At 68.0% G+C, this 55,707-nt stretch carries 55 protein-coding genes, 2 pseudogenes and 1 riboswitch (2 of these 58 running past the window's edge); of the genes and pseudogenes, 24 read left to right on the top strand and 33 right to left on the bottom strand.

Annotated elements, in window-relative coordinates:
* Window positions 1-643, top strand: partial view of a zinc-binding alcohol dehydrogenase family protein gene (locus tag ABD210_RS00865; RefSeq protein WP_344107475.1) — the 3' portion only. The gene continues 338 nt to the left of window position 1, outside the view; only the last 643 of its 981 coding nucleotides appear in the window; its start codon lies off the left edge, out of view; the stop codon is at window positions 641-643.
* Window positions 644-796: 153 nt separating this feature from the next.
* On the opposite strand, the gene ABD210_RS00870 is transcribed toward ABD210_RS00865, so the two are convergent.
* The 7 genes from ABD210_RS00870 to ABD210_RS00900 form a co-directional block, all read right to left on the bottom strand.
* Window positions 797-2,137, bottom strand: a complete 1,341-nt coding sequence (locus tag ABD210_RS00870; RefSeq protein ID WP_344107477.1) for an LLM class flavin-dependent oxidoreductase — start codon at window positions 2,135-2,137, stop codon at window positions 797-799.
* Window positions 2,134-3,489 carry an LLM class flavin-dependent oxidoreductase gene (locus ABD210_RS00875; protein ID WP_344107479.1) on the bottom strand — a complete coding sequence of 452 codons (1,356 nt, stop codon included), beginning with the start codon at window positions 3,487-3,489 and terminating at the stop codon, window positions 2,134-2,136. The genes ABD210_RS00870 and ABD210_RS00875 overlap by 4 nt, the downstream gene beginning before the upstream one ends.
* Entirely contained in the window at window positions 3,486-4,211 is a 726-nt protein-coding gene (locus ABD210_RS00880; RefSeq protein WP_344107481.1) for an ABC transporter ATP-binding protein, read from the bottom strand. The genes ABD210_RS00875 and ABD210_RS00880 overlap by 4 nt, the downstream gene beginning before the upstream one ends.
* Window positions 4,187-5,041 carry an ABC transporter permease gene (locus tag ABD210_RS00885; RefSeq protein ID WP_344107484.1) on the bottom strand — a complete coding sequence of 285 codons (855 nt, stop codon included), beginning with the start codon at window positions 5,039-5,041 and terminating at the stop codon, window positions 4,187-4,189. Before ABD210_RS00885 ends, ABD210_RS00880 begins: the two co-directional genes overlap by 25 nt.
* Window positions 5,038-6,126 (bottom strand): ABC transporter substrate-binding protein, encoded by a 1,089-nt coding sequence (locus tag ABD210_RS00890; RefSeq protein WP_344107487.1) that lies wholly within the window; start codon window positions 6,124-6,126, stop codon window positions 5,038-5,040. The genes ABD210_RS00885 and ABD210_RS00890 overlap by 4 nt, the downstream gene beginning before the upstream one ends.
* A 91-nt stretch (window positions 6,127-6,217) precedes the next feature.
* A complete protein-coding gene (locus ABD210_RS00895) occupies window positions 6,218-6,778 on the bottom strand; it encodes a flavin reductase family protein (protein WP_344107490.1) in 561 nt (186 codons plus the stop codon).
* Between the two features lie 153 nt (window positions 6,779-6,931).
* Complete coding sequence (locus ABD210_RS00900) at window positions 6,932-7,102, bottom strand: hypothetical protein (protein WP_344107493.1); 171 nt, start codon at window positions 7,100-7,102, stop codon at window positions 6,932-6,934.
* Between the two features lie 144 nt (window positions 7,103-7,246).
* Here ABD210_RS00900 and ABD210_RS00905 point away from each other — a divergent pair, with 144 nt between their 5' ends.
* Both ABD210_RS00905 and ABD210_RS00910 read left to right on the top strand, forming a co-directional pair.
* The gene (locus ABD210_RS00905) at window positions 7,247-7,741 is read left to right on the top strand and encodes an RNA polymerase sigma factor (RefSeq protein ID WP_344107496.1); all 495 of its coding nucleotides are present in this window, start codon (window positions 7,247-7,249) and stop codon (window positions 7,739-7,741) included.
* Window positions 7,734-8,303: a methylated-DNA--[protein]-cysteine S-methyltransferase gene (locus tag ABD210_RS00910; protein WP_344107498.1), complete on the top strand. Its 570-nt coding sequence runs from the start codon at window positions 7,734-7,736 to the stop codon at window positions 8,301-8,303. Before ABD210_RS00905 ends, ABD210_RS00910 begins: the two co-directional genes overlap by 8 nt.
* Window positions 8,304-8,483: 180 nt before the next feature.
* On the opposite strand, the gene ABD210_RS00915 is transcribed toward ABD210_RS00910, so the two are convergent.
* The 5 genes from ABD210_RS00915 to ABD210_RS00935 form a co-directional block, all read right to left on the bottom strand.
* Window positions 8,484-9,164, bottom strand: coding sequence for a class I SAM-dependent methyltransferase (locus ABD210_RS00915; protein ID WP_344107500.1), 681 nt, complete (start codon window positions 9,162-9,164; stop codon window positions 8,484-8,486).
* 65 nt (window positions 9,165-9,229) lie between these two features.
* Window positions 9,230-10,561 carry a purine-cytosine permease family protein gene (locus ABD210_RS00920; protein ID WP_344107503.1) on the bottom strand — a complete coding sequence of 444 codons (1,332 nt, stop codon included), beginning with the start codon at window positions 10,559-10,561 and terminating at the stop codon, window positions 9,230-9,232.
* A riboswitch (TPP riboswitch) is annotated at window positions 10,555-10,682 on the bottom strand. It overlaps the preceding gene by 7 nt.
* Before the next feature lie 22 nt (window positions 10,683-10,704).
* Complete coding sequence (locus tag ABD210_RS00925) at window positions 10,705-11,358, bottom strand: alpha/beta fold hydrolase (RefSeq protein WP_344107504.1); 654 nt, start codon at window positions 11,356-11,358, stop codon at window positions 10,705-10,707.
* On the bottom strand, window positions 11,355-12,254 hold the full coding sequence (locus ABD210_RS00930; protein ID WP_344107506.1) for a hypothetical protein: 900 nt from the start codon (window positions 12,252-12,254) through the stop codon (window positions 11,355-11,357). Before ABD210_RS00930 ends, ABD210_RS00925 begins: the two co-directional genes overlap by 4 nt.
* 63 nt (window positions 12,255-12,317) lie before the next feature.
* Window positions 12,318-13,040, bottom strand: a complete 723-nt coding sequence (locus tag ABD210_RS00935; protein ID WP_344107508.1) for a DUF3152 domain-containing protein — start codon at window positions 13,038-13,040, stop codon at window positions 12,318-12,320.
* A 215-nt stretch (window positions 13,041-13,255) separates the two neighbouring features.
* Between ABD210_RS00935 and ABD210_RS00940 the strand changes: the two genes are divergently transcribed.
* The gene (locus ABD210_RS00940) at window positions 13,256-13,882 is read left to right on the top strand and encodes a hypothetical protein (RefSeq protein ID WP_344107510.1); all 627 of its coding nucleotides are present in this window, start codon (window positions 13,256-13,258) and stop codon (window positions 13,880-13,882) included.
* Here ABD210_RS00940 and ABD210_RS00945 read toward each other — a convergent pair whose 3' ends face one another.
* Entirely contained in the window at window positions 13,883-15,076 is a 1,194-nt protein-coding gene (locus tag ABD210_RS00945) for an ATP-binding protein (RefSeq protein WP_344107512.1), read from the bottom strand.
* 356 nt (window positions 15,077-15,432) lie between these two features.
* Between ABD210_RS00945 and ABD210_RS00950 the strand changes: the two genes are divergently transcribed.
* Complete coding sequence (locus tag ABD210_RS00950; protein ID WP_344107515.1) at window positions 15,433-16,461, top strand: GTP pyrophosphokinase; 1,029 nt, start codon at window positions 15,433-15,435, stop codon at window positions 16,459-16,461.
* Here the strand turns inward: ABD210_RS00950 and ABD210_RS00955 are convergent.
* On the bottom strand, window positions 16,448-17,869 hold the full coding sequence (locus ABD210_RS00955) for an MFS transporter (protein WP_344107517.1): 1,422 nt from the start codon (window positions 17,867-17,869) through the stop codon (window positions 16,448-16,450). The genes ABD210_RS00950 and ABD210_RS00955 overlap by 14 nt on opposite strands.
* Window positions 17,870-18,194: 325 nt before the next feature.
* Between ABD210_RS00955 and ABD210_RS00960 the strand changes: the two genes are divergently transcribed.
* Both ABD210_RS00960 and ABD210_RS00965 read left to right on the top strand, forming a co-directional pair.
* The gene (locus ABD210_RS00960; RefSeq protein WP_344107519.1) at window positions 18,195-19,958 is read left to right on the top strand and encodes an ABC transporter ATP-binding protein; all 1,764 of its coding nucleotides are present in this window, start codon (window positions 18,195-18,197) and stop codon (window positions 19,956-19,958) included.
* A complete protein-coding gene (locus ABD210_RS00965; protein WP_344107521.1) occupies window positions 19,955-21,733 on the top strand; it encodes an ABC transporter ATP-binding protein in 1,779 nt (592 codons plus the stop codon). Before ABD210_RS00960 ends, ABD210_RS00965 begins: the two co-directional genes overlap by 4 nt.
* A 65-nt stretch (window positions 21,734-21,798) precedes the next feature.
* On the opposite strand, the gene ABD210_RS00970 is transcribed toward ABD210_RS00965, so the two are convergent.
* Complete coding sequence (locus ABD210_RS00970; RefSeq protein WP_344107523.1) at window positions 21,799-22,716, bottom strand: S66 peptidase family protein; 918 nt, start codon at window positions 22,714-22,716, stop codon at window positions 21,799-21,801.
* 293 nt (window positions 22,717-23,009) lie between these two features.
* On the opposite strand from ABD210_RS00970, the gene ABD210_RS00975 reads away from it, so the two are divergent.
* Window positions 23,010-23,297: an antibiotic biosynthesis monooxygenase family protein gene (locus tag ABD210_RS00975; RefSeq protein ID WP_344107525.1), complete on the top strand. Its 288-nt coding sequence runs from the start codon at window positions 23,010-23,012 to the stop codon at window positions 23,295-23,297.
* A gap of 70 nt (window positions 23,298-23,367) precedes the next feature.
* Here the strand turns inward: ABD210_RS00975 and ABD210_RS00980 are convergent, their stop codons facing one another.
* The 4 genes from ABD210_RS00980 to ABD210_RS00995 form a co-directional block, all read right to left on the bottom strand.
* A complete protein-coding gene (locus ABD210_RS00980; protein WP_344107527.1) occupies window positions 23,368-23,652 on the bottom strand; it encodes a GrpB family protein in 285 nt (94 codons plus the stop codon).
* Window positions 23,653-24,011: 359 nt separating this feature from the next.
* Window positions 24,012-27,473, bottom strand: coding sequence for a phosphodiester glycosidase family protein (locus tag ABD210_RS00985; RefSeq protein ID WP_344107530.1), 3,462 nt, complete (start codon window positions 27,471-27,473; stop codon window positions 24,012-24,014).
* 181 nt (window positions 27,474-27,654) lie between these two features.
* Window positions 27,655-27,978, bottom strand: a complete 324-nt coding sequence (locus tag ABD210_RS00990; RefSeq protein ID WP_344107532.1) for a rhodanese-like domain-containing protein — start codon at window positions 27,976-27,978, stop codon at window positions 27,655-27,657.
* Window positions 27,979-28,097: 119 nt separating this feature from the next.
* A complete protein-coding gene (locus ABD210_RS00995; protein WP_344107534.1) occupies window positions 28,098-28,955 on the bottom strand; it encodes a DNA-formamidopyrimidine glycosylase family protein in 858 nt (285 codons plus the stop codon).
* Between the two features lie 197 nt (window positions 28,956-29,152).
* On the opposite strand from ABD210_RS00995, the gene ABD210_RS01000 reads away from it, so the two are divergent.
* Window positions 29,153-29,296, top strand: coding sequence for a hypothetical protein (locus tag ABD210_RS01000; protein WP_344107536.1), 144 nt, complete (start codon window positions 29,153-29,155; stop codon window positions 29,294-29,296).
* 147 nt (window positions 29,297-29,443) lie between these two features.
* Here ABD210_RS01000 and ABD210_RS01005 read toward each other — a convergent pair whose 3' ends face one another.
* Both ABD210_RS01005 and ABD210_RS01010 read right to left on the bottom strand, forming a co-directional pair.
* Window positions 29,444-30,274: a class I SAM-dependent methyltransferase gene (locus ABD210_RS01005; protein ID WP_344107538.1), complete on the bottom strand. Its 831-nt coding sequence runs from the start codon at window positions 30,272-30,274 to the stop codon at window positions 29,444-29,446.
* A 134-nt stretch (window positions 30,275-30,408) separates the two neighbouring features.
* The gene (locus tag ABD210_RS01010; protein WP_344107540.1) at window positions 30,409-30,681 is read right to left on the bottom strand and encodes a hypothetical protein; all 273 of its coding nucleotides are present in this window, start codon (window positions 30,679-30,681) and stop codon (window positions 30,409-30,411) included.
* A gap of 83 nt (window positions 30,682-30,764) precedes the next feature.
* Here ABD210_RS01010 and ABD210_RS01015 point away from each other — a divergent pair, with 83 nt between their 5' ends.
* On the top strand, window positions 30,765-31,718 hold the full coding sequence (locus ABD210_RS01015) for a GlxA family transcriptional regulator (protein ID WP_344107543.1): 954 nt from the start codon (window positions 30,765-30,767) through the stop codon (window positions 31,716-31,718).
* A gap of 245 nt (window positions 31,719-31,963) precedes the next feature.
* Here the strand turns inward: ABD210_RS01015 and ABD210_RS01020 are convergent, their stop codons facing one another.
* From ABD210_RS01020 to ABD210_RS01040, 5 genes are all read right to left on the bottom strand, one after another.
* Window positions 31,964-32,788, bottom strand: a complete 825-nt coding sequence (locus tag ABD210_RS01020; RefSeq protein WP_344107545.1) for an ABC transporter permease — start codon at window positions 32,786-32,788, stop codon at window positions 31,964-31,966.
* Window positions 32,788-33,807 (bottom strand): ATP-binding cassette domain-containing protein, encoded by a 1,020-nt coding sequence (locus ABD210_RS01025; RefSeq protein ID WP_344107547.1) that lies wholly within the window; start codon window positions 33,805-33,807, stop codon window positions 32,788-32,790. Before ABD210_RS01025 ends, ABD210_RS01020 begins: the two co-directional genes overlap by 1 nt.
* Window positions 33,808-33,968: 161 nt before the next feature.
* Complete coding sequence (locus ABD210_RS01030) at window positions 33,969-34,664, bottom strand: PadR family transcriptional regulator (RefSeq protein WP_344107550.1); 696 nt, start codon at window positions 34,662-34,664, stop codon at window positions 33,969-33,971.
* 67 nt (window positions 34,665-34,731) lie between these two features.
* Complete coding sequence (locus ABD210_RS01035; RefSeq protein WP_344107552.1) at window positions 34,732-35,244, bottom strand: GNAT family N-acetyltransferase; 513 nt, start codon at window positions 35,242-35,244, stop codon at window positions 34,732-34,734.
* 41 nt (window positions 35,245-35,285) lie between these two features.
* On the bottom strand, window positions 35,286-36,374 hold the full coding sequence (locus tag ABD210_RS01040; RefSeq protein WP_344107554.1) for an adenosine deaminase: 1,089 nt from the start codon (window positions 36,372-36,374) through the stop codon (window positions 35,286-35,288).
* Window positions 36,375-36,466: 92 nt separating this feature from the next.
* Between ABD210_RS01040 and ABD210_RS01045 the strand changes: the two genes are divergently transcribed.
* From ABD210_RS01045 to ABD210_RS01065, 6 genes and pseudogenes are all read left to right on the top strand, one after another.
* A complete protein-coding gene (locus tag ABD210_RS01045; RefSeq protein WP_344107556.1) occupies window positions 36,467-36,973 on the top strand; it encodes a hypothetical protein in 507 nt (168 codons plus the stop codon).
* Window positions 36,904-38,319, top strand: a complete 1,416-nt coding sequence (locus ABD210_RS01050) for an ABC transporter ATP-binding protein (RefSeq protein WP_344107558.1) — start codon at window positions 36,904-36,906, stop codon at window positions 38,317-38,319. Before ABD210_RS01045 ends, ABD210_RS01050 begins: the two co-directional genes overlap by 70 nt.
* Window positions 38,306-40,093 carry an ABC transporter ATP-binding protein gene (locus ABD210_RS01055; protein ID WP_344107560.1) on the top strand — a complete coding sequence of 596 codons (1,788 nt, stop codon included), beginning with the start codon at window positions 38,306-38,308 and terminating at the stop codon, window positions 40,091-40,093. Before ABD210_RS01050 ends, ABD210_RS01055 begins: the two co-directional genes overlap by 14 nt.
* A gap of 140 nt (window positions 40,094-40,233) precedes the next feature.
* Window positions 40,234-40,797, top strand: a pseudogene (locus ABD210_RS32370) (DUF1016 N-terminal domain-containing protein); the annotation flags it as partial.
* A 28-nt stretch (window positions 40,798-40,825) separates the two neighbouring features.
* The gene (locus ABD210_RS32375) at window positions 40,826-40,960 is read left to right on the top strand and encodes a PDDEXK nuclease domain-containing protein (RefSeq protein WP_425552599.1); all 135 of its coding nucleotides are present in this window, start codon (window positions 40,826-40,828) and stop codon (window positions 40,958-40,960) included.
* Window positions 40,961-40,967: 7 nt separating this feature from the next.
* A pseudogene (locus ABD210_RS01065) lies at window positions 40,968-41,225 on the top strand (PDDEXK nuclease domain-containing protein); the annotation flags it as partial.
* Between the two features lie 27 nt (window positions 41,226-41,252).
* On the opposite strand, the gene ABD210_RS01070 reads toward ABD210_RS01065, so the two are convergent.
* On the bottom strand, window positions 41,253-41,714 hold the full coding sequence (locus ABD210_RS01070; protein ID WP_344107564.1) for a nitroreductase/quinone reductase family protein: 462 nt from the start codon (window positions 41,712-41,714) through the stop codon (window positions 41,253-41,255).
* A 123-nt stretch (window positions 41,715-41,837) separates the two neighbouring features.
* On the opposite strand from ABD210_RS01070, the gene ABD210_RS01075 reads away from it, so the two are divergent.
* Complete coding sequence (locus tag ABD210_RS01075) at window positions 41,838-42,578, top strand: TetR/AcrR family transcriptional regulator (protein ID WP_344107566.1); 741 nt, start codon at window positions 41,838-41,840, stop codon at window positions 42,576-42,578.
* A gap of 51 nt (window positions 42,579-42,629) precedes the next feature.
* Here ABD210_RS01075 and aat read toward each other — a convergent pair whose 3' ends face one another.
* The gene (aat, locus tag ABD210_RS01080) at window positions 42,630-43,295 is read right to left on the bottom strand and encodes a leucyl/phenylalanyl-tRNA--protein transferase (protein WP_344107568.1); all 666 of its coding nucleotides are present in this window, start codon (window positions 43,293-43,295) and stop codon (window positions 42,630-42,632) included.
* A gap of 353 nt (window positions 43,296-43,648) precedes the next feature.
* Here aat and ABD210_RS01085 point away from each other — a divergent pair, with 353 nt between their 5' ends.
* A complete protein-coding gene (locus ABD210_RS01085) occupies window positions 43,649-44,344 on the top strand; it encodes an EcsC family protein (RefSeq protein WP_344107570.1) in 696 nt (231 codons plus the stop codon).
* 88 nt (window positions 44,345-44,432) lie between these two features.
* Window positions 44,433-45,263: a helix-turn-helix transcriptional regulator gene (locus ABD210_RS01090; protein WP_344107572.1), complete on the top strand. Its 831-nt coding sequence runs from the start codon at window positions 44,433-44,435 to the stop codon at window positions 45,261-45,263.
* A gap of 100 nt (window positions 45,264-45,363) precedes the next feature.
* Here the strand turns inward: ABD210_RS01090 and ABD210_RS01095 are convergent, their stop codons facing one another.
* Window positions 45,364-46,290, bottom strand: a complete 927-nt coding sequence (locus tag ABD210_RS01095) for a hydroxymethylglutaryl-CoA lyase (protein WP_344107574.1) — start codon at window positions 46,288-46,290, stop codon at window positions 45,364-45,366.
* A gap of 107 nt (window positions 46,291-46,397) precedes the next feature.
* Between ABD210_RS01095 and ABD210_RS01100 the strand changes: the two genes are divergently transcribed.
* Complete coding sequence (locus ABD210_RS01100; protein WP_344107576.1) at window positions 46,398-47,042, top strand: GNAT family N-acetyltransferase; 645 nt, start codon at window positions 46,398-46,400, stop codon at window positions 47,040-47,042.
* Between the two features lie 81 nt (window positions 47,043-47,123).
* On the opposite strand, the gene ABD210_RS01105 is transcribed toward ABD210_RS01100, so the two are convergent.
* The 3 genes from ABD210_RS01105 to ABD210_RS01115 all read right to left on the bottom strand — a co-directional run bounded on the left by ABD210_RS01105 (window position 47,124) and on the right by ABD210_RS01115 (window position 50,231).
* Window positions 47,124-47,921 carry a metallophosphoesterase family protein gene (locus ABD210_RS01105; protein ID WP_344107578.1) on the bottom strand — a complete coding sequence of 266 codons (798 nt, stop codon included), beginning with the start codon at window positions 47,919-47,921 and terminating at the stop codon, window positions 47,124-47,126.
* A gap of 160 nt (window positions 47,922-48,081) precedes the next feature.
* Entirely contained in the window at window positions 48,082-49,401 is a 1,320-nt protein-coding gene (locus ABD210_RS01110) for a TrbL/VirB6 family protein (RefSeq protein WP_344107579.1), read from the bottom strand.
* Window positions 49,401-50,231: a DUF8175 domain-containg protein gene (locus ABD210_RS01115; RefSeq protein WP_344107581.1), complete on the bottom strand. Its 831-nt coding sequence runs from the start codon at window positions 50,229-50,231 to the stop codon at window positions 49,401-49,403. Before ABD210_RS01115 ends, ABD210_RS01110 begins: the two co-directional genes overlap by 1 nt.
* Window positions 50,232-50,416: 185 nt before the next feature.
* On the opposite strand from ABD210_RS01115, the gene ABD210_RS01120 reads away from it, so the two are divergent.
* A complete protein-coding gene (locus tag ABD210_RS01120; protein WP_344107583.1) occupies window positions 50,417-50,971 on the top strand; it encodes a MarR family winged helix-turn-helix transcriptional regulator in 555 nt (184 codons plus the stop codon).
* A 90-nt stretch (window positions 50,972-51,061) separates the two neighbouring features.
* Window positions 51,062-52,588 (top strand): molybdopterin-dependent oxidoreductase, encoded by a 1,527-nt coding sequence (locus tag ABD210_RS01125; protein ID WP_344107585.1) that lies wholly within the window; start codon window positions 51,062-51,064, stop codon window positions 52,586-52,588.
* Here the strand turns inward: ABD210_RS01125 and ABD210_RS01130 are convergent.
* Complete coding sequence (locus ABD210_RS01130) at window positions 52,575-53,180, bottom strand: TetR/AcrR family transcriptional regulator (protein ID WP_344107587.1); 606 nt, start codon at window positions 53,178-53,180, stop codon at window positions 52,575-52,577. The two genes, ABD210_RS01125 and ABD210_RS01130, sit on opposite strands and share 14 nt — an antisense overlap.
* Before the next feature lie 63 nt (window positions 53,181-53,243).
* Here ABD210_RS01130 and ABD210_RS01135 point away from each other — a divergent pair, with 63 nt between their 5' ends.
* A complete protein-coding gene (locus tag ABD210_RS01135) occupies window positions 53,244-54,005 on the top strand; it encodes a hypothetical protein (RefSeq protein WP_344107589.1) in 762 nt (253 codons plus the stop codon).
* Window positions 54,002-55,707, top strand: partial view of a YhgE/Pip domain-containing protein gene (locus ABD210_RS01140; RefSeq protein ID WP_344107591.1) — the 5' portion only. Its footprint extends 358 nt past the window's final position; 1,706 of the gene's 2,064 nt are visible here — the first part of the coding sequence; its start codon is at window positions 54,002-54,004; its stop codon lies off the right edge, out of view. The genes ABD210_RS01135 and ABD210_RS01140 overlap by 4 nt, the downstream gene beginning before the upstream one ends.

Here is a 55,707-nt window from a genome sequence, read left to right on the forward strand (position 1 = left end):
GGAGACGACGCTCGACTGGGCGACGCTCGGGGCATTGCCGGAGATGCTGCAGACCGCGCACGGGTCGCTGCACACCGGCTTGGGGATCCAACCTGGGCAGACGATTCTGGTGAGAGGCGGTACGTCGTCGGTCGGTGTTGCGGCGGCTGTGCTTGCGAAGGATTTCGGACTGACGGTGTTGTCGACTACTCGGAGCCCCGCTCGGGTGCAGCTGTTGCGGAAGCTCGGTGTCGATCACCCATTGGTTGATGACGGCAACGTTGCGGCCAAGGTGCGGGAGATCTACCCCGATGGCGTGAACGCAGCACTCGAGTTGGTCGGCACGAATGTGTTGCCGGACACACTGAAGGCGACGGCGGTGCACGGGACGGTCTGTTTCACCGGAATGCTGAGCGACTCTTGGACGATCCCAAACTTCTATCCGATCGGGTATCTGCCGAACGGCGTGCGACTGACGGCGTACGGCGGTGAGAGCAGCGATCTACCGGCGGAGGCGTTCCAGCGGTACGTCGAACTGGTGGAGCGCGGGCGGTTGCCGTTGCGGATCGATCGGGTGTTCGCGCTCGACGAGATCGCCGAGGCGCATCGGGTGATGGAGGACGGCCGAGCCGTCGGCAAACTCGTCGTTCGCATCGACCGCTGAACCGCCAGCACTCACACAGGTGATCCCCGACGCGTGGGCGGGCCGGCCGGGGAGGGTTTGAGCGGCCCCGCAGCGGAGGCGTGCCAGGCGCGGAGGGCTCGAGCGGCCCGCAGCGGAGGCGTGCGGGCGAGGAGCTGAGCGGTAGGGCTGGGGTCACGCGGTGGCGTAGGTGGTTTTGGGGAGCTGGTCGTATTGGGAGTCGGGGCGGGGCAGGCCGTAGTGCTCGCGCAAGGTGGTGCCGGTGTATTCGGAGCGGAAGATGCCTCGGGCGCGGAGGAGGGGGACTACGTGGTCGGCGAAGAGGTCGAATCCCCCGGTCAGCCAAGGGGGCATCACGTTGAAGCCGTCGGCGGCTCCGTTGCGGAACCAGTATTCGATGTGGTCGGCAACTTGTTCGGGGGTTCCCGCGACCACCCAGTGACCGCGTGCTCCGGCCAGGCGGTGCAGGAGTTGGCGGATCGTCGGCTGCTCGCGATCCACGATGTCGAGCACGACCTGGAAGCGGCTGCCGAGGCCGCGTTCGCCTTCGGTGCTGACGACCTCGCGCGGGAACGGACCGTCGAGATCGTACGACAAGAGGTCGACCCCGATCATCCGGTGCAGTTGGTGCAGCGAGTGCTCCGGTTGTGTCAGCTCGTCGAATTCCGCCTTCAGGGCAAGGGCTTCTGCCTCGGTCGAACCGATGAAGGGGCTGATCCCGGGCAGGATCAAAGGTTGCGCGTGACCGAGACCCAAGGCCCGCGCGGTCACGTCGGAGTAGAAGGCCTGCGCATTCTCGAAGGTCTGGTGCGCGGTGAAGATCGCCTCCGCCCAGCGGGCCGCGAACGAGCGCCCGGCCTCCGACGAACCCGCCTGGACGTAGACGGGTCGGCCCTGCGGCGTGCGCGGGGTGTTGAGCGGACCCCGCACCCGCAGACGTTGACCGATGTGGTCGATCGTGTGGATCCGTCCATCGTCGGCATACAGCCCCGACTCCTGATCCGCGACGAGCGCGCCGTCCTCCCACGAGTCCCAGAGCTTGGTGACGACCTCGACGAACTCACCGGCGCGCTCATAGCGTTCGGCGTGCACCGGGTGCTCGGCGAGGCCGAAGTTCTGGGCGGCATTGGCGGCGCCGGTGGTGACGATGTTCCAGCCGGCCCGGCCCTTGCTCAGGTGGTCCAGGCCGGCGAAGAGCCGAGCCAGGTTGTAAGGCTCACTGTACGTCGTGGAGGCGGTCGCGATCAGGCCGATCCGCGAGGTGACAGCGGCCAAGCCGGCCAGCCAGGTGAACGGTTCGATCCGGAACCGGCTGGCGTAGCGGATGTTCTCCGCGAGCGCCGGACCATCGGCGAGGAAGATCGCGTCGAAGGTCGCCGCCTCGGCCTTGTGGGCCAGCTCGGCGTAGTAGGACAGGTCGAGCACCCGATCTGGGTCGGAGTCCTTATAACGCCAGGCCGCTTCGTGATGTCCGCCTGGGTAGATGAAGAGGTTGAGCTTCAGCTGTCTGCTCATGCAGTTGCCGCCTGCAACGATTCCGGAGCTTCAAGTGAACCACCCGACCTCACCGGCCGAGCCAGCCCGTAGTGGTCGCGCAACGTCGAGCCGGTGTACTCCGTGCGGAACAGCCCGCGGCGCTGCAGGATCGGGACCACCTGGTCCGTGAACACCTCCAGCCCGGACGGCAGGACCGCCGGCATGATGTTGAACCCGTCGGCCGCGTCCGCGTCGAACCACTCCTGGATCGCGTCGGCCACCTGCTCCGGCGTACCGCTGAAGGTTCTGTGGCCGCGGCCGCCGCCGAGCCTGCCTATCAGCTCGCGGACGGTCAGCTTCTCCCGGCGGGCCAGCGTGACGATCAAGGTATAGCGGCTCTTGGCCCCCTCGATCTCGTCCTCGTCCGGCAGGTCCGCAGGCAACTGCTGGTCGAGCGGCAGGTCCTCGGGCTTCAACCGCAGGGTGCGCGCCAGTTGATCCCGTGCGTACTCCGGCTTGATCAGCTCGTCCAGTTCACGTTCGAGCCGCAAGGCCTCCTCCACCGTCCCGCCGATCACCGGCACGATTCCGGGCAGGATCTTGACGCCGTTCGGGTCCCGGCCAAGGGCTGCGGTCCTGGCCTTCAGGTCCTTGTAGAACGCCTGCGCGTCTTCGAGCGTCTGCTGCGCCGTGAACACCGCTTCGCTATAGCGAGCCGCCAGTCCCTTGCCGTCCTCGGAAGAGCCCGCCTGCACGATCAACGGGTATCCCTGCGGAGACCGCGGCAGGTTCAACGGCCCGCGCACCTGGAAGTGCCGGCCGACGTGGTCGATCGGATGGACCTTGGCGTTGTCTCCCCAGACCCCCGCCTCCTTGTCGGCGAGTGTCGCGTCGTCCTCCCACGAGTCCCAGAGCTTGAACGCGACCTCGAGGAACTCCGCCGCCCGGTCGTACCGCTCGGCGTGCGCGGGCTGATCGGCCAGGTTGAAGTTCAGCGCCGCGTCCGGACCGGCGGTCGTCACCACGTTCCAGCCGGCCCGACCGCCACTGACGTGGTCCACGCTGGCGAACCGCCGGGCCAGGTTGAAGGGATCGTTGTACGTCGTGGAGGCGGTCGCGATCAGCCCGATCTTCGACGTCGCCGCGGCGATCGCCGTCAACAGCACGGTGGGCTCGAGCGACCCCGCCGGACGACGGCCCACGTCACCGAACAGCACGGGCGAGTCGGCGAAGAAGATCGAGTCGAACTTGCCACGCTCGGCGATCCGGGCCAGGTTCTGATAGTGCGCGACATCGGTGTTCGCGACCGGGTTGCTCTCCGGCAGCCGCCACGAAGCCTCGTGATGCCCGGTGCTCATCAGGAACGCGTTCAGGTGCAGGTGTCTGGTCACAGCGAAACTCCCAGGGCATCGAGTAGACGGGACCGGACCGCGGCGAAGCCCGGGTCGGTGGGATTGCGCGGGGCGGACAGCTCGATCGACTCCTCGGCGACGATGCGCCCTTCGTCGAGCACGATCACCCGGTCGGCGAGCACGATCGACTCGTCCACGTCGTGGGTGACCAGCAGCACGGACGGCTGGTGTGCCGCGCAGAGTTTGCGCAGCAGGACGTGCATCTTCAACCGGGTCAGGGCATCCAGGGCCCCGAACGGCTCGTCGGCCAGCAGCAGCTCGGGCTCACGCACCAGCGAGCGCGCCAACGCCACCCGCTGCTGCTCACCACCGGACAACTCGTTCGGCCACGCCTTCTCCCGTCCGGCCAGACCCACTTCGGCCAGACTCTGCCGCCCGCGCTCGTCGGCTCCCCGCAATCCCAGTACTACGTTGTCGAGGACCCGGGCCCACGGCAACAACCGCGAGTCCTGGAAGACCACGGACACGTTCGCCGGTACGACGAACTCGCCGGTGCCCTGCACGTCGTAGTCCAGCCCGGCCAACGCCCGCAGCAGGGTGGACTTGCCGGATCCGCTCTTCCCCAGCAGTGCGACGAACTCGCCGGGCTTGATGCTCAGGTCCAAGCCGTCCAGCACCACGCGATCGCCGTACTGCCGGACCAGCCCGCGGACTTCCACGGTCGCCCGGTCAACTGCTAGTCCGCCAGTGTGCGTCGCCATGACAGCGTCCTCCTCTGGATCAGCCGGACGGCTCCGTCGGAGAGCAGGCCGAGCACGCCGTACAGAACCAGGCCGACGATGATGATGTCGGTCTGGCCGTAGGTGCGGGCCAGCTCCATCATGTAGCCGATACCGCTGGTCGAGTTGATCTGCTCGACCACCACCAACGACAGCCATGCACCGGTCACCGCGAACCGCATTCCGAGCAGGAACCCGGGCAGCGCGCCGGGCAGAACCACCCGGCGGATGAACTGCCAGCGGGACAACCCGACGGTCTCGGCGAGCTCGACGTACCGGCTGTCGATCGTCCGGAGACCGTTGTGGGTGTGCAGGTAGATCGGCACGAAGACGCCCAGCGTGATGGTGATGACCTTCATCGATTCGCCGATACCGAGCCACAGGATCAGCAACGGCAGCAGCGCGAGCGACGGGATCGCCCGCTTGATCTGGATCGGTCCGTCCAGGATCGCCTCGCCCAGCCGGCTGAGCCCGGACAGCAGAGCGAGGACCGTGCCGAGCACGATGCCGATGCCGAGGCCCAGCGCGGCCCGCTGGGTCGATGTCCAGAGGTTCGACTGGAGCCGACCGTCCGAGATCAGTTCGCCGGTGGTGGTGACCACGGTCCACGGTGCCGACAGGATGCGCGGGTCGAGCCAGCCGACGGCCGAGCCGATGCTCCAGACGGCGAGCAGCAGCACCGGTCCGATGGCGGCGCCGAACCTGATCTGCTTGCCCGGGCCCAGCCGGCGCCGACGGCGTAGCGGATGGGCCTGGGTGACCTGTTCCCGCCCAGCCCCGACCCGGGCCAGGGTTGCGAGCTCGCCGCTCATTTGGACGTTCCTGATGCGGCCGCCTTGATCGCATCGACGGCGACACTCTGGAAACGCAGGTCGTACAGATCGGCGGCCTGGATCACCGGGTTCTTCGTCTCCTTGGCCAGGATCTCGATCGTCTGCTGCTGGCGCTTGATGGCGTCGCTCCAATCGGCGGTGATGTCGGGGTGACCGGCGTTGTCGACGAGCCACTGGCCGTCCGCGGCGGTCAGGCCCTGGTCCTTCACGTAGTAGCCCTCGATCCACTCCTTCGGGTGCTTGTCGATCCAGTCCTGAGCGACTCCCCAGGCGGCGACGTACGCGCGGATCGCGGCGGCCTTGCCCGGGTCCTGCAGGGACTCGGTCGGCACGTAGAGGTGGCCGGCGTCGTCGCGCAGACCGTGGTCGATCGTGGTTGCGCCGTCCTTGCCGTACTTGGTCAGGTAGCGCTTGATCGAGACACCGCCGATCGGCGCGACCTCGACCTGCTTGGCGGCCAGCGCGTTCGGGTATACGTCGCCCGTGCTGGGCAGCTCGATCAGTTTCACGTCGTCCTTGGTCAGGCCCGCCTTCTGCAGAACCTTGAGGATCAGCGCACCCTGAGCCTGGCCCGGGCTATACGCGATCTTTTTGCCGCGCAGATCGGCCAGCGTCTTGACGTTCACGCCGGGCGCGATGCCGAGCACGTAGATCGGGTGGTTGATCGGGTCCTGGCGGAACTTCGACGCGACGATCTTCACGTGCAGGCCGGTCCAGGTCGCCTGGATCGACGGGATCTCCGCGACCGAGCCGACGTCGAGCGCGTGCGCCCGGAACGCCTCGGTGGTCTGCGGGCCGCCGCTGAGGTTCGCGAACTGGACGAACCCGGAGACCTTGTCGATCTGGCCGGACAGCTCCAGCGCCTTCTGGGTGACCGGATCGCCGACGACGATCTTGGTCCCGGCCGGCACGGACGTCGGCAGCGCGGCGTCGAGCGCCAGCTGCGTGCCGCTCCCGGCCTTGGCATCACCGCCACAGCCGGCGAGCAGCACTGCCGCGGCAACAGCTACTGCAGAGACAACGGCCAATCGCGTTGTTCTGCGGGGATTTCGGGTGGTGGACATGGCGGGGTCCCTCTCAGGTCAGGCGCTTGCGGAAGGTCGGACGTGCGATGGTCAGGTGGTGCAACGTGCGGTGCTGCTGCAGTTGGTGGGGTCAGACCGGGCGGTCGGTGCTGACGTAGCGGCCGTCGTGGTAGAGCAGCGGCTCGTGCTCGCGACGTTCGGCGTGGGTGGCGAGCCGGGCCACGACGATGTGGTGGTCGCCGACCGCGAACCGGTGTTCGACCAGCCCACGCAGGTAGCTGGGTGCCTCGTCCAGGACGGGTTCGCCGGTCTGGAGACGGGACCAGCGGGTCGGTTCGGCGAACCGGTCGATACCGCTGGTGGCGAACCGGCCGGCGATCTCGTGCTGGCCCGCGTCCAGGAAGTTGATCACCAGGCTGTCGGCCTTGTTCACAGTCGGCCAACTGGACGCGGTGGTGGCGATGGAGAACGACACCAGCGGCGGAAGCAGGCTGACTGAGACCAGTGACGTGGCGGTGAACCCGGCCGGACCGTGGCCCGCGTCCGCGGTGATCACCACGACCCCGGCCGCGTGCCGGCGGAAGATCGAACGGAAACTGTCGGCGTCGACGGTCCTCTCCTGCACAAGATCCGGTACTACGGACAGACCGGGGTGGTCGGAACGGGAAGGGTTGATCGCATGGACGGACATGTGTCTCCCTCAGGCACGAGTGAACTCAGGGCAGGGCTGAACCGGCGGCGGACACGCAGCGATACCGCGACCGGGGCGGGTGGGGTTCGTCAGTTGGCCTGGAGCGGCCACGGATCGGCGTACGGCCTCAAGGCAGGCCGGCAGTGCGGGTGATCAGCGACAGGTGGCGCTGGCCGTGCGCATCTGATCGATGACGCGACGGCGGGTGAGTAGACGGCTGACAAGCACCGGCAGCACGTGGCTACGGGCACGGCGGCCGCGACCGTCACGGTCGGGGCCGGGGGCCGCCTCCGCGCCGGTGAGCTGCTGCCTGGTCGTCGTCATGTCAACGACTCTCTCATCAAAGTCGACTGGAGAACTAGACAATCTCGCTATGCGGAACGGTTGTCCGAAACTGACCGCCGGCTGGAACGACACGCGGTCGTGTTGCCCTCACAGCGGAGAGCGTGCGTGCGTTGTACTGGCGTGATGGTTTCGGAGCACGTGACGCTGCCGCCCTTCCAGGCGCTCATCGACGAGCACTGGCGGGACGTGGCACGGCTCGCGCGGGCGCTGGCCGGGCCGGTGGACGGCGACGACGTGGCCCAGCGGGCCTGGGAGAAGGCGTTCGCCGCGTACCCGGGTCTCACCTCGGCCAGGAACCTGCGCAGTTGGCTGCTGACCATCACCGCCCGCTGCGCGACCGACGTACATCGCGCCAGAAGGCCCCAGACACCCCTCGACGACGCTCCGCCGGTCGCCGTCGACGGCCCGGACGCAGCGGACTGGCCGGACGCGCACCTCTGGCAAGCAGTGAACGAACTCCCCGAACGGCAGCGGTTCGCTGTCACGCTGAAATATGTCGGCGACCTGGACCACCACGGAGTGGCCGCCGCTCTGGACACCACGCCCGCCGCATCCCGCCGACTCGTCAGCGATGCGCTCGCGACCTTGCGCACCAGACTCGGAGTACACGATGAATGACCTCGAGAGCCGGCTGAGCCGCCTCACCCCTGCCGTCGAAGGCACGCCGCCGGTGCTGCCCCATGCCGACGTCTCCTACGCACTGCACGACACCCCGATCGGCACGCTCCTGCTCGCCACCGCGGCGGGGAAGATCGTGGCCAGCTCCTTCGGCGACGAGGACACCATGACGAACCGGCTGGCTCGCGCGATCTCCCCCCGCGTACTACGGCAGCCGGGAGCGCTGGACGACGTACGCCGCCAACTGGACGAATACCTCGACGGCAGGCGACGCACGTTCGACCTTCAGGTGGACCTGACCTTGGCGACTCCGTTCCAGCGGTTGGTGCTCAGCGACCTGCCGATCCACACCAGCTACGGCCGTACTACGACGTACGGGCGCGTGGCGGGTGAGATCCACAAGCCGAAGGCGGCTCGGGCGGTCGGCACGGCCCTGGGCGCGAACCCCCTGTGCGTCGTGCTTCCGTGCCATCGGGTGATCGGCGCGAACGGCGCCCTCACCGGATATGCCGGCGGACTCGAGGCGAAACGCTTCCTGCTGAATCTTGAATCGAAAAGCTGAGTTTTCCGCTGCCGCCGGACGACGATTTACACTGAATCCAAGAAGGAGCAGGTCCCCATTGTGGAGTGGGGACCTGCTTCTTGTTTTCTGTTCCCCACAAGGGGATCCGGCGCTCGCGCCCGACCAACCATCCGGCAAGGAATTCCGAAGAATACTTGCCGACGGAATCTGACGCGTCAGCTAATCACCCGAAGGCTGGTGGATTTCCAGGATGAGGCGCCGGCGCCCGCCCCATTCGCGTTTGTAGACCTTGTAGTCCTCGATGCCGGCGGCTGCGCAGAGGCGACCGTAGCTGGCCTCGTCGTGGATGAAGTGGACGCTGCTGGTGCCGAAGTGTTCCGTGGTGACGATCCGGTGCTCCGGGCCCTGCCGCAGCCCGTTGGCGATCTCCGACGCAGTGGCCGGACCCCAGATCGGGCCCTCGATCACCGCGAGACCGCCGGGCTTGAGCACCCGGGAGATCTCCCAGATCGTCGACATCTGCTCATCCTCGGCGAACAGCTCGTGGAACGCGGTCCACAGGCAGATCACCGCGTCGAACGAGTCCGACTTGTACGGCAGGTCCGTCATCGACCCGATCGCCCAGTCGATCGACAGTTCTTCCTCGGCGGCCTTGGCCTTGCCCGCCTCGATCAGGTTCGGCGAGATGTCCAGCGCGCGCACGACCTTGCCGGCCCGCCGCAACGGCAGGCTGATCCGGCCGTACCCGCAGCAGAGGTCGAGCACCGATTCCCGTCCCTCGAGCAGTTCCTCGACGGCTTGGACTGTCGCCGCGTCCCGCTCAGGCGTGGTGCGGCCCGCGAGCCCCTCAGCCCCCAGTTCCGCGTACTCGGCCCGGCTGCGCAGTGCGGAGTTCAGCATTGCGCAAGTATCCCGACCCGCCCAGGTCAGCACCAGCACTGGGTCCGAACTCGGCGCTGCAGTTGTCAGCTACGGGCACGATTGCCCAGGCGCCCGAAGATGACAGCGGCAACCATCGAGATGACGATCGAGGTGTAGGTGGCGCCGAGCCATCCGGGCACCGGCTGGCCGTTCAAGATTCGCTGCTGAAGGTCCAGCCAGAACGGGGACCAGCCGGAGACCGTGCCAGGGTTGACGAGTTGGTAGGCGACGAAGCCGAAGACCCATGCCAGCGTGGGTTGCCAGCGGAAGCGGGCCGTGTCGGAGACGTCCCAGCGCATCTTGCTGACCACGAAGAAGTCGGCGATCGCGACCGCGAAGAGCGGGATGAAGACCGAGCCGATCAGGTAGAGGAACTGGGTGTAGTTGCCGAGGTCAACCATCAGTGCGAGTCCCGTCGCGATGATGCCGATGACGACGGAGATCCAGCGCCGGTCGATATGGCCGATCAGGTTGTGCGCGGCCATCGTGGTCGAGTAGACATTCGCGTACGCCTCGTCGACCTCATCCACCAGCAGGACCAGCAGGGCGATCGCTCCGGCAGGCAGCGTGACCAGTGCGGTGATCACGTCCTCGCTGTTTGTCTGCAGCGTCGCAACGGCCAGCACACCAAGGGCGTAGTAGATGATCGCAGCGAGGCCATAGCCCAACGCTGAACCACTGAAGGCCGCCTTGTTCGTGCGCGAGTGCCGCGTGTAGTCAGCAGCCAGCGGCGCGAACGAGACGACACCGGCCGCAGCAAGATCGACAGCCGGCCAGAAGCCGAACACGCTGTCCTGCGGCAAGTCGTGAATCGGTTTGCTGAGCACCTGGATGAACAAGTAGACCGACGCGATCAGCACGAGCCAGACCATGAACTTCCGCAACAGCTTCACGCTGCCCAGCGGCCGCACTGCCATCGCCGTAGCAATCACCCCGGCCAACAGCACGAAGAGCCAGCGCCACCGCTCACTGGTCACCGCTACTGCCGCTTGGGCGATGACGATGATCTCCATCGTGGCCCAGCCGACGTTCTGCGCGATGTTGAGTACGGTCGGGGCCATCGAGCCGCGGCGGCCGAACAGCCCGCGCAGACTGGCCATCGCCGGAGCGCCTGTCTGCGAACCGAAAACGGCCGCGCCACCCAGGACCAGCGCGCCGATCCCGCAGCCGACCACGACTGCGACCAGGCCCTTGACCAGCGACCCCGTGTACGCGGCGACGAGCGCTCCCGTCACCGGGCCGAACAGCGAGATCCCGAAGTTGCCCCAGAGGGTGAACTGGTCGAGGAAACCCAAGGTGCGCGGGGCATCCGTGGTGAGGACCAGCGGTGCCTCGGTCCCGCTGTCGGACGACTTACGAACAGCAGTAGTTGTCATGCTGACCTGCTCCCTACGCCGGCATTACCCGGTCAGGTTCAGGCGGTCGGCGACCCGGCTGCGTCTGCAGCTCGTCACCCTCTCAGCCCGCTGTACGGCGCGAGCTCCCGCGGAGATTCGTTACCGCGTCAACGATAACGCGTTCAGTCGCTTTGTATACACCTGCGGATGAACGCCGCGAGCTCCCGGCCGTTGGTCAGCACCGGCATGTGTGACCCAGTTGGCAAAGTCCACGCCTCACCGTGGGTCCCGTCCGCGATTCGCTGGGTCCATTGGGCCGGTGCCAGCCGGTCGTGCTTCGACCGCACGACCAGCGTCGGCACAGTCACTCCCTGTATGGCGGCGGCGAGATCGTAGTGCCGGGCTGCCTCAATGGCACGCGCCATGGTGGTGAAGCTGGTCCGAAAGTACTGCCGGACGAGCGTCGGAGCGAGCAGTGGCGAATCCCACACGGCTGACCGCGCCCAGCGAGTCGCCAGGATCGGCCAACTGGACGCCTCGAGGTCTCCACAGGGCGCAACCAACACCAGCGCCCTGGCCAGCCCTGGATGAGCCAAAGCGGCTGCGACCACTATCTGGCAGCTCGCCGAGTGCCCGACCAGCACAGCCTGCTGTCGCACCTTCACCGTCAGTCGCTCAGCCAATGCCTCGGTCGTGAGGTCGTCACCCCGACCCGCGCGCTCGCCGTAACCAGGCAGCGTCACCACCTCGTACTGCGTATCCAGGTACCGCAGTGTGGGCGCGTACGACTCTGGCCCGAGGCCGAGCCCGGGCACCAGGACAACAGGCGCGCTCACTCCCACGGCGGGCGGTCGGGAGCCGCCTGCACGACTGGGTTCGACACTGGCGGCCGCAGCTCGCGATACCCCAGCGCGAAGCCCGCCGCCAGGATCAGCAGCCCCATGCCACCCCAGCCGTACGCCGTGGGCAGGCGGTCGAGTGAATCGTCGATCGCCCCCATGCCGGTGGACAGGACCATCACGAACCAGACGAGAAGCGGGATCAGCGAGACCGCGACCAGACCGAGTCCGCCGAGCTCCACCGGATCGGGCTGTCGTCCGACCTTGCGGCGGTTCATCAGGTCACGCAACCACAGGGCGAGCGCGGCCACGCCGACCACGAGGACCAGGAGTTGGCCGATCGTGTCGATGACGTCCGTGCGCAGCGGGTGGTTCAGCGACGAGCCGGGCGCCTGGGCGATCTCCCGGAGCGACACCCGCTGGATCGACAGCACCAGGAGGCCGTAGACCGCGGTGATCACGAACGCGAACATGACCACCCGGGCGGCACGTGGGTCGCGGGGTGCGGCCGGGCCTGCGTCTCTGCCGTACGTCGGAAGCTGGTGCTGCTGGGCATGCGCCGGAGGGCCGTACGGATGACCCGGGCGGTAGCCGGGCGGCTGGACATACCCGTGGTCCGGTGGCTGCTCGCCGTACGGGCCGGGCTGGGGCGGTGCGCCGTACGGGCCGGGCTGCTGCGGGGCGCCTTGCTGTGGCGGGCCGCCGTTCGGGTTCTGCGGTTGGCCGTAGGGGTTCTGCGGTGGCTGGCCGTACGGGGCTCGCGGTGGCGCGCCGTAGGGGCCGGAGCCGTAGGTGGAGCCGCCGTACGGAGTGGGCTGGGCGTAGTGCTCGTCGTGGCTCGGCTCGTCAGGGTCGTCGCCACGGCCGTACGTGGGGAACTCGTGTGACGACATCGCTGCTCCCTCGGCTCGAACCGTCTTTGGTTCAGGTTCTCACGAGATGAGCGGCTCAGGACCCTAGGTCGCTTTGATCGTCGGCCAGGCGTTGGGAAGACAGCCGGCGAGGCCCTTGGTCTGCTGCATCATCACCGGCGCGGGCGTGTTCGCCGTGACGCAGGTGGAGTGGCCGTGGCCTAGCGCGTGGCCCACCTCGTGATTCACCAGGTAGCTGCGGTAGAGGTCGACCTTGCCGCTGTACGCGGGCACGGCGTACATCCAGCGCTTGGCGTTGAGCACGACCCGGTCTTCCACCCGGCAGGACACCTCGCCGCCGGTGATCAGCGGGAGGCACAGCTTGTCGGTCAGGGTCGGCGTGGCGAGGATGACGCGCAGGTCGGCGTCGACGCTATCGGTCCGCTCGAAGTTGAGCGGGTGGATCGCCTGCCAGCCGCGCGGGTCCGTCAGCGTCTTGTGCACCGCCGCGGCGACCACGGCACCGTTGAACGACAGACCTTCCTCGATCTCGATCCGGTAGGTCAGCTTGTCCTTCGTGCCGATCGCCTTGTCGAAGCCGGGTACCACGCCCAACCGGCCGCTCGACACGGTGACGTTCGGCGCCGACCCCCTGGGCTGGCGGGTCAAGGTCGGTGCCGGACGCAACGGCATGGTGAAAGTTGCCGTCGGCGTCGGAATCTGGGTCGGCGCGACCACGGGCGGCTCGATCGTCCGGCTCGCGGCGGCTTGGTCACTGAACTGCGCGGCCAGGTTCCGCTCCTGGGTGGCATCGGGGTGCAAAACCATGACGACTCCCAAGACCGCGAGCGCCGTCACCGAGAACCACTGTGCCTTGTACGACTTCTTCCGGCTGTGGCGGCCACCACGCCGCCTACCGCGACCACGTCCGCCCACAGGCGTGCCCGCGCGCTGGCCAGTCCGCCGGTTGGTCATCTCGGTTCACCCTATAGAGCAACGGGCACAGACCGGAAGGCAGAACCGGCCAAGGAGGTGCGGAACACATGCGACACCGGTCGCGCGCAGAAGAAGACGCCGAGACCGATCGGCTCGCTCGTGCGGAGCAACTGAAGGCCGAGTTCCTTACGATCAGGCCCGAGCCGGATCCGCGGGTGGCGCCGTACTGGGCGAAGTACCAGGCGGTGTTCGGCGCCGGCGCGGGAAATCCGCAGGACCTCAAGGACTTCGCGAACTCACCGGTCGGCGCGAGTCCCGGCAACATGTCCGTCTTCAACAACGCGTGGAAGGACCTCGGCCCCGAGGCGGCAGCACTCGCAGTACGGGAAGCCGTCGACCACCTGCTGCACGGATCCGGTGCCTTGGAGGATCGCCTCACCGCGCTGATCAAGAGCCGCCGCGGCATGGCCGGCTTCCGGGAGACCTTGCTCACCAAGGTCCTGTGCGTGATGTATCCGGACCGCTTCCTCACCATCCTCAAGTACTCCGGCTCCCTCGGGAAGCAAGGCATCGCCCACTCGATCTACGGCCTCGCCCTCCCGAATCCCGCGGGCGCCAACATCGGCCAACTGATCGTCCGGGGCAACGATCTACTCCTCACCCTCACCGACGCCGGCTTCACCAACGCCCAACACCCTTCGTCGTTCCTGTGGTGGGCCCGCGACCGAAACTGATCAGGCGGTGCGGGTACGGAGGAATTTGCCGAAGTGGGGGACTGTGAAAGCTACGGTGCCTCGTTCGGCGGAGAAGACGAGGCCTTTCTTGATGAGGCCGTCGCGGGCTGGGGAGAGGCTCTGGGGTTTGCGGTTGAGGGTGGTGGCGACTTCGGCGGTCGGGACCGAGCCGTCGTCGACGCCGATGCCTAGCTCTGCCATGGCGCGCATGTATTCGCGCTCCGCCGGAGTGGCTCGTTCGTAGCGGGAGCCGAAGAAGCCGACGGTGAGTTCGCGGGACGCCTCGGGTGCGGCGACGGCGACGTCCTTGATGGTGATCGGGCTCGTCGGCGCGTGGTCCCAGGTGGCGTGCGCGAACGCCTGGACGAAGTACGGGTAGCCGTCGGTCTGGGCGTAGAGCTCGTCCAGCGCCTCCTCGTCGTACCGGACGTCCTCGCTCTCCGCCGGCACCATCAGCGCCCGATCGCAAGCCTCACGCGCCAGCCGGTCCACCCGGATGTAGCGGAACAGCCGCTCGGAGTACGACTTGCTTGCGGACAGTACTGCGGGCAGGTGCGGCAGCCCGGCGCCCACGACGACGAGCGGCGCGCTCTGCTGGGAGATCTCGTGGCACGCCGCGCACAGAGCGGAGAGGTCGTCCGCACTGATGTCCTGCATCTCGTCGATGAAGAGGCCGACGCCCACGGACAGGTCGTTCGCGAGGTCGGCGGCGTCGGCGAACAGTTCGATCAGATCCATCTCCAGATCGCCGGAGTCGGCCCGGCCCTTCGCCGCGGCGACGTCGACCGGCGGGTGCCAGCGGATCCCCTTGCGATCGTTCTGCGCGGTCCGTAGCGCGAAGGCCTTCAGTACTGCGCTGAACTGGTCGACGCGATCGTCGTCGCGGTGCCGATGCCCGAGCTCGCGCATCGCGGTGTGCATGGCCTGCGCGATCGGCAGCCGGATGCTCTGGTCCGGCCGGGCCTCGATCTTGCCGGTTCCCCAGGCGCGCTTGATCGCCTGGCTCCGCAGGGTGTTCAGGAGCACGGTCTTGCCGACGCCGCGCAGTCCGGACAGCACCAGACTCCGCTCGGGCCTGCCGGCGGCAACGCGTTCGAGCACCACCTCGAACTGCCGCACCTCGATGTCGCGACCGGCCAGCTCGGGCGGGCGCTGACCGGCGCCGGGCGCATAGGGATTCCGGATCGGATCCATGCATTTCACTCTATGAGCCCGTCTAGCGTTTTCCTTAGATTTCGCTAGCCAGCGCGATCGCGTGTCGCTGCTCTGTCAGCATCTGCGGCACTCTAGCGATTTCCCTAGATTCCCCTAGACACGCTTAGTGGCGCCTAGCAACCACCTCACACAGCTGCCAGTGCTTCTGGTCCACGGCTTGGGGGTTACCCCCTGATCTTGTGGGTTGACGCGTGATATTCCGATGGGTCAACCCACAAGACGAGTAGGCAACCCCCGCACGCGAAGCCGGATGAGGGCCCGGACCGCCCCGGGCCGGCCACCCCGCTGTGCTCGAGTTGCGGTGGTGGGGTGGTTGTAGCACTAAGGTCTGCGGCATGGGCGGGCTAGAGGTGCAGGGGTGGACCGTGCAAGCTGCTGCGCAGTACGAGCGGACGCACCAGCAGTACATCGGGGGTGCACGGAAGCTGGAAGCTCTGATCAACGAGCTGATCGGCGAGGAAGAGGGCATCAACTACCTGACCGCGACCGCCCGGGCGAAGGATCCCGAGTCGTTTCTGGCGAAGGCGTCGAAACCGCATCCGGACGATCCCACCAAGCCGAAGTACGACGATCCGCTGAACCAGATCACCGACCTGGTCGCGGCCCGGATCATCACCTTCCTGGTCGAGGCGGTGGACCGGGTCTGCGAGGTGATCGAGTCCGAGTTCGAGATCGTGGAGCACACCGACATGGGCGCGCACACCCGTGCGCAAGGGGCGTTCGGGTACGCGAGCAAGCACTATCTGGTCCGGTTGAACGCGCACCGGCGGGAGCTGCCGGAGTACGCCGTGCTGAAGAACCTCACCATGGAGATCCAGGTCCGTACCGCGGTTCAGCATGCGTGGGCCGAGTTCGAGCACGACATCCGCTACAAGCTGGACATCCCGCCGGACCGCAAACCCGAGTTCGACCGGCGGTTCCTGCTCGCCGCGGCGTTGATGGAGCTCGCGGACAACGAGTTCGCCGAGATCGACAAACTGTACCGCGAGCTGGCGGCGGCCGAGCCGGACGCGGCGCCGATGGACCTGACCACTGCGACCTTGACGACTTATCTGACCAGGCGTTATCCCGACGCGCCGCACGCGAAGACGAACCACTACACGTGGATTCTCGGGATCCTGGCCAAGCTCGGGGTGACCACAGAGCAGCAGTTGACCGAGCTGCTCCACGACATCGACAGCCCGGCGGTTCAGGAGGCGATGACGCATCGCTTCCCGGCGGGAACGGTCCGCCGGCTCGACGACGACCTGCTGGCGGCGAAGGGTTCGGAGTACGTCGAGCTGTTCCCGGAGGAGGAACGGCGACAGAAGATCCTGCGCGGGCGGTTGAAGGCGCTGGGCCGAGCGGGACTCACCGAGCCCTGACGAGATCCTCCGCGACTGCTTCGGCCGTACGGCGAGCCCAGCGGCTGGTGGTGATCAGGCCCAGGACCAGGACTAGTAGGCCGCAGCCCGCGATGATGTACCAGCAGGGTCGGGCGGCGGAGATGAAGCCGGTTTCGAAGGGACCGGTGAGTCGCGCGGTCAGGACGGTGCCGACGATCGCGACTCCCAGCGAGGTGCCGACCTGCCTGCTCGTCGAGGCGATGGCGGCGGCCACTCCCGCCTGGGAGCGAGGCATCCCGGACACCGCCGCGTTGGTGATCGGCGCATTGAGCATGCCGAACCCGATACCGAAGATCAGGTAGCCGACAAGCAGTACCGGGGTCGAAGTACTGTCGCTCAATCGGGACAGAGTCAGGCCGCTGACGGTGAGCATGCTGCCGGCAACGACCAGCGGAAGTCGCGGGCCGCGGTTGCCCACGATCCACCCCGACAACGGCGCGAACACCACCGTCATCGCCGCCATCGGCAACGTCAGCAACCCCGCGTGCAGCGCCGAGTACCCCCGAGCATCCTGCAGATAGAGGGAATTCAAGAACAGGAAGCCGGACAGCGCCGCGAATCCCGCGACCGCGATCAAGGTCGCGCCGGAGAACGGCGCGCTCCGGAAGAACCTGGGATCGAGCAGCGGCTCGGCCCGGCGCCGCTCGTACAGCACCAGACAGACGAGCGCCAGTACTACGGTCACGAAGCAGCCGACGATCAGCGGCGAGCCCCATCCCGCGGACTGTCCCTCGATGATCCCGTAGGTGAGTCCGACCAGGAACAGCATCACCAGGAGCTGCCCGACCGGGTCGATCCGGCGAGGCACCGCGGCGCGCGACTCCGGCACGAACAACGCAGTCAGGAGCAGGGCAACCGCAACCACCGGGACGTTGATCCAGAAGATGAACCGCCAGCCGGCCGAGTCGACCAGAGCGCCGCCGACCACCGGGCCGACCGACATGCTCAGGCCGACGACACCACCCCAGACGCCGATCGCCTGGGCGCGCTCGCGGGGATCGGTGAACGTGTTTGTGATGATCGACATCGCGACCGGGTTGAGCATCGAACCGCCGATCGCCTGCAGCATCCGGAACGCGATCAGCAGGTCCACTGTCGGAGCGAAGCCGCACAGCAAGGAGCCGATCCCGAAGAGCACCAGCCCCGCCTGGAAGGTCCGGCGGCGTCCGATCCGGTCAGCGGTGGATCCCGACAGCATCAGCAGGCTTGCGATGACGAGGGTGTAAGCGTCGATGATCCACTGCAGCTTGGACACAGACGCGTTGAGCTCGGCCCGGATCGCGGGCAGCGCCAGATTCACGATGGTCGAGTCGAGCCCGACGATGAACAGGCTCAGGCAACAGATCGCCAGCACCAGCAACCGCCGCCGCCGACTCAGCTCCTGCACCCCGTCCAGCCTCCCGTCGACAATTCCGTTGAAGATTTTACAACCGCTGGCCCGCGCCGCCGGATCCGGCCCGCCCTACGGTCCGAAGAACTGGCGACACGTCCCTCCAGCTTCCTCGGACGCAGGAACACCCGGAGACGCGGTCCCGGCAACTGGGACGCGCTCAGGTCCAGCCGGTGAGAGACGCCCCCGGCTCCATCAGACGGGAAGCGGGTGGACCCAGCTGTCGAAAAGGGTTTGACGGGCCCCTCACGGAGCCGCCTAGGCTTGATCCATTCGCCTGGTCAGGTGTCTCGAAACCCCTCTACGCCTTCTTTGGGACGTCATGTCGCTGCGCCTCATTCCCTTCGCCGACCCTGGTGTGCCTGACACCCGGTCCGGCCTCCGACTCATTCTCTGGCTCGAACACCAGCAGGTCCGCGGCCAGGCCGCCGCGGTCGGCTGGGGCATGCTCTACTTCGGCGGGATCGCCGCCGCTCCGGTGGCGGTCGGCCTCGCCGTCCAGTCCGTGATCGACAAGTCCTGGCCCCGGCTGATCCTGGCCGGCTTGCTGCTGCTCGTCTTCGGCGCGGCGAAGGCCGCCGCGGACTCGTTCTTCCACCGCGCGGTGGTGACCAACTGGATCAGCACCGCGTCGCGCCTGCAGCAACTGCTCATCCGCAAGGCCGCCGAGCTCGGCTCGCTGCTCACCCGGCGGATCGCCGCGGGCGAGGTCGTCGCGGTGAGCAGCGGCGACGTCGAGAAGATCGGCTGGTTCGTCGAGGTGCTCGGCCGATTCACCGCCGCCCTGCTGACCTGCTTCGCCGTGGTGATCGGGCTGCTCTTCTACGAAGCGCAGCTCGGCCTGATCGTCGCGATCGCCGTGCCGATCCTGGCCTTCTCGATCGTGCCGCTGATGGGCCCCGCGGAGCGCCGCGCCGACCAGCAGCGCGCCAAGGGCGGCCGGGCCACCGAGCTCGCCGCTGACACGGTCGCCGGTCTTCGCGTACTGCGCGGCATCGGCGGCGAGCAGCTCTTCCTGGACCGGTACCGCGCGGCGTCGCAGGAGTACCGCGCAAGCGCGGTCCGGAGCGCGCGGATGTGGTCGCTGATCGCCGCGATCCAGGTGCTGATGTTCGGACTGTTCCTGGTCCTGATCGTCTGGTTCGGCATCCGGCTGGTCACGTCCGGGCGGATCAGCGTCGGCGAGCTCGTCACGACGTACGGCTTCATCACCTTCATGATCGTGCCGCTGCACACCTTCGAGGAGACGGCGAGCGCGTTCATCTTCTCCAAGGTGTCCGCGCGTCGCGCGGCCCGGGTGCTGTCGTTGCAGCGCACGGATGAAACGAAGGGAACCGCAGCCGCGCAGGTGCCAGAAGGGGACCTGCTCGACCCGGTCTCTGGTCTTGCGATAGCGGCGGGGACCTTTACCGCAGTGGTGTGTGGCAACCCGGACGCGGGTGGTCTGCTTGCGGATCGACTGGGTGGCCACAGCCCTGATGCAGAGCCGGGACAGGCTTCGGTGCTCCTCGACGGGGTTCCACTTGACGACCTGCCGCTGGAGTCGGCGCGGACCGCAGTGCTCGTGCAGGACAAGGATCCGGTGCTGCTGTCCGGCACTGTGCGCGAGCTGTTCGATGTGCCGTCCAGCGGAGCCGTCTCCGTAGAGGCCGCACTGGATGCAGCGCAGTGCGAGGACATTCTCGATGTACTGCGTCAGACGCTGCCGGAAGGTGTCATCGATGCCACAGAGGCGGTCCTGACCGAGCGCGGGCGATCCCTGTCCGGCGGTCAGCGGCAGCGGGTGGCTCTTGCCCGCTCGCTGTACGTGGACCCGGCCGTGCTCGTGCTGGATGAACCGACCAGCGCCGTCGATGCGCACACCGAGGCGCGGATCGCCGACAGCCTGCGGCTGCTCCGGTCCGGCCGGACCACGGTGGTGTTCACGTCGAGCCCACTGATGCTGGACCGGGCAGACCAGGTGGTGTTCGTGCCGGACGGCCGGGTCGATGCCATCGGCACCCACCACGAACTCGTGCACACCAACCGCGGCTACCGCTCGGCCGTCACCCGCGAAGACGAGCCAACCCTCGAGGAGTCGGCGTGAAGCGCCCTGAGTACGACCCGGCGGCCCCGCAGGCCGCGGCTCGTCTGCCAGTTGCCGGCACCCCGACAGTGCGGGCCTACCTGAAGACACTGTTCCGGCGGCATCGCCGTGCCTTCGGCTGGCTGACGCTGGTCAACACGGTGGCAGCCCTGAGCGGCATGGTCGGGCCCTGGTTGCTCGGCAACGTCGTCGAGAAGCTGTCGCTCGGCGAGAAGGACGTCAACCTTCCGTACGTCGTGGTCGGCTTCGTCTGCGCTCTGGCCGTGCAGACGGCATTCGTCCGGCTCACACGTCTTCGTGGTGCCGTGCTGGGTGAGGAGATGCTGGCCGACCTGCGCGAGGACTTCCTGGTCCGTGCAGTCGCGCTGCCGCCTGGTGTGCTCGAGCGGGCCGGTACGGGTGACCTCCTCTCACGGATCACCACGGACGTGGACCGGCTCTCGCACGCCATGCGCGACGCAGTACCGCAGTTGACCATCGCGGTGATCTGGGCCGCACTGCTGATCAGCGCGCTGATCGTCACGGCACCTGAGCTGGCCGTGGCCATCGTGATCGCCGCGCCGATCCTGATCATCGGCGGCCGCTGGTACTTCCGCCGGGCGCCATCGGCGTACCGGTCCGAAGCAGCCGGGTACGCCGCGGTGGCCTCGGCGCTGGCCGAGACGGTGGACGCCGGCCGGACCGTGGAGTCCCACCGGCTGGGTGGTCGCCGGATCAAGCTCGGTGACACCAGGATCGGCCAGTGGGTGGCCTGGGAGCGGTACACGCTCTACCTGCGGATGATCCTGTTCCCGGTGATCAACATGACCCACACGGTCGCGCTAGCCGCGGTGCTGGTGATCGGTGGCGGCCTGGCGATCGAAGGCTGGATCACCGTCGGCGCACTCACCACCGGCGCGCTCTACATCCAGATGCTGGTGGAGCCGGTCAACATGATGATCCGCTGGTACGACGAGTTGCAGGTGGCCCAGGTCTCCCTGGCCCGGCTCGTCGGGGTGCGGGAGATCGAGGCGGCCCAGACCGGCGACCAGGCCGAGCCGGACGGGCGGACCGTGCTGGCGGACGAGGTGCGCTTCGGCTACCTGGAAGGCCGGGACGTCCTGCATGGGGTCACCCTCACGGTGCAACCCGGAGCCCGGGTCGCGCTGGTAGGCCCTTCAGGCGCAGGGAAATCCACGCTGGGGCGGCTCCTGGCAGGCATCTATTCGCCGAGATTGGGCGACATCACCTTGGGTGGTGCCGCGCTGGACAAGATGTCGGCCGAGCAGGTCCGGAGTCATGTGGCGCTGGTGAACCAGGAGCACCACGTGTTCGTCGGTAGCGTCCGCGACAACCTGCGGCTGGCCCGTCCGGCCGCGAGTGACGCGGAGCTCTGGACCGCGCTGAGGTCGGTCGACGCGCATGCCTGGGTGGCCGGGTTCGAGCAAGGCCTCGACACCGAGGTCGGCTCGGGTGGGGTGTCGCTGACTCCCGCGCAGGCCCAGCAGGTGGCACTGGCCCGGCTCGTCCTGGCCGACCCGCACACGCTGGTGCTGGACGAGGCCACCTCGCTGATGGACCCGCGAGCCGCGCGCCATTTGGAGAGGTCGCTGGCCGGAGTACTGGAAGGCCGGACGGTGGTCGCGATCGCGCACCGGCTGCACACCGCGCACGACGCGGACGTGATCGCGGTGGTCGAGGACGGCCGCATCGTGGAGCTCGGCGGCCACGACGAACTGGTCGAAGCCGAGGGCGCCTACGCCGCCCTCTGGCACTCCTGGCACGGCGACCGCTGACCGCTGACGGCTGGTGGGGGCAGGCGCACCACCTGCCCCCGCCCGCAGCGCTGCCCGAAACCTCGCTAGCTCAGCGGCGGCAGCAGCGGGGTGAGCGTGGCAGCCGTTGCGTCGAGGCGCGCCGGCAGGCCGAGCGGGATCGCCAGGTTGACCTCGTCGTGGCCGATCGCCGCGCCTTCGACCATCGGTACGCCGAGGGGTTCCAGGCGCTCGCGGATCACCTCGGCCACCAGGTCCCGGTCGTCCGACTCGGTGAAGTCGCCGATCACCAGGCCGGTCACCTCAGTGAACCACCCGGCCCTGAGGAGCTGGGTGAGCAGGCGGTCCACCTTGTAGCCCTCCTCGCCGACATCCTCTAGGACGACGATGCCCGCCGGCCGCGCGAAGGTCGGCGTACCGAGGCTGCCCGCGAGGAGCGCCAGGTTGCCGCCGAGCAGGCGGCCTTCCGCAGTACCGGCGACCACGGTGCGGGCGCCGACGGGAGCAAGGAGGTCGGTCACCGCCTCGGGCGTGAACAGCAGGTCGCGCAGGCGGTCGCGACCGGTCGCGGCGCCGAGTTGCTCGACCGCACCTGCCATCGGGCCATGGATCGTGACGAGGCCACGGGCGTTCAGCGGCTCGTGCAGAGCGGTGATGTCGCTGAAGCCGACGAAGACCTTCTCGACCGCCGCAAGCTCATCGAAGTCGAGGTGCGGGAGCATCCGCTGGACACCGTAGCCACCGCGTCCGCAGAACACCGCCTTGAAGTCCGGCTCCAGCCAGGCGGTCCGGAAATCCGCCGCGCGGGCGGTGTCCTCGGAGGCGAGGTAGGGAAGGCTCTCGTGCCGGGCCAGTGTCGACGGCATGATCTCGACCTTCAGTCCCCAATCCCGAAGGTAGTTGGTCCCGATCTCCAGCCGCTCTGCCTTCAGCGGCCCGGACGGCGCAACCACGGCCACACGATCCCCGGCCGCCAACCGCGCCGGTCTCCTCACGTCAGTCACGGGCCCGACGTTATCCCGACCGCCTACTCGGCCGTGCAGCCGCCGGCTGCCGGCTGCCGGCTGTTGGCTGCCGGCTGTTGGCTGTTGGCTGTTGGCATCATCCGCAGCAGCGGCGACGTGTGCAGGTTTTCGGGGTCCAGTGTGTTGACCTCGCAGGTTCTCGCGTTCTCCAGCGCGGCCGACCGGTCAGGCCGACAACGCCGAGCCTGTTCCGCAGATCCACCATGCTCGCGATCGTCCCACCACCCGGGCTCCGACTCCCGCAGTACGAGTCTCGTGAAAGGGTGGCGGACATGGTGCTTGAGGTTGCTCTGATCGATGTCACCGCCGGCCAGGAAGACGCCTTCGCGGCGGCCTATCTGGAGGCCCGTCAGCAGATCGAGAACGCGGAGGGCAGCCGGACCATCCGGATGACCGGCGGGATCGAGACGCCGACCCGGTTCGTCCTGCTGGTCGAGTGGGATTCCGTCGAGGCTCACGACGCCTTCCGCGCCAGCGACGCCTTCGCCACCTGGCGCGGCCTGATCGGCCCCCACTTCGCCAACCCACCCCACGTCGAACACTTCACCGACATCAACTGACGACCATCCCGCTTGTGAACGCCGCGGGCCGGGGACGTAGGCGGATCTGCCGCTCAGCGACGCAGCCCCATCAGCACCCCGGTGATGAACGGCGCGGTCGGTAGGCGGGCCGGTCCTCGTCGTCCACCGCCGCCAGCTCGCGCTTGATGCGGACGTACTCGTTGCGATCAGCCACAGATTCCCGCAGGTGGTCGCGGAAGGCGAGCCAGTTCTGCCAGCCGGGTGAATCCTCCTCGACGATGTACTGGTGGTGCGGTCGCCGCTCGACGCTTGCATTCCGGCGGCCCGGTGTTCCGACCGACAGGAAGTAGTCGCCGCCCCGGCCGGCGAACCCCCGGCACGCCGCCTGCACCATCGGCCGGATCACCGGATCGGGCGACTACTACCTGTTCGTCGGTACCGGGCCCGCCCCGGCCATGCCCCCCGATCGCCCACCCAGCCGGGTGAATCCTCCTCGACCATGTACAGGTGGTGTGGTCGCCGCTCGACGCTTGCATTCCGGCGGTCCCGGTGTTCCGACCGACAGGAAGTCGTCGCCGCCCCGGCCGGCGAACCCCCGGCACGCCGCCTGCACCATCGGCCGGATCACCGGATCGGGCGACTACTACCTGTTCGTCGGTACCGGGCCCGCCCCCCGCCACGCGGCTGATATGTACGGCGCCCGCGCTGCCGTTGCCGCCGCGGTCAGCGTCGCGGTCAGCGTCGCGGTCAGGGTTACCAGTCGATCTTGATGGGGGTGGACCTGGTGGTGCCGTTGACAGTGACGCCTAGTTGGACCGAGCCGGGGCGGATGGCGGTGAGCTGGCTTGTTGCCGGGTCGTAGGCGGCGACTGCCCAGAACGGCGCGGTTCGGGCCGGGCCGATGTGTAGCAAGGCCGAGCCCCACCAGTCGGACGAGACCGGGAACGACACGGGCACGCGCCGACCAGCCTGTACTACGGTCGCAGCGGCCGGGGCGGTCTGTCCCATCCTGAGCGAAGCAGGCGCGGCCAGCTCGAGCGCATCAACGTGCGGCCGCAGCTCGACCTGGAACCACGACCGCTCGGGCGCCGACCAGTTCCGCTGGCCCGCATCGCCGGGGCGGGCGTTCGAGTCGATCCCGATCAGCGCCCAGCCGGTGAACCCACCCGCCTCCGGCGCGGCCGCGGGACTCTTGCCGGAGTTGCCCGTCAGCGGCAACAGCACGCCATCCGTGCGGGTCGCCGCGAACGTCCCGGCGTGCCCCGCCATGTAGGCAGCGCCCTTGCCCGTCGAGGATCGGAAGTCGGCCAGCCACTCGACCAGCAGCTCCGCCTCCTTGCGATCACCCAGCTGGGAGTTGGCCGTCGGCGAGGGGTCGTCGATCGGGTGGTGCGCCATCACCACGACGTTGCGGATCGACTTGTTCGCCGCCGCGTCGTCGAGCTGCTTGCGCAGGTCGAGGAGCTGGTCGAAGCCGCCCGCCCGCAGCGACCCGAGCGACGAGTCGCGCAGGATGAACCGGGTGCCCTTGTGGTCGAACGTGCTGGTCGGAGCGCCGAACACCTTCGTCCATTCGGACAGGTCGCCCGGCCCGTAGCTCTCGTGGTTGCCCGGCACATAGTGCACCGGCACCTTGCCGGCGACCTCCTCGTCGATGATCTTCTTCGCCAGCGCGATGTCGTTCGCGAATCCCCGGTCGACGAAGTCGCCGTTGATCACCAGGAAGTCCGGACTCTGCGCCAGCGCCTCCCGGATCGTCCTGCGGGCCTGCTTCACGTAATCCGACCCGGGGTCGTCCGCGGTGAACTGCGCGTCCGACATCACCGCGAACTTCCACCGGCTGCCCGCCACGATTCCGTCCGTCAGCACCATCGGGTCGATCACCTTGGCCGGCGGGGCGACCGTCACCGGCGGAGCGCCCCGGACGGTGAGGTCGTCGATAATGATCCGACCCGAGTACTGCCGGGTCGGCACCGTCTCCACGACGTAGATCCGCCAGAACCTGAGCGGCATCGTCAGCCCCGGCGGGATGGTCGCCTCGACGTACTTCCACCCGGTCCAGTCCACCGCCGCCGCGAGGTTGAGCGTCTGCGCCGAACCACCCGCACCGTCGTACGCGTTGGCCCGCAGCCATGCACCCTTGCCGTCGCCGTAGACCCACGCGCCGAGCTTCTGCGGCTGCCCGGGCAATGCCTGCTGCGGCGTCTGTGACAGGTACGCCGCCCGCGTCGCCGTGCTCCCCGTCAGCGAGTAGTCCAGCGCGATCGCCTGTCCGCCGTCGTGCCCCTCAGCAACCGACCTGGACGCGGTCGCGGCTCCAACCGGTACTGCGTTCGCCTGCCAGCGGGTGACATCGTCGACCTCGTCGACGAGCTGGCTGCTCAGTCCGGCGGTGACACTGAGCTGGGTGGTGAGGTCGCCCACCTTCGCCGTGACCACGGTGGAGACCGCGTCCGTGCCGACCGCGCTCACGTCGAACCCATTGCCCCGGGCAACCACTTTCACCAGCGCGGGGTCATAGGTCAGCTTCACATCGCGTGGTTCGACCCAGGTCGAGAAGCCGTCCGAGTCGTAGCCGTTGACCGTGAAGAACCCCTTGGAAGTGGCGTCGGAGAGTGACACCTGCCGGGTCGAGGGAGCAAGCCGGACCGCCTCGCCGAGCACCGTCATCGAGAACCTCCCGAGGGCTTGTCCGCGAACCGCCGTGACGACGACATCACCCGCGCGGCGACCAGTGACGATCCCGTTGCCGGTGAGGCGGGCGTTGCTGCCGGACGACCAGTACGGCGTACCGGGCGCCGGGGCGTACGTCTCGTCGTAGCCGCGGGCGGTGAGCACGCGCGTCAGGCCGGTCAGGACGCGGGAGCTCTTGGAAATGTCGGTGTCGGGAAGCTCGGCAGCAGTGCCGGCGGCCTCGACCTGGAAACCCTTCAGCTGGCCGGATCCCTTGGTGGGAAGGAGTCCCAGGCCATTCGGTACGAGTCGCTCGCCGCCGTCGGAGGGGTCGTTCACAACCTCGGGCGCCTGCTCGCCAGGTGACCGGGCGAGCATTGTCGACGAGCCGCCACCGTCCAGGTTGAGCACATCGTCGGCGCCGAGTCCGACCATCAGTTGGCCCAGCTCCTTGAGCGACAGACCACGCGAGCCGGTCGCCCGGCCGTCGACGGTCAACAGCACCATCCGTCGGCCGTCGTCGGTGAATCCGATCGCCGTGCGTGGGGCGAGGTCGGCGTCAGGTACGTCGTCGAGCACCTTGCCGTCGCGGGCGAGCTGAACGTTGCCGCTGATGCCGACTGCAACATCCGCGGCGTCCGCGCGGGGGCCGTACTGCACGTCCACCTTCTCGCCGGGCTCGAAGGCGGTGAGTGCGGTGGCGCCGGCTTCGCGACCGATCAGGGCCAGCTCGTCGGCTGCGAGCGGCGTCGCGCCGGGGGTGCTGTTCGAGGCCACGACCACGCCGTCGCGGAGGATCACTTCGCGAACGGTCGGCAGCCCGTCCACGGTCCGGGTGCGGGCCGCGTCACCCCACTCGGGGGTGTAGAGGCCGATACCGTTCGCGTTGACGCCCGGCGAGTTCAGGTTGGTCAGGTCGAGCTTGGTGGCGTCGTCGTCGGTCGCGGTTCCCTGCAGGAAGATCTGCGCGATCCTGCCGAGGCCGTTCTTGTCGATCACGGCGGTGTCGTTGTGACCGGCGGCCGGGGCGTTGATCAGGCGACCGCCGGCGCCGTTGCGCTCGATGCCGACGCCGAGCGGCGCGGTGGTGTCGTTGATGTCGAAGAAGTCGCCGTTCACGCCCGCGATCGCACCCTTGCGGGCGAGTTGCCGGCTGAGCGGCTGCCCGCCGGAAACCTTGCCGGTGTTGACGTAGTCGACCGTCACGCCGTGTTTGTCGAGATCGGCGACAAGGAAGTCACCACGCAACCAGCCGCGCGCGTCGAGTCTCTCGAAGGCGGTGTAGTTCACGCCGGGTGCGACCGGGCTGTCCTTCCGGCTGGTGACCAGGCCTTCTCCTGCGGGCGCGATCGCGACGTCCGCGAGGTCCGAGGCGGACGAGGAGTGCCGGAGCGCCTCGACGGGCTGGAGACCGAGGTCGTCCGGTGCCGGCTGGGCGATCGCCGGGTTGAGGCCGGCGCCCGCGAGCAGAGCACCCGCCACCACGCTGATCGCAGTACGCCGTCGGCCGGCCCGGCTGGTCAATGGACGGAAGGGTGACACGACGGCCTCCTGGGCGTGGGCGGACGCGGCCATCCGACGCCGTGAGCCCTACCGCCGTGTGAGGCGTAGGTGTACGCCGGTCAACCGACCGGTGACAAAGTAACGTCTCCAGTCGCCTACCGGAAGGTTTCTGTCTACTTTCCGCCGCGGACCGCCTGCAGATTGGCGCCGGGCGAGGAGGTCAGCCGACGCTGACGGGACGACCGGAGGCCTGCCAGGCGTGCATGCCGCCGTCGAGGTTGATCGCGTCGCGGCCCTCGGAGGCGAGGAACTGGGTCGCCATCCCGGAGCGGCCGCCGACCGCACAGACGCACAGCACCTTCTGGCCCAGCGGGACCTCGCCGACGCGCTCCTGCAGCTGGCCCAGCGGGATGTGGGTCGCGCCCTCGATGTGGCCGCGGGCCCACTCGTCGGGTTCGCGGACGTCGAGGACGAACGCCTCGGCCAGCAGCTCGTCGTCGAGCTCGGCAACGACGACGGCGGGAATCTCCGGAGTCTCGAACATGCCCCGATCATCGCAGCCTCCAGGTGGCACCCGTTCCTCAGGTCGCGCCGCGGTCGCCCCGGCCCCACCCTCGGCCCGTACTCCGTGCCGGTTCCCTGCCTCACACCAAGCTGCCCCGGCTACTTCAGGAGCTTGGACAGCCGACGGTCGGCCAGGGGTTTGCCGCCGGTCTGGCAGGTCGCGCAGTACTGCAGGGACGAGTCGGCGAAGCTGACCTCGCGGACGATGTCCCCGCAGACCGGGCACTTCTGACCCTTGCGGCCATGCACGCGCAGGCCGCTCTTCTTCTCGGACTTGAGGTCCTGCGCCGCGAGCCCCTTGGACCGGTCGACGGCGTCGCGCAACGTCTCCTGCATCGCGTCGTACAGCTGCTGGAGCTCGTCCGCCGACAGATTCGAGGCCGGCTTGAACGGGCTCATCTTCGCCACGTGCAGGATCTCGTCGGAGTACGCGTTGCCGATCCCCGCAATCACCGACTGGTTCCGCAGCACGCCCTTCAGCTGGACCCGCCCCTCCCGCTTCAGGACGTCGCTGAACTCCTCCAGGGTCAGGGTGAACGGATCGGGGCCCAGCCGCACGATCCCGGGGACCTCGGCCAGGTCGCGCACGACATACACCGCGAGCTTCTTCTGGGTGCCGGCTTCCGTCAGGTCGAAGCCGGAACCGTCGTCGAGGATCACCCTGAGCGCGATCGGCCCCTTGCCGGGCCGGACCAGGCCGGTCGACTGCTCCTCACGCCAGCGCAGCCACCCGGCCCGCGCCAGGTGGATGACCAGGTGGATGCCCTGCGCCGAGATGTCGAGGAACTTGCCGTGCCGCTGCACGTCGTCGATCAGCAGGCCCACCAGCGACGAGATCGGCGGGTCGTAGGTCTTCAGCGCGCTGATCGCGGTGATGTCGGCACGCACGATCGCCCGCTCGACGGCACGCTCCCGCAGGAACCCCGCCAGCGATTCGACTTCCGGCAACTCGGGCACCCACCCAGTGTGCCGCACGCCGCCGACACTTTCCTTCCTTGCGCGCTGGGGCAACGGGGGCGCGTCAGAGGGCGGACCGACGGGCTGTGGTCGGTTTCGGGCAGGGTCGGGCGGGAACCGGGGTTCGGCCAGGACTATCCCCCAGCACGTTTCTTGGCAAAGACCGCTACCTTCGAGGCAGAGAGAAGGAGGACCCGATGGGTTTCGTGAAGACATTGGTCAAGGGTGCTGTGGTGGCGAAGCTGCTGCAGATCGCCCAGCGTGAGCTGAGCAAGCCGGAGAACCAGCGCAAGGCCAAGGAGATGTTCCAGAAGGTCCAGCAGCGCCGCAACGCGCACTAGGCCCCGCGCCGAGGAGTCCGCCCGGCCCGGCGAGCGCTGATCCGCACCGCCGGGCCGCCAGCGTGCCCACGCGCCCCAGCATCCTGTACTGCGGGGGTGCTGGTGGCGGGTTGTAGCGCGCCGCGGAGCTTGCAGGGGCGGCGGCGATCAGCTGCGGCGGATCGCCTGGAGGGTGTAGGTGGCCGGCAGTCGTTCGGGGTTTTCGGTGAGGCGCCACTCACCGAACTCGGGTTCCTGGCTCATGTGCCCGGGGAGGGCCTCCCACGGCGCGCTGTCGTGTTCGGTCAGGCCGGTGATCTCCATGCCGGCGTTCATCAGAGCCGTCACCAGCTCGCCGAGGCCGTGGTTCCACTCGTGGGTCAGGTTGTTCGTGAACTCCACGTCGGTCTCGACGTACGTGCCGCCCTCGTCCCACACCATCGGCGCCTCGGTCTCGAAGTACGGGTAGCCCAGCGTAATCAGCCCGGGATGCTTCGACCCCTCGAGCGCCCACAGCATCGGATGTCCTTCGCGGATGAACAGTCGTCCACCCGGCTTCAGCAGACCCGCGACGGTCCGGGCCCAGCGTTCGATGCTGGGGATCCAGCAGAGCGCGCCGATCCCGGTGAACACCAGGTCGTACGACGCCTCCCCGAGCACGGCGACAGCGTCGTACACATCGGCCTGGTGGAAGTCCACCTCGAGGCCGAGGCGGTCCGCGAAGGACTGCGCCTGGTCGATCGCCGGGCCGGAGAAGTCCAACCCACTCATTCGCGCGCCCAGCCGGGCAAGGGAAATCGTGTCGGTACCGATGTGGCACTGCAGGTGCACCCCGCGCAGCCCGGAGATGTCGCCGAGCCGCGGGAGATCGAACCGCACCACGTCCCCGATGAAGTTCGGATCCTGCTCGTACTGCGCGAGCTTGTAGTCCGGAGAGGCGGCGTGTGCCGGGACCCGCTCGTCCCAGCTCGCCCGATTCAGTGCGCGGTAGTCGTCCACCCGCCGAGCGTGGCACATCCCGTCACCCCTGCGCTCCCGCTTTTCATCGCTCACTCGAACGCATCGGTCACGTCTGGGCACGCAGATCGGCGGGAAGGCCGGGTGGCCTTCCCGCCGATCGGCGGTGGTTCTCGTCAGGCCGCGTGCCGGCCGTGGGCGTGGCTGAACAGCCTTGCCTGGCGGATGCTCATGACCCCGCCGGAGGTGCTGATGGGCTTGTGGGAAAAGGGTTCGGCCGCACCGCCGAGGGCGAGCAGGTCGAGCTTGGTCCTGGCCAGATCGCGATCCTCGGCAGCCGAGGATCCGTACGGGCCGTGCTCCGGCCCGTTGAGGTTACGCCTGTGGTTCGGCTGCAGAGCCGCGATCACGGCCAGCGCGAGTACTGCGAGGATGATGATTCCGGTCATGGCAGTAATTCTGCTATCGAGTAGATTCAGCCACAATTGGCACTATTGACACTCTACGACAAATTTCTGCCATACTGATCCGCATGCTGAGGAAGATCGCCGTCGTCTTGATGGAAGACGTCGCCCTGTTCGAGTTCGGCGTGCTCTCAGAGGTCTTCGGGATCGACCGGACCGACGACGGCGTGCCTGCCTTCGACTTCAAGGTGTGTTCGACCCGGCCTGGCGAACCGCTGCGGACCAGCAGCCACTCCGCGGTCATCGCGCCGTACGGGTTGGAGGAGCTGGAGGACGCCGACCTGATCGCGCTGCCGGCCACCACCTGGCGCGACGCGTACGACGAGCGCATCCTCGACGCACTCCGCCGGGGCGCCGAGCGCGGCGCGATCCTGCTGACGGTGTGCTCCGGCGCCTTCGTGCTCGGCGCGGCCGGGCTGCTCAAGGGGCGGAGCTGCGCGACCCACTGGCGGTACGCGAAGTTGTTCCGAGAGCAGTTCCCCGAGGCGCACCTCGACGCGGACGTGCTGTTCGTCGACGACGGCAACATCATCACCAGCGCCGGCACGGCCGCCGGGATCGACGCCTGCCTGCATCTCGTCCGCCGCGAGCTCGGCAGTGCGGTAGCCACCCGGATCGCCCGGCGGATGGTCGTTCCTCCGCAGCGCGACGGCGGCCAGCGCCAGTACGTCGAGGTCCCCGTGCCCGAGTCGTCCAGCGAGAGCCTGCAGCCGGTGCTCGACTGGATGGTGGACAACCTGACCGAGGAGCACACGATCCCGGACCTCGCCCGGCGCGCGCGGATGTCGGACCGCACGTTCGCGCGGCGGTTCGTGGCCGAGACGGGGACGACGCCGCTGAAGTGGGTCACCACCCAGCGGGTGCTGCACGCCAGAACCCTGCTGGAGCAGACGAAACTCGGTGTCGAGCAGATCGCCTCGGAGTCCGGTTTCGGCACCGCCGCGCTGCTACGCCACCACTTCCGCCGGGTAGTAGGCGTCCCACCCCAGGACTACCGCCGCACCTTCCAGACCGCGAGCTGACACCCAACCAGCGCCCGCACGGCCGGCCCACATCTGGGGAGCTCGCCGACGCGCGACTACTGGGGAGCTCGCCGACGCGCGACTACTGGGGAGCTCGCCGACGCGCGACTTCTGGGGAGCTCGGACACCTACTGGGGACCTTGAACAAGGTATTTCATGTCCGCGGTCCCCACGTGATGTCCGAGCCCCCTACATCTGGCCAAGTCGACCGCGCTCCCGACCGGCTGCCGGGAGGGCCAGCGCGGTCAGACGGAGCGTTGGTAGGTGCGGAAGGCTCGGGTCGAGAGGTAGGCGACGATGAGGGTGAAGGCCAGGAGATAGGCGAGGTGACGGGTTACTGAGGGCCAGTCGGGGTTGGCGGCAAGGGACTGGCGGGCCGCGACGGTGGCCCAGTCGACGGGGTTGAAGCGGGCGGCCACCCCGACCCAGTGCGGGGCCAGCTCAGGGTTCATCATGATCGACGAGAGGAACGTCAGCGGCAGCGAGACGAACTGGAAGATGCCGATCAGCGCGTCCTGTTGCCGGGTCAGCAGCGCCACCGCGTTGGAGAGCGACCCGAACGCCGTGCCGACGAGCATCGACGCCACGATCGTGACGAGGTACCCGAGCGCGTTCCCGTCGTACCGGGCGCCGGCGGCCATCCCGATCGCGAAGACGAGGATCGTCTGGATCACTGTGGTGGTGGCGTTGCTGAGAAGTTGCCCCGCCATCAGCGCGCCGCGGCGTACCGGTGAGGTGAGCATCCGGTCCATCACCCCGCGCTCCATGTCGGTGATGAAGGTGGTCCCGGCCCAGCCGCTCGACATCAACGCCGTCATCATCACGATGCCGGGCGTCAGGAACGCGATGTATGACGAATCGGAGAAGCCGGGGAGATTCACCACGCCCTTGAACAGTTGGCCGAACAGCAACAGCCAGATCGCCGGCTGCACCAAGGTGAAGGCGATCAGAGCGGGTGACCGGTACTGCGCACGCAACCAGCGGCCGGTGATCATCGCGGTGTGACCGAGCAGTCCACCGGAACGGGCCCGGCCGGTGCCGCTGAGCGGAGTCGCTGTCATCGTGGCCATCAGGCTGCCCTCTCCTCATCGGAAGCTTGTTCGGCCGCCCGGAAGGTGCGACCGGTGTAGCGCAGGTAGACGTCGTCCAGCGTCGGTCGCGCGACTGTGACGGCGGCAACTGCGATCGCCTGCTCCTCGAGAACCCCCAGAACAGCCGGTACTGCGGTCGCGCCGCGGTCGACGCGGGCACGCAAGGTGTTGCCCTCGACAACGATTTCACCGACTCCGGGGAGTCGGCTGATCAAGCTGCGAACCCGGCCCGACGTCGCGGGATCCGCCAGCTCGACCTGGACGGAATCGCCGCGGAGCTCGGCTTTCAGCGCCTCCGGACTGCCTTCGGCGACTACGTTGCCGTGGTCAACGATCGCGAGTTGTCCCGCGAGCCGGTCGGCCTCTTCCAGGTAGTGCGTGGTCAGCAGGACGGTCAGGCCTTCCGTCGCGGAGAGCCGCTCGACCTCGGTCCACAGATCTGCCCGGGCTTCCGGGTCGAGGCCAGTGGTGGGTTCGTCGAGGAAGAGCACGCTCGGCCTGTGGACCAGACCGAGTGCCACGTCGAGCTTGCGTTGCATACCACCCGAGTAGGTGCGGACCTGGCGATCAGCCGCCTGTTTCAGGTCGAACCGCTCGAGCAGCTCGGCGGCCCGGCGTACGGACTCTTGTTTTGAGAGGCCGTAGATGCGACCGCTGAGGACGAGGTTCTCGGTGCCGGTCGCCATCGGGTCGGAGCTGGATTCCTGTGGCACGTAGCCGATCGCGAGCCGTACTTCACGCTGCTGCTTGACGACGTCCAGGCCCGCCACTCGGGCGGTGCCGGAATCGGCGCGGGACAAGGTGGTGAGGATCTTCACCGCCGTGGACTTTCCGGCGCCGTTCGGGCCGAGCAGGCCGAGGACGACGCCCTCGGGAACGGCGAAGGTGAGCCCGTCGAGCGCACGGACAGGCGACTTCTTGCGGGCCGCGGGATAGGTCTTGACCAGGTCGGCCACCTCGATGGCGGGCTGGTTCTGGGCGTGCTGGGGTACAGCCATGGTGTCGAACTCCTCAGTGATGAGTGCGGAGGAGTCGATCCACGAACAGCCTGGCTATCCTGATGGTTGCGCCTTGGGTGCCAGGTCTCGCTTCGGCGGGATCGACTCGAGGAACTGCGGCCCTTGACCTCGGTGTTGCCGCACCTTGGTCGGGGGCCGTCCTATTTCGCTTCCGGTGGGACGTGCTGCAGCCAGGCGAACTCCTCTCCGAAGTACTTGAGCGGGTCCTTGAACAGTTCGCCCGGGTTGATGCCACGTTCGGCCACGATCTCGAAGCCCTTACGCCAGAAGGCGGTGCCTTCCAGCTCGTCGGCCTGGATTTCAGCGGCGAGCCGCCTGGCGAACTTCAGCTCGGCGGTCAGCAGCTCGAGCCGGAACTCCGACTCGACCCAGAAGAGGCGCGGCAACTGCTGGACCTGCAGGGCCTCGTGCGTGGCGACCAGCTCGGCGATCTGCTGCTCGAGCACCTTCGCCCGCTTCTCCAACAGCTCGACCACCCGGTCCGGCGCGAAAGCCGGCAGGTACGCCAACCCCGCCTCCAACTGGCTGAAGTCCTTCTCGGGCGTCCCGATCAGCTCGGTCAGCCAGTCCTCGAACTCTGCCCGGCCGCTGTCGGTGATCGCGTAAACAGTCCGCTCCGGGCGATTCCCGTCGCGGAGCGTCTCGACCGCCTCGACGTATCCGTGCTTGTCCAGCGCCGAGACCACGGAGTACAGCGAGCCGTAGTTCAGCTTGATGCTCACGTCCTTGCCGCGGGCCTTGAGCATCGTGGAGATCTCGTACGGGTGCATCGGCCGCTCGCTGAGGCTGCCGAGCACGGCGAACGCGAGCGCGTTGCCCACCTTGCGCTTCGCCACGGCCAACCTCCTCGATCCCGATTACTCGAAATCGAGTATTCGCCTCCGTGTATCCGCTGTCAAGTCATCAGGCCGGGCGCTCGAAGAGGAGTTCCAGGCCGTCTTCCTCGTCCCACTGGTCACCGATCTGGGTGAAGCCGAAGTGGGCGATGGTCGCCAGCGACCCGACGTTGTCCGGACTGACCGACGCCCGGACAACCTGCACCGCGGGCTCGGCCGCGGCTCGTTCGAGCAGCGCGGCCAGGATCGCCTTCGCGTAACCGCGCCGCCGGTACGCCGGGCCGACCGTGTACCCGACCTCCACCATGCCCCGGTCGTCCGGCGGGCCGTGATACCCGGCGTGCCCGATCACCACACCGTCAGGCTCGGCGACTACCGCGCGGACGATCCACGCGGCGGCTTCCGGTTCGGACTCGAGCTGCTTGAGCCGGTAGTTCCAGAGCCACTTGGAGTCCTCGTCGATGAACAGCCGGCCGAGCTCGACGCCGGATTCCGCCCGCGCTGTTGCGAGATCGCTCGCGAGCAACGCCTCCATCGTCGTACGGGACAACTCCGCGAAGCGGATCTGGTGAGAGGTCATGCGGTCGATGCTGCCGCCGGGGACTCCCGGCGTCCAGGGGATTAGGAGAGCGCTTCGGCGTACCAGGGCTTGATCACGTTGTCGATGATCGCGAGCCGCTCGTCGAAGGGGATGAACGCCGACTTCATCGCGTTGATCGCGAACCAGCGGAAGTCCGCCAGGCCGTAGTCGAACGCCTCCGCCAGCAGGGCCAGCTCACGGCTCATCGAGGTGCCGCTCATCAGCCGGTTGTCCGTGTTCACGGTGACGCGGAACTTCAGCTTCGCCAGCAGACCGATCGGGTGCTGCGCGATGGAGTCGGCCGCGCCCGTCTGCAGGTTGGAGCTCGGGCACATCTCCAGGGGGATCCGCCGGTCCCGCACATACGCCGCGAGCCGCCCGAGCTCGACCTTGCCTTCGAGATCCGTCAGCGCGGCCGACTCGTCGTACGTGATGTCGTCGATGATCCGGACACCGTGGCCAAGGCGGTCCGCGCCGCACCACTGGATCGCCTGCCAGATCGACGGCAGCCCGAACGCCTCCCCGGCGTGGATGGTGAAGTGCGCGTTCTCGCGCTGCAGGTACTCGAACGCGTCGAGGTGTCGGGTGGGCGGGTAGCCGGCCTCGGCACCCGCGATGTCGAAGCCGACCACGCCCGCGTCGCGATAGGCGACCGCGAGCTCCGCGATCTCCATCGAGCGGGCCTGGTGCCGCATCGCGGTCAGCAGCTGACGCGCCACGATCGGGCGTTCGGCATGGGCCATGCCGTGCTCGAACCCCTCGTGCACCGCGCCCACGACCTGCTCGAGGCTGAGCCCGCCGGTCAGATGCTGCTCCGGCGCGTAGCGGATCTCGGCGTACACGACACCGTCCGCGGCCAGATCCTGCACGGACTCACTCGCGACCCGGGTGATCGCCTCGGCGTTCTGCATCACCGCGACCGTGTGCTCGAACGTCTCCAGATACCGCTCCAGCGACCCGGAGTCAGCCGACTCCACGAACCACTGCCCCAACTCGACGGCGTCCGACCGCGGCAACTCATGCCCGATCTCCCTGGCCAGCTCCACGATCGTCTCCGGCCGCAACCCACCATCCAGATGGTCGTGCAGCAACACCTTCGGAGCATCGGTCAACTGGCCTGGCGTGATCATCCAGCCATCCTGCCAGCCCCAGGTCGGCCCGATGCCTCGCGATCCGGCAAACGTTCAAGTTTTCTGGGGGTGGGGCGTGCCATCGTGAGCAGATGATCGACCGACTCCGCAACCGTCCGGAATGGCAGTTCTTCGCGGTCCTGCCGGCGGCGGACCCGGCGCTGGCCGGTCTGTGGTGGCTGCTCCTGCTGGTGCGCGGCGCGCTGCCCGCGGTCTTCGCGATCGCGATGGGCTGGGTGGTCGGGGCAGTGCAGCACGGGTCCGCGCTGACAGCACCGCTGACCTTGATGGGTACGACCTTCATCCTGCTGCAGGTGCTCACTCCGGTACACCAGGCGGTCAGCGCGAACCTCGGGAGCCGCGTCGCCGCCTGGCTCAACGACGCGCTCGCCCGGGCCTGCGTGGAACCGCCCGGCATCGGTCACCTCGAGGATCCCGAGCTGACCGAGGACCTCACCGTCGCCCGGGAGTTCGACCGCGGCCAGACGGGACCGCCGATGTACATGAACGTGGACTTCGTCGCCGGCACGTGGTCGAGCTGGTCGGCGGGGTCGCCTCGGCTGTGGTGCTCTTCGGTTTCACCTGGTGGGCGCCGCTAGTGCTGGTTGCCGCCTGGAGCGCGACGCACTGGTTGCTACGGGAGAGCGGCGTCTGGCGTGATCGCAACACCGCCGAGGTGCGTTCTGCACAACGCCATGCGGACTATGCGTACCAGCTGGCTGTCGAACCGGCCGCGGCCAAGGAGCTACGGTTGTTCGGCCTGGCCGGCTGGGCTGTGCAGCGGTTCACGGACAGGCGGCGTCGGCTCTTCGAGCTGCAGTACAAGGCCACCCGGCTGCGGGAGCGCCCGATGATCTGGTGCCTGCTGATCGTGGCAGCGGCCAACGCGCTCGTCTTCTGGGCTCTGGGGTCGGCCGCCGCCGATGGACGACTGGAGCTCGATCGGCTGGTGGTGTTCGCCCAGGTCGCTGTGGGAGTCAGCATGATCGCCTTCGGCGGACTGAACTGGGTGCTGGACGGAGCTGCCGCACCCGTCGTCGCAGTACAGCGGCTGAAGCCCGCCATGGCACCGGCGGGCGCGCTGGGTACTGGCCGGCGCGCAGAATCAGCTGGACCGACTGCCGGCGCTGCAGCGACGGATCGAGCAGTTCGCGACCCGGTGGGTCGGGGAGCTGTCGGGATCAGGATCCGGGACCTGACTTTCAGCTACCCGCGCTCGGGGCGGCCGGTCTTCGACGGGCTGGAGCTGACTATCCCCGCCGGCTCGTCGCTGGCAGTCGTCGGACAGAACGGTGCCGGGAAAACCACACTGGCCAAGTTGCTGTGCCGGTTGTACGACCCCGATGCCGGCTCGATCGAGGTCGACGGGGCGGACTTGCGCGACCTGCCGGTGGACGGCTGGCGAACGAGGGTTGCCGCGGTCTTCCAGGACTTCCTCCGCCTCGAACTCCCGCTGCGGGACAACGTCGCACCCGCCGGCGCACCGGACGCCGACATCCTCGCCGCGCTCGCCGATGCCGGAGCCGGCGGCCTGGCAGAGCTCGATACCCGGCTGGCTACGGGGTATGAAGGCGGCACCGAGTTGTCCGGTGGTCAATGGCAACGAGTCGCGTTGGCGCGGGCGCTGTGCGCAGTACGGCAGGGAGCGGGTCTGGTCCTGCTGGATGAGCCGACGGCTCAGCTGGACGTCCGGGGTGAGGCAGCGATCTTCGACCGGATCCTGGCGGCCACCCGAGACGTCACCACGATCCTCATCTCGCACCGGTTCTCGACCGTGCGGCATGCCGACCAGATCTGCGTCCTGGAACGCGGCCGGGTGGTGGAGCTCGGCAGTCACGACGAACTGATGGCACTGGGCGGGCGGTACCACACGATGTTCGGCTTGCAGGCGCAGCGATTCGTGGCCGAGGTCGACGAGGAGGGGATGAGCTATGACACGCTCTGACGACCTGCCGAAGGCCGTGCCTGCGATGTGGCGGCTCTGCCGGCTCGGGTACCAGCACGAGCCGCGCCTGCTCGTGTTCGCCTTCGTGATGACGCTGCTGGCCGCGATCCCCGATGCGTTGCTGGCGTTGTGGCTGAAGATCCTGGCCGACGGGGTCCTGTCCGGCGATCGGCGAGCCATCCTCATCGCCGCGGCAGGGATGGCGGTATCCGTGACGGCGACCTGGTTCCTCCGAACGCTGTCCGCCCGGATCTCGCGACGGTTCCGGGATCGCGTCACCATCATGCTGGAGGCTCACGTGGCCCGGCTGCAGGCGACCGTGGCGACCATCGCGCACCACGAACGGCGCGACTACCTGGACCGCCTGTCGGTACTGCGCAAGCAGGTCTTCGTGCTCGACCACATGTACATGTCGCTCTTCTCCACCTGCGGCTGGCTCCTGCGCCTCGGGGTGACGGTCGCCCTGCTGATGTCGATCCATCCGGTGCTCGCATTGCTGGTGGTGTTCGCGCTGCCGACGGTGATCAGCTCCAGTTGGCGTCCCGGCGTCGAGCGCGAGACCGAGGAACAGAACGCCGCGCATCAACGGCTCGCCGATCATCTGTTCCGTACTGCGACCACCCCTGCGCCCGGCAAGGACGTCCGGGTGACCGGAATCGGCCCGGACCTGGTGGCAAGCCGGCGACGCGAGTGGGAGCGCTGGTATGCGCCGATCGCCGCAGCCCGCTGGACCAGCGCCGGCTGGCACGCTGCCGCCTGGGCGGTGTTCGGGGCCGCGTACGTCGGGGCTGTGCTGCTGGTCGCGTCCGGGTTGCACGGTTCGGTGGGTGACGTGCTGCTCATCCTGGCGGCGGGCGCGCGGCTCTCGTCGTACATCGGCGCGACGGTCGGTGAGATCGGCTTCCTGCGCGGAATCTGGCTGGACGGATCGCGCCGACTGGTCTGGCTGGAGGACTACGCCGCCTCGTTCGACGCCGAGGCCGACCTTCCTGTCCCCTCGCGCCTGGTTGACGGTATCCGGCTCCAGGGAGTGTCCTTCGCCTACGCGGGATCGGACAAGCTTGCCCTGGACAACGTTGAGCTGGACCTCCCGGCCGGCCGGGTGATCGCGGTGGTGGGAGAGAACGGCGCCGGCAAATCCACGCTGGTGAAGCTGATCGCGAAGTTGTACGAGCCGACCGCCGGCCGCATCCTGCTCGACGGTCAGCCGCTGAACCGGATGCCGGCCGAGGCCTGGCGAGACCGGATCGCCGGCGCGTTCCAGGACTTCTTCCGCTTCGAGTTCCTGGCTCGGCACAGTGTCGGACTCGGCGACCTGGCCCGGCTGGACGACGAACCCGCGGTCGCCGCCGCGGTCGTCCGCGCCGGCGCGGACGACGTGGTCGACAGGCTCGAGGACGGCCTCGACACCCAGCTCGGATCCACCTGGCCGGGTGGCGCGGAGATCAGCTTCGGTCAATGGCAGAAGCTGGCACTCGCCCGCGGATTCATGCGGGACCAGCCGTTGCTTCTCGTCCTCGACGAACCGACCGCCGCGCTGGATGCCGAGACCGAGCACGCCTTGTTCGAGCGGTACGCAGCAGCGGCCAGGGACAGCACCGACGGGCGGATCACGATCTTGGTGTCGCACCGCTTCTCCACTGTGCGGATGGCTGATCTGATCGTGGTGCTGGACGGCGCCCGGCTGGTGGAGACGGGAACCCACGACGAGCTGATGGCGCTGGGCGGGCAATACGCCGAGCTGTACCGGATCCAGGCCGCCGCCTACCGGTGATGGTCAGTCAACCTGCCCTGCATTGCCCCGACCTGCCCGCCGAAGGCCCGCGTGTCCCACGACTCCGTGGCCCGAAGCTGACATCCATGAATGATTCGACCGCCACCCCACGCTTCGCCAGCGCACCACCTTCAGCCTCGATGCCCGAGTGGTACCCCGAACTCCTGGACTCCGCGTCAGCGCACATTTCGAGTGGACACCGACGTGCCGTCTCGGCAGCCAACACTGAACTGCTCGGCTCCTACTGGTCGATCGGCCAGGAGATCCTGAGCCGCCAGAGCCAGGAGGGATGGGGCAGCAGAGTGATTGACAGGCTGTCGACCGACCTCAAGTCGCGGTTTCCGGCGTCCAAGGGATCGCCGCGCAACCTCAAGTACATGCGAGCGTTCGCCTCGGCCTGGCCGGAGCGCGCAATTGTGCAAGCGCCGCTTGCACAATTGCCTTGGTACCACCACCTCGCGCTCCTGCAAAAGCTCGACGACTCAGACCTACGCCTTTGGTACGCCCGCGCAGCCGTAAACCACGGCTGGAGCCGCGATGTACTGGCTCTCCAGATCGACGCCCGGTTCCACGAGCGAGCGGGCAAGGCAGTCACCAACTTCGCGACCGCGATTCTGGACGAGCGATCCGACCTGGCTCAGCCGGCAACGCGCGATCCCTACCTCTTCGACTTCATCAGTGCTGCCGAGAAGATGCGCGAGCGCGACCTCGAACAAGGCTTGATCGAGCACGTTGGCAAGTTCTTGCTCGAATTGGGCCAGGGGGTTTGCCTTCGTCGGCCAGCAGGTTCGTCTCGAGCTTGCCGGCGAGGAGTTCTACTGCGATCTGCTCTTCTACCACCTCGAACTGAGGTGCTACTGGGTTTGAACTCAAGGCCGTTCCGTTCGACCCTGCGTTCCTCGGCCAGTTGGGCCTTTACACAGCTGTGGTTGACGACATCCTCGCGAAGCGCGGCGATCAACCAACCATTGGCCTGCTGCTCTGCAAGACGAAGAAGGACGTCGTCGCCGAGTACGCCCTGCGGGGATTCCGGGCACCCATCGGCGTCTCGGCATGGACCACTGCGATCAGCAAGTCGTTGCCTGAGGAGTTCCGTTCGGTGTTTCCGAGCGTGGCTGAACTGGAGGCCTAGCTGGCGGCTGCTCCCGGGGACGACTGATCAGGCGGGGTGAACTTTGAAGACGGGGAAGCCGGGGGCTACGTGAAGCAGCGTTTCGGTGGGGGAGTCGGGCTTGACGTCGTCGCCGAAGAAGGCCCCGACCTCCCAGGCCCACTTCTTCAGGTACGCGCGGAGGATGTCGGGCTTGTCGGCGTCGGAGAGTTCCTCGGCGCGGAAGGTCTCGACCTTGCGGCCGATGCGGAGTTGACCCTCGGTGCTGACGCGGAGGTTGCGGACCCACTGAACATGCCCGCGCGGGGCGACCAGGTAGCGCTCGCCGTCCACCACCAGCAGGTTGACCGGATTGCTGCGCCACTCGCCGGACTTGCGGCCGGGGACCGAGAGGATCCGGCTGCCCATCAGGCTGATGCCGGCCTTCGCCAGCGCCGACACCACCTTGTTGAACACCAGCATCGAGCGCCGACCGCCGGTGAACACTCGCTTGTCGTTGTACTCCTGCATGGCGGGTCGCCTTCCTGATTGCGAGAGCGGTGCTCTCTCTTGTGATCAGTGAACAACACGGGCTTCCGCGTGTCAAGAGCGGCGCTCTCGATTTAGTTCACCGCTCATGGCAGACTGATCGGCATGAACGCCGGCCGCACCGCAAGAGACCGGGCCCGCGCCGAGCTGACCCGGGAGATCAAGGACGCCGCGCGACGCCAACTCGCGGTCGAGGGCGCCGAACGACTCTCGCTGCGCGCGATCTCCCGGGAACTCGGCATGGTCTCGTCCGCGCTCTACCGCTACTTCCCCAGCCGCGACGAACTCCTCACCGCGCTCATCATCGACGCGTACGACGCCCTCGGCGCCGAGGCAGAAGCGGCAGCCCGGGACGAGGAGAATCCACGCGAGGCCTGGCTGGCGGTTTGCCACGCGGTGCGCGACTGGGCCAGGAAGCACCCGCACGAGTACTCGCTGATCTATGGCTCACCAGTCGCCGGGTACCAGGCTCCCGAGAGCACGATCCAGCCCGCGAGCCGGGTCGCGGTCGTGTTGCTGGGACTCCTCGGCCGGGCTTACTCGGAGGGCATGCTGGCTCCGCTCGACGAGGCACCGGAGCCGACCGGCCTACTGGTCGAGCAGGTCGCCACGCTCGCGGCGATAGCGCCCGGCGTACCGGCGAAGGTCTTGATCCGCGCTGTGATCGCGTGGACGCAGCTCTTCGGGATGATCAGCTTCGAGCTCTACGGCCAACTGGTCGGCACGATGGACCCAGCCGACGAGTTCTTCGCCCACGCACTGGCACAAATGGCCGACTTCCTCGGCTTGGGCGGACGGCCGGCACTCACCAACCCCGCCGATCCAGGCGCTGCCGCCTCGCTCTGAGCGTAGGAACTCCGGACATCGCCAGCTTGGTGAGTGCCGGCGGTCCGGGGGTCAGCGGAAGGCTTCGGGGAGGGGGAGGTCGAGGGCTCGTTCGACGCGGCGGATGTACTGCTCGCGTGGGATCGCGGTCGCGCCGAGAGTCGCGAGGTGGTCCGTGACCCATTGGATGTCGAACACGCGGTCGGCCGCGTACTTGTCGCTGAGGAGTTCGACGAGCCCGGCGACGGCGGCCTTCGACCCGTCGGTCTTGTGGTGGAACATGGACTCCCCGGCGAACAACCCGCCGATCGCCACGCCGTACAGGCCGCCCGCCAGCTCGTCACCGTCCCACGCCTCGACCGAATGGACCCAACCCATCCGGTGCAGCAGGGTGTACGACTCGATGATGTCCGCGTCGATCCAGGAGCCGGGCCTGCGCGGGTCTGCGCAGGCACGGATCACCTGATCGAAAGCAGTGTTGATCCGGATCTCGAAGCGCTGCCGCGCCCGCCGCAACGACCGGGACGGCTCGAATCCCTCCACCTCGATCACTCCGCGCTCCACCGGTGACCACCAGAGCAGCGGACCGTGGCTGTCCGGCATCGGGAAGAGCCCACGCCGGTATGCCGCGAGCACCGTGCCGGGCTCGAGATCTGCCCCGGCTGCGACGACGTCGCTGGGTCCGGCAACCGCGACCGGCGGAAAGTCCCACACGGATGCAGGAGGTTCGACTGGCACCCGACCATCCTCGCCTACCGCCTCGAATCCGAGACGCCGGGCAGGGGTTACAGCGCCACTCGCAGACCGGGACTGGCCAGAATGACAGGGCAGCCTGCTACCTGAGCGGCCTCATCGAGCAAGCGCAGGATGGACAAGATCACGGCACCGATGTCTTCTGCGGAGGCGTAACGCTGCAGGGTCCGGCAGCACCCGCTCCCAGGTCGAGCAGCACTGGGCTGGCTGAGGCATGAGCGTCCAGGGCTCTGTCGGGGTTTCTCCCGAGTGGCGGTGTGCTGGGTGGCACGTAGAGTTGAAGGTGCTGCGCTCATCACCGGACTCCGGTGAGGGTGTCCGAGTTCTGAAGGAGTGCCGTGGCCGGAGTAGCAAGGTTCGTCGCCAGCAATCTCGCGCCCGCCGCTCAGCGGTTCGCGCCGCAGGCGGCGGCGGGCATCCTCCGCCAGGTGCTCGAGATCGCCATCGACGGGTACCAGCGATTCCCCGGCGCGGAGAAGATCGCCGAGAACAAGCTGAGCAAGACCGGCAACGACCCGCAACTCGCGATCGACGCGGTGATCGACCAGCACATCCGGCTCGCCGGGGTGCAGGGATTCGTCACCGGTCTCGGCGGTCTGATCACACTGCCCGTCTCGCTCCCGGCGAACTTGACCGGCATCGCGATCGTGCAGACCCGGATGGTCGCGGCGATCGCGCACCTGCGCGGTTACGACCTGGACGACCCGAGGGTCCGGACTGCGGTGATCACCTGTCTGCTTGGCGAGGACGGGGTCGCGGACCGGCTGAAGAAGTCGAGCCTGGTGACGTCTCCGCTGGCGATCGCCACCGCCCCCGTCTTCGACCCGGAGCTGGATCGGCAGGTGGCCGGCGAGGTGGTGGGCGAACTGATCGCCCGGATCAGCGGCAAGAAGATGGTCTTGACCGTGACCCGGCGGATTCCCCTGCTGGGTGGCGCGGTTGGCGGCGGGGTCGACGGCTGGTCGACGTATCGGATCGGTCAGTACGCCGACAAGAGCCTGGTCCGGCGGATCCCGCGATCCCTCGAGCAGTGACCGCTCCGTTCTGCTGACGACCTGGGGTACGCCGGCCGGACCGCCGCAATCAGGTGAAACTGTCGGTGCTCCCTGTCACGCTGACTTGGTGAGTACTCGTCGCGCCGAGCTAGGGGATTTCCTCAAGGCACGCCGGGCCCAGGTCAGCCCTGAAGAGGTCGGCCTGCCGCCCGGAGGACGCCGTCGTACGCCGGGTCTGCGGCGTGAGGAGCTTGCCCACCTCGCGGGCGTCGGGGTGACTTGGTACACCTGGCTGGAGCAGGGGCGTCCTATCAACGCCAGCGGGCAGGTGCTCGACGCGGTGGCGGCGACCTTGCGGCTGACCGCGACCGAGCGCGCCCACCTCTACCGGCTGGCCGAGGCGACCCCGCTTCGGCCGAAGCTCGGCGTCTGCGCGAGCGAACTGGTGATGACGGAGATCGTGACCGCGCTGGATCCGTTACCGGCGGTGATCACGAACACCCGCTTCGACATCATCCAACCGAACAAGGCGTTCAGCGATCTCTTCCACGACTGGCACACGCTGCCCTGCGTGCACAAAAACCTGCTCTGGTGCATCGTCACCGAGCCGCTCGCACGCCAGCAGCTACTGAACTACGACGACGAGGTGCCCTACCTGGTCGCGCGCCTCCGGTCGGCCTACGCGGAACACATCGGCGATCCGGACTGGGAGGTCGACCTGGCCCGGCTCCGCAAGCTGAGCCCCGAGTTCGAGCGCCTGTGGTCCCGCCACGAGGTTGCCGACTGCACACCGCGCCCTCGCCACGTCGCCCACCCGATCGCCGGCGAACTGCACTTCACCGTCACCGAACTCGCAGTGCCGGCCCACCCCGACCTGGTCATGTTCGTGGAGACTCCTGCGGACGAGTTGACCCGACAACGTCTACCGCTGACCCGTCGGGACCCTGTGGCGGTGTGACCGCCCAACTGCTGAGGAGCTTGAGCTGCTCCTCGGACGGTGAGCCTGCCGCCGCGGTGTAGACGATCACCAGCCGGGATCAGCGATTCGTCTGGTGCGGTCAGCCGGCCAGGGCCTGGACTACTCGGCTGGCGGACGGTTTGCCTAGCTTGTCGGCCATCCAGACGCTCGTCGCGACCAGCTTCTCCAGGTTGACGCCGGTCTCGATGCCGAGGCCGTCGAGCTGCCAGACGAGGTCCTCGGTGGCGAGGTTGCCGGTCGCGCTCTCGGCGTACGGGCATCCGCCCAGGCCGCCGGCCGAGCTGTCCACGGTGGTGACGCCCTCGCGCAGTGCGGTCAGGGTGTTCGCCAAGGCTTGGCCATAGGTGTCGTGGAAGTGCACGGCTAGCTTGTCCACACCGACGCCGGCTTTGCCGAAGGCCTCGATCAGGCTGATGACCTGGCCCGGAGTCGCCACGCCGATGGTGTCGCCGAGGGACAACTCACGGCAGCCGAGGTCGACGAGGCGGGCGCCGACCTTCACGACCTGGTCGATCGGTACGTCGCCCTCCCACGGATCGCCGTAGCACATCGAGACATAGCCGCGGATGGTCAACCCGGCGGCCAACGCCCGCTCGACGGTCGGCGCGAACATCGCGAACTGGTCGTCCAGGGTCGAGTTCAGGTTCTTCGCCGCGAAGGTCTCCGTCGCACTGGCGAAGATGGCGATCTCTCGTACGCCCGCTTCCAGCGCGCGATCGAGGCCGCGCTCGTTGGGGACCAGGACAGGCGCCCGTACTGCGCTGGGCAGTTCGAGCGTGGCGAGGAGTTCGGCGGCATCCGCTAGCTGCGGTACCCACTTCGGATGCACGAAGCTGGTGGTCTCCACGGTCGTCAGGCCGGCATCGACCAGGCGGTTGATGAACTCCACCTTCACCGCGAGGTCCACGATTGCGGACTCGTTCTGCAGCCCGTCCCGGGGGCCGACCTCGTAAATCGTGACCTGGTCAGGCAAGCCCTCTGCTCGGACCCGCTGCGGCTTCCGCACTGCTTGCCTCCATCTGGTTCTGCCTGGTGCAGGTACTTCCATCCGCCTACCTGGTGTGCAGGTGGTTTCATCCCGGCTCGGAGGGGTTTCCTCCACAATGGCTCGTGATGACAACTCTGGCTGACATTCTGCGCGGCATCGAACGCGGTGTCTTCCCCGCCCCGGACCTGAGCATCACCGTGGTCCCGGCGCCCTCGGACCGCGACACCTGCGTCATCGGCCTGACCGCCCACATCGTGGTCGCCGCCGACGTCGACCCCGCCTGGGTCGCGGACCAGCTCGACCTCGACGACATAGCGGCTCCGCTCAACCCGCCGTTCCTGTACGCGCTGGAGCAGTTGACCGGCCGCGAGGTGAACGGCATCGACGCCATGCTGGTCGCGCCCGCCCTGACCGAGCCCGCAGAACGAGCTGAACTGACCAGCGACCTGACCGAGCTCACGGACCTCGATAGGCCGCGCATCCGCAGGGCCCAGCGCTATCGCGACGACGTCCGCGCCTATACCGACCCGTATGGCGGGCTGGTCCTCACCGGCCTTGGCCTGGCCGGTCGGCAGGAGTGCGCCTTGGAGGTGCCGGAGGATTCTCGAGGGAAGGGTCACGGCCGGCGCCTCGCAAGGGCGGCCCGCGCTCTTGTCGCACCCGGCACCCACATCTGGGCCCAGGTGACCCCTGGCAACGCGGCTTCCCTCCGCGCTTTCCTCGCAGCCGGCTACCTCCCGGTCGGCTCCGAGGCCCTCCTCGTTCGCTGACGCCCTGGCACAGCCAGCTCCGGGCTGTGAAATCCCTGCGCCGAAGGACCCCGCTGCTGCGGTAGAGCGGGCTCCCCTTGACTAATCCGTAGCGTGTACGGGTGGGCGGCGGTGGTAGGTGGGGAGTTCGTCGGCGTAGAGGTCTCCTCGGTAGATGCCGTGGAGGATCTCGCTCTCGTAGCCCTTGAGTTCGGGCATGCCCAGAGTGCGGGCTACCTCCAGCTCGGCGGCAGCGTCGTACGGGACGCGGACGAACTGGATGGAGAACGGCGCGGGGTCGAGCGTGTCGGGAATGCCCTCGAGGATGACGTACACCGGGGTGGGGTCGCTCATGCTGTTGCCGACGCTGCCGGTGTTGAAGAGGGTGAGTCCGAGGTCGCTCTCGTAGAACGCTTCGTGGGTGTCGCCGTAGCCGACCACGGTCGGGACCAGGCCGTCGCCGGTCGCCTCCGTGTTCGCGAACAGGCCGAGGAACTCCTGCTCGTCATGGTCGAACCGGACCCGTCGATGCACGGTGGTCGCCGACGCGTGGAAGAGGCGGATCCGTCGGCCGCTCATCACGAAGTCGTGGCTGAACGGCAGCTCGCGCAGCCACGTCCACTGGTCCTCGCGGAGTTCCTTCTTCCACCACCGCAGGCTTTCATTGTCGATCTCGCGGTCCGGGTCCGGCAGGAAGTCGTCCCAGTTGCCGAGGATGTTCACCTCGCACCTCTCCCGGCAGAGGTCCACCACCGCTCTTCCCCGCGGTCCCTTGCCGACATAGTCGCCGAGGTTGAAGATCCGCCGGATCCCCCGCGCCTCGATATCCGCCAGCACCGCCTCCAAAGCCGTCAGATTGCCGTGCACATCCGAAATCAGCGCGATCCGCTCCAAACCCATGCCCCAGATCATCCGTGCCCGACAGTTCACTCGCCGCCATCGGGGGGCAGGGGACTGTCCCCCGCGCAGGCTGGAACCTCTGGCACGCGAACCGAGTCGGCGGGCGTTGCAGGTGCGGCTGGTCGGCGTCGCCAGGCTGCGTGATGGTGGTCGTCGAGGGTTAGGTGCTGCCGGTTGGGCCGGGGGGTTGCGCGGTGGGGGGCGGCGGTGAGTTGCGTGTGGGGGTGCGGGGGCGGGAGGAGCCGGAGGTGGGAGTGCCGCCGGCGGGCTCGCCGGCTGAGTGGGAGGCTGCGCCGGCGAGGGCGCTGCCTGCCTGTTTGGCGACGGTGATGGCTGCGCCGGCTGCGGCCAGACCGGCGGTTGCACCCACGCGGGCGGCGCCGCCGGCGCGGCTGCCTGCTGAGGAGGCGCCGCGTGAGGAACCGCCGCCCGAGGAACCACCGCCGGACGGACCGCTGCCGGAGGGGCCGCCGCTGGACGAGGCGGCATGGGAGGAACCGCCGCCGGACGAGCCGCCTACGAAGGAGCGGCCCACGTTGACGGCGCCGGAGGCCAGGCCGCCCGGGTCGGCGACCGCGCCGCCCATGGCCGAGCCTCCGCCTGCGACGGCGGCGGTCACGGGTACGGCGAATCGCAGCAGCGCGGGGAGCGCGAAGATGGCGAGCAGCAGCATCATCAGGCCGGTGAGCACCTGCACCACCTGGTTGCCGGACCTGGTCGTCATACCCGCCTCCGACATCTTGATCGCGGCGGCGTAGATGAGAGCCGCGGCCGGTTTGTAGGCGATGAACGCCAGGGCCCAGCCGCAGTACTTCTTGAACCAGCTCCTGCCGACTTCGGTATTGGTCGCCGCGGCCGCCAGCGGGAAGGTCGCGGCGAGCAGTACGAGCATCGCCGAGCGGATCAGCAGGAGTACCACCTGGATCAGCGACGCAATGAGCACCACACCTGCCGCGCAGAGGTACAGCACCAGCGGCAACTGCTGCGCTGTCGTCTCGGCGGTGCCGGGCATCACCGCGTTGCCGAACGCGCTGTCGAAGGTCTGGTCATCCGGGACGGCCTGGTTCACCAGATCGATCGCGAACTTGTCGGACCACTCCGCCAGCAGCTGCAGGGTTGCCGTGCCAGCGGCGGAGACCACGATGAACAATATTGTTGCCTTCAGCAACTGCTTGAGCGGCTCGGCGCGCTGTTCCCAGGCGATCCGCGTGCCGGCCACCAGGATCGCCAACGTGAAGACGGCCGTGGACACCGTCACCACGTGCTGGTGCAGGAATCCGACTGGTCCGCTGTCGGTCCATCGGTCACCATTTGCGGTACCGAGATTCGGACTCTCGATCTTGACCCAGAAGGTCGAGATGGCGTGCAGACTCTCGAGCGCGGACTTTCCCATCTCGAGCGACAGTCGGCGGAACGCATCGCCGACGACCTCCTGGAGACCTTCGTTGGTGCGGCACCTGAAATCTGCCGGGAAGCACATCAGACACCGCTCCAGGCAACGAATCCGGCCAGGTTCCACTGCTGAGCGTACGGCTCTCCGATTGATTCGCCGGGTGCCGGCGGGAGCAGCCGCCAGTCGCCGTCGTACCACACCAGGGTGAAGGTGGCGCTCACGACGGCGGTATCGAAAGGTACCGCCAGGGCCAAGGTGGTGCGATCGCCGCTGGCATCGAGTACGCGGAATCCAGCGACCCGGCCGGGTTCGTTGTCCGGTGGCGGAGTCTGCCTTCGTATTTCGGTGAGGAACGCGTCGGTATCCGGGCCGGGCAGCATCAGCTTCTGGACGGTTGCGCTTGCCTTGCGCAGATCGGCGAGCGCGGCGATCGCACTGTAGGCCGCGTAGACCGCACCCGTCGGCGAGTGGGCGAAACATCTTCGGAAGCCGTCGGGATCGACCTTCGCCGGTCCGTACGCCGCTGAGCGCGGAACCACCACCCGCCGGCTGACCTCCCACCCGTCCACCGCAGGTGCCTTCAACGGGATCGCCTGTTCGCCGCCGGCCAGCCCGCACCTGCTTGCGGTGCCGCCCGCACCAGCACCAGCCGGTGTCGCGGGTCCAGCGGGCGGCGCGAGACTAGCTGAGGTTGAAGTGGGGTCATGGTCAGCAGAACCCGCTGTGCCCGGGGCCTCGGCGGACCCCGCGCCGCCCGAACCCGCAGTACCGGAGACGGCCGAAGCAGTCGGGTCTCCGGACGGCGAACGGAGGCCGGTGATGATCAGGACGCCGCCGCAGAGCAGAATGGCTCCGATCACGATGCAGGCCGCGACGAATCCTCGGCCGAAGGGTGAATGGTCCTCGTTCTCGCTCATGGCGACCCCGATCTGCGGTGCTCGTACCTGGTCAGATCACCAAGCCTGGCAAAGATCGGCGGACCGCCGCGGAAGTTATCCACAGGCGGAAGTCACGCTCGATCTCCCATCGATCGCGTCTCGACCTGTAGCCGAAAGGTCACCCCGTGTAGCGAAGTGACCTAGTCAGCTAATAGAGTCCGCGCATGACCATCGCGCCATCGCTTTGCTCGCCCCTAGCGCTCGCCGATGCAGAACCCACTCACGCCGCCGAACCCTGGGAAAGCGACGTGATCACCGCGTACGGCCTGCTGCGCGAAGCAGCGGCCGAACTCGATCAACTGATGCGCCATTCCCTCAAGCGCAGTGGTCTGCAAATGGCAATGTTCGAACTGTTGCTGCGGCTTGCCCGTAGCCACGGGGAGAAGCAGCGTCTCACCTCACTCGCCCGGGAGCTGACCGTCACCACCGGCGGCATCACCCGGCTGGTCGACCGTGCCGAGAACCTCGGCCTGGTGCGTCGGGAGCCCTGTCCCGACGACGCCCGCGGGTCGTTCGCGGTTCTCACGGAGGAGGGCAAGCGGCGGCTGCGCGAAGCACTGCCGGACCACCTCCTCGAGATCGACAGTCTGTGGATGTCCCAGCTGGCGGACGAGCGGGAGCTCGTTCTCGGCAGGCTCCGCCGGGTCCGTGACAATGCCCGCCGCTGGCCGAACGGCCGGCCCAACCTGGGCCCGATCAGCCCTGCCGATCGGCTCTGACCACCTCCATTCGCAACCTCCGTATTACCCGCTACTAACGGATGCGGCGTCTGACTGGCGTCGGGCGCCGCTCCGAGCAATTGTTGAGACGTGAATCAACCCCAGCCCCGGCGACGGTCCGGCCTGTACCTCCGCGCGGCTGTCGGCGGCGTCCTCGCCGCACTGGCTGGTCTGGCCGCCGGTGGAGTGGCGGCGGCGGTCCTGGGCACCTCGCAGACCCCCGTCGTCGCGATCGGCTCAGCCTTCATCGACCGGGTCCCGCCCTGGCTCAAGGATCTGGCGATCTCCCTCTTCGGGACCCATGACAAGACCGCCCTCAAGACCGGCATCCTCATCGTCCTGCTCGCCCTCGCCGCGGTTGGCGGCATTCTGGCCGTACGGCGGTACTGGGCGGGCGCCGCTGTCGTCGTGATCCTGGCCGGAGTGGCCGTGATCGCCGCCACGACTCGTCCGGACGCCGGCCAGACCGGGTTCGTCCCGTCCTTCGTCGCCGGTATCACCGCGCTGATCATTCTGCGGTTGTTCTCCCAGCGCCTCTCCGGGCTGTTGAAGTTTCCGGACGACGGTGTCAGCCGAAGGGGATTCCTCCAACTCTCGGCGGGTGTCGCTCTCGGCTCGGTGGCGGTCGCCGCCCTGGGGAACGTGGTCGGTGGACGCCGATCGGCCGTTACCGACGCTCGCGCCGCACTGAAACTGCCGTTGCCGCCCAGCCTGAACCCGCCGGCCGGGGTACAGGCTGCGGGTGCGACGCCGTGGGCAACGCCGAACGCGGATTTCTACCGGATCGACACCGCATTGTCGGTTCCGCTGATCAAGCCGGCGGACTGGAAGCTGCGGATCCACGGCATGGTCGAGCGAGAGATCGAGTTGACCTTCGACGATCTGCTGAAGCGCAACGTCGTGCACAAGTGGGTGACGCTCACCTGCGTCAGCAACGAGGTCGGCGGTGACCTGATCGGCAACGCGCTCTGGTCCGGCGTACTGCTGAAGGATCTGCTCACCGAGGCCGGACCGTCCTCCGACGCGGATGCGATCCAGTCGACCTCCAAGGACGGGTTCACGGCCGGCACTCCGCTTAGCACGCTGCTGGACGATCGCGAGTCGATGCTGGCGTTCGCGATGAACGGGCAGCCGCTGCCGGTCGAGCACGGTTTCCCGGTGCGGATCGTCGTACCGGGTCTGTACGGGTATGTGTCCGCGACCAAGTGGCTGACCGATATCGAGGTGACCCGGTTCGATCAGTTCCAGGCGTACTGGACGCCGCGCGGGTGGTCCGAGCTCGGGCCGATCAAGCTGTCCTCGCGGATCGACGTACCCCGGTCCAAGGCGTCCGCCGGCTCGGTGACGGTGGCAGGGGTCGCGTGGGACCAGCATGTCGGGGTCTCGAAGGTCGAGGTCCGGGTGGATGGAGGCCCTTGGCAACAAGCGACGCTCGCGACCGACGCGTCGATCGACACCTGGCGGCAGTGGCACTGGAACTGGGACGCGCCGCGCGGCAACCACGTGCTGCAGGTCCGCGCGTTCGACGCCAAGGGCAACCCTCAGATCGAGAGCCAGGCCGCCCCGGCCCCGAACGGCTCCACCGGCCTGCACAGCGTCGACATCAAGGTCGGCTGACGGCCTCCAGCACCATCGGCAGGAAGGTGTGTTCCAGCGAACCGGCTGGAACCTCCTTGGGCTCCAGCAGGCTCTGCGACCGAGCACCTTCGTGCAGTGCGATCACCAGGCGGACGAACTGCTCCGGCGGGACACTCAGCCGCAAGTCGCCGGCAGCGGTGATCTGCTCGACCAGCGCGGTCAGCCGCTCCCGGAACATCCTCCGCTGCTGATTCAGCGCCTTCGCAGCCTCCGGATCGCGCAACGCGTGCAGGGTGAACTCCATCGAGATCAGATGCCACTGCCGCTGATCAGGTGCTGCGTCGTCGAGCAACCCCAGTACTGCGTCCAGCAGCGTGCCGGCCTGGTTCGCCAACTCCGGTAGGAGCGCGCTGATCTGCTCGAGCAGCCGGTCGGTGGTCGCCTGGAACAAGGCGAGCACGAGCTCGTCCTTGGACCCGAAGTTCGAGTAGAAGGCGCCCCGGGTGAACCCGGCCCGCTCGCAGATGTCCTCCACCGAAGCCCCGTGGAAGCCACGCTCGGCGAATACGCCGAGAGCCCCCTCGAGCAGGCGGGCCCGAGTGGCGGAGCGGCGTCGCTTGGGTGTTTCCATGCCCTTAGGATACAGTTCCGTATTGAATACACAACTGTATTGAACTGAACGGGGTTGTCCACGATGGAGCTCAAGGCCCACGCGATCAGCGTGCGAGGTCCGCATGCGCCGATACTGAACGCCACCACTCTCTGCGTCCGCGACCACCAGTTGGCTCTGCTCGCGGGCTACCCCGGGCCAGGGCACGTGGCGGCGGCCCTGAGCATGTCCGGTCGACTCCGGCCGGACGGCGGTGACGTGAAGCTGGACGGGCAGGGCGACGCCGGCTTGCTGCGCCGGCGCGTGGCCGTCGTGGATGCCCCCGGCATCACCGAGCCGGACGACGCCCTGCCGGTGCGGACGGTCGTCGGCGAGGAGCTCGCGATCGCTGGTCGAAAGGCCGGGCGCAAGGCGGTGCGGGAGTGGTTGGCGGAGCACGGCTGGGCGGCTTTCGCGGACAAGCGGTTCGAGCACCTTCCGGTGGCAGTGCGGACCCGCCTGCTGGCTGAGCTGACGGTGGCTCGGCCTGACGTGAACGTGGTGATCCTGACGATGCCGGATCGGCTCGGCGGGGATCCCCACGACTGGTACGGCGTTGGGCGCGAACTGGCGGCGCGGGGATACGCCGTAATCGTCACGTGCGCGGATACCTCGGCCCGGTTGCTCGGCGTACCGGCTGCGCAGTTGGGTTCGGTGGATCCGCCCGAGCCTGTACAGGTCGCACCAGCCGCGCCGATCGAACCCGTCGGACCGATCGAAGAAGCGAAGACCAAGCCCGTCGCCCTCACTGAGGACCCGAGGACGAAGCCCGCAGTACCGGTCGAAGAGGAGCTGGAAGAAGCATGACCGCCGTCCGGATGGCCTTGAGCGAGTTGCGGCGGTTGACCGCTGGACGGTTGCCGAAGCTCGCCGTGGTGGCTCTGCTCTGCGTGCCGATGCTGTACGGCGGGCTGTACCTCTACGCGAACCACGATCCGTACGGGCGGCTCGACAAGGTGCCGACGGCTGTCGTCGTGGAGGACGAGGGGACGACGTTGTCCACGGGCGAGAAGCTGTCCGTGGGTCCGCAGGTCGCCGACGAATTGGTAAAGTCGAGGAGCTTCGACTGGCACCGCGTCGACCGGGCTGAGGCGACCTCGGGCGTGTCCGACGGGCGGTACGAGTTCGCGCTGGTGCTGCCGAAGACGTTCTCGGCGGATCTCGCCTCCAGCGCGGAGTTCGAGCCGCGGCAGGCGACGCTCGAGCTGACCACGAACGACGCCAACAACTACCTCGCGCACACCATCGCGAACCAGGTGGTCGCGCAGGTCACCAAGACGGTCGCCGCCCAGGTGAGCGAGACCGCGGCGAGCAAGCTGTTGGCCGGGTTCAGCACCATCCACGGGCAGATCAGCCAGGCCGCGACCGGGGCAGGGCAGTTGCAAAGCGGTCTCACCTCCGCCAATGCCGGAGTCGGTCAGCTCGAGACGGGTGCGACCCAGCTCAATACCGCTCAACAGCAGCTGTCCACTGGCGCGACCAAGCTCTCGACGGGTCTGGGACAGGCGTCGAAGGGCGCGACTGATCTTGCGACTGGCGCAGGCCGGCTGAGCAGCGGGCTCGGGACCTTGAAGACCAAGACAGCGAGCCTGCCCAAGCAGACCGAAGATCTGGCCGACGGCGCCGATAAAGTTGCTGCTGGCAACGAGCGGATCGCGACCACCGGGCGGCAGGTGGCGACCGCTTCCAACACGTTGGTGAAGGACCTCAGCAGCCTGGACCAGGGCTTGGCCGCGCGACTCGCGGCACGCGGATTCACCCAGACGCAGATCAACGCAGTACTGGATGAGACCGCCAAGTTGCGCGGCCCGGTGGTTGCCGCGAACGGCAAGATCCAGTCCGCGTCCAGCCAGCTCAACCAACTCGCCACCGGGGCCAGGCAGGTCTCGAACGGCGCAGCGACCCTGGCTGGGGCAACGCCTGCTCTGACCTCCGGCATCAGCAGTGCCGCGTCCGGAGCTGAGAAGCTGAACACCGGCGCGACGCAGCTGAAGAACGGGCTCGGCACACTGCAGACCGGCGCCTCGCAACTCGCCGCCGGCGAGCAGCAGGCGGTCACCGGACAGGAACAGCTGCTCACGGGCGTCAACAATCTCGCGACCGGCATCGGCAAGTTGAAGACCGGTGCGACCGAGCTGAACACCGCGTTGACGAACGGCGCGAAGCAGATCCCGGACCCGTCACCGGAAGCGCGGAAGGCGGTCGCCGAGACGTTGGGCGCACCGATCGGTTTGAAGAACACGTCGCAGGCGACTGCCGACAGCTACGGCGCCGGGCTCGCTCCGTTCTTCCTCAGTCTGTCTTGCTGGATCGGTGCCTATGTCCTGTTCCTGCTGGTTCGTCCGTTGTCGCCGCGTGCGCTCGCCGCCCTGCAGTCGCCACTGCGGGTGGCACTCGGCGGCTGGTTGCCGCCGGCAATCTTCGGTGCGATCCAGGCCGCGCTTGTCTTCGCTGCCGTCATCTTCGGCCTGGGGATCGACACGGCCCATCCCTGGCTGACCGTCGGATT

The sequence above is a fragment of the Kribbella alba genome, assembly GCF_039529635.1.
Classification (GTDB): Bacteria; Actinomycetota; Actinomycetes; order Propionibacteriales; family Kribbellaceae; genus Kribbella; species Kribbella alba.

Bases quoted from the DNA above. Each gene is read 5' to 3' on its own strand.
- ABD210_RS01045 (WP_344107556.1), top strand. From the start codon at position 36,467: ATGATCGACCGACTCCGCAACCGTCCGGAATGGCAGTTCTTCGCGGTC.
- ABD210_RS00940 (WP_344107510.1), top strand. From the start codon at position 13,256: ATGCGACACCGGTCGCGCGCAGAAGAAGACGCCGAGACCGATCGGCTC.
- ABD210_RS01115 (WP_344107581.1), bottom strand. From the start codon at position 50,231: ATGAGCGAGAACGAGGACCATTCACCCTTCGGCCGAGGATTCGTCGCG.
- ABD210_RS00900 (WP_344107493.1), bottom strand. From the start codon at position 7,102: ATGACGACGACCAGGCAGCAGCTCACCGGCGCGGAGGCGGCCCCCGGC.
- ABD210_RS00945 (WP_344107512.1), bottom strand. From the start codon at position 15,076: ATGGATCCGATCCGGAATCCCTATGCGCCCGGCGCCGGTCAGCGCCCG.
- ABD210_RS00915 (WP_344107500.1), bottom strand. From the start codon at position 9,164: ATGCTGAACTCCGCACTGCGCAGCCGGGCCGAGTACGCGGAACTGGGG.
- ABD210_RS01100 (WP_344107576.1), top strand. From the start codon at position 46,398: ATGACAACTCTGGCTGACATTCTGCGCGGCATCGAACGCGGTGTCTTC.
- ABD210_RS01135 (WP_344107589.1), top strand. From the start codon at position 53,244: ATGGAGCTCAAGGCCCACGCGATCAGCGTGCGAGGTCCGCATGCGCCG.
- ABD210_RS00910 (WP_344107498.1), top strand. From the start codon at position 7,734: ATGAATGACCTCGAGAGCCGGCTGAGCCGCCTCACCCCTGCCGTCGAA.
- ABD210_RS01035 (WP_344107552.1), bottom strand. From the start codon at position 35,244: ATGACCTCTCACCAGATCCGCTTCGCGGAGTTGTCCCGTACGACGATG.
- ABD210_RS00960 (WP_344107519.1), top strand. From the start codon at position 18,195: ATGTCGCTGCGCCTCATTCCCTTCGCCGACCCTGGTGTGCCTGACACC.
- ABD210_RS00990 (WP_344107532.1), bottom strand. From the start codon at position 27,978: ATGTTCGAGACTCCGGAGATTCCCGCCGTCGTCGTTGCCGAGCTCGAC.
- ABD210_RS01070 (WP_344107564.1), bottom strand. From the start codon at position 41,714: ATGCAGGAGTACAACGACAAGCGAGTGTTCACCGGCGGTCGGCGCTCG.
- ABD210_RS01020 (WP_344107545.1), bottom strand. From the start codon at position 32,788: ATGGCCACGATGACAGCGACTCCGCTCAGCGGCACCGGCCGGGCCCGT.
- ABD210_RS01040 (WP_344107554.1), bottom strand. From the start codon at position 36,374: ATGATCACGCCAGGCCAGTTGACCGATGCTCCGAAGGTGTTGCTGCAC.
- ABD210_RS01105 (WP_344107578.1), bottom strand. From the start codon at position 47,921: ATGGGTTTGGAGCGGATCGCGCTGATTTCGGATGTGCACGGCAATCTG.
- ABD210_RS01120 (WP_344107583.1), top strand. From the start codon at position 50,417: ATGACCATCGCGCCATCGCTTTGCTCGCCCCTAGCGCTCGCCGATGCA.
- ABD210_RS00920 (WP_344107503.1), bottom strand. From the start codon at position 10,561: ATGACAACTACTGCTGTTCGTAAGTCGTCCGACAGCGGGACCGAGGCA.
- ABD210_RS00950 (WP_344107515.1), top strand. From the start codon at position 15,433: ATGGGCGGGCTAGAGGTGCAGGGGTGGACCGTGCAAGCTGCTGCGCAG.
- ABD210_RS00880 (WP_344107481.1), bottom strand. From the start codon at position 4,211: ATGGCGACGCACACTGGCGGACTAGCAGTTGACCGGGCGACCGTGGAA.
- ABD210_RS00935 (WP_344107508.1), bottom strand. From the start codon at position 13,040: ATGGTTTTGCACCCCGATGCCACCCAGGAGCGGAACCTGGCCGCGCAG.
- ABD210_RS01010 (WP_344107540.1), bottom strand. From the start codon at position 30,681: ATGACCGGAATCATCATCCTCGCAGTACTCGCGCTGGCCGTGATCGCG.
- ABD210_RS01000 (WP_344107536.1), top strand. From the start codon at position 29,153: ATGGGTTTCGTGAAGACATTGGTCAAGGGTGCTGTGGTGGCGAAGCTG.
- ABD210_RS00890 (WP_344107487.1), bottom strand. From the start codon at position 6,126: ATGTCCACCACCCGAAATCCCCGCAGAACAACGCGATTGGCCGTTGTC.
- ABD210_RS00930 (WP_344107506.1), bottom strand. From the start codon at position 12,254: ATGTCGTCACACGAGTTCCCCACGTACGGCCGTGGCGACGACCCTGAC.
- ABD210_RS00905 (WP_344107496.1), top strand. From the start codon at position 7,247: ATGGTTTCGGAGCACGTGACGCTGCCGCCCTTCCAGGCGCTCATCGAC.
- ABD210_RS00885 (WP_344107484.1), bottom strand. From the start codon at position 5,041: ATGAGCGGCGAGCTCGCAACCCTGGCCCGGGTCGGGGCTGGGCGGGAA.
- ABD210_RS01025 (WP_344107547.1), bottom strand. From the start codon at position 33,807: ATGGCTGTACCCCAGCACGCCCAGAACCAGCCCGCCATCGAGGTGGCC.
- ABD210_RS00870 (WP_344107477.1), bottom strand. From the start codon at position 2,137: ATGAGCAGACAGCTGAAGCTCAACCTCTTCATCTACCCAGGCGGACAT.
- ABD210_RS01075 (WP_344107566.1), top strand. From the start codon at position 41,838: ATGAACGCCGGCCGCACCGCAAGAGACCGGGCCCGCGCCGAGCTGACC.
- ABD210_RS01055 (WP_344107560.1), top strand. From the start codon at position 38,306: ATGACACGCTCTGACGACCTGCCGAAGGCCGTGCCTGCGATGTGGCGG.
- ABD210_RS00895 (WP_344107490.1), bottom strand. From the start codon at position 6,778: ATGTCCGTCCATGCGATCAACCCTTCCCGTTCCGACCACCCCGGTCTG.
- ABD210_RS01110 (WP_344107579.1), bottom strand. From the start codon at position 49,401: ATGTGCTTCCCGGCAGATTTCAGGTGCCGCACCAACGAAGGTCTCCAG.
- ABD210_RS00975 (WP_344107525.1), top strand. From the start codon at position 23,010: ATGGTGCTTGAGGTTGCTCTGATCGATGTCACCGCCGGCCAGGAAGAC.
- ABD210_RS00980 (WP_344107527.1), bottom strand. From the start codon at position 23,652: ATGGTGCAGGCGGCGTGCCGGGGGTTCGCCGGCCGGGGCGGCGACTAC.
- ABD210_RS01130 (WP_344107587.1), bottom strand. From the start codon at position 53,180: ATGGAAACACCCAAGCGACGCCGCTCCGCCACTCGGGCCCGCCTGCTC.
- ABD210_RS01015 (WP_344107543.1), top strand. From the start codon at position 30,765: ATGCTGAGGAAGATCGCCGTCGTCTTGATGGAAGACGTCGCCCTGTTC.